Below are 41,242 nucleotides of genomic sequence, written 5' to 3' on the forward strand. Positions count from 1 at the left end.
GAAGAGGCGAGGGTTCACTTCATCCCCGACCTGAAGGACGGGGTATTCGTGACCCTCTGCGCTCCCATAGTAATAAAAAATTTAAAGTCTGTTATAGTGTAAACTTAACCTGATTTCACTTTGATATACCAGCCTTATTTTATAAATTAAAACCAGTTAACAAAAAAAGGAAATGTTGGAATATATAAAAGCTGCTTTTAACCATCATTTCCTATTGCATTAACCGGGCAAAGATCGAGTGACTCTTCACAGAGTTCTTTTTCCTCATCAGTTTCAGGCTGCTTATATACATAGGCATTGGAATCGTCTTCATTCATCTTGAAATTCTCTGGTGCGGTATCCACACATAGATGACAGGCTATACAGCTATAGTCACAGTAATAGGGCCCCGGAACATTTTCAGCAACTTTATCAGTATTATCAGCCATACTTTACCCCCATTGTATTTATTTCACAATAAGAGTAATTACGAGAATTTTTATATATAATTTAACATTAGAAAACGACTTTTCCGGTACTTTAATTTCTTTTTTCGGATACACGGTTCCTTAAATCCACGGCTATTCCGAAAAATAGAACCTTGCTGTCAGCTGTTAAGGTTTATCTTCAAAGGTTGTGGTTTTCTCCTGAGAAAAGAGGAAATTGCATATAAATTGTCGTCTATTCTATTTCATAAAAGCTATCTATTTTAAAAATATATGGAATGGCGAACAATGGCGGATTAAAAAATCGATGCTTTTTAAAGCTCTGAAGAATTTTGAATCCCGATAAATAGCTTCAAGGAATTCGGGATTCCAGATTCGATAATCCGGATGGATAGAATTCAAGGTCAGAGACAGGATGCGATAATAAAATGGAAAAAATGGTTAAGGGGTATATTAATTGAAAAAAGGAACAGTCGGGCAGAATTTTTCATCCTGCCAGAAGTGGATAGTGAACTTGACGGTTTTGATTCTTATTCTTTCACTAATTTCATTATCAGCAGCAGGACATGGAAATAATACTGATACCAATGAAAGTGCGGAAATGAATCCTGGCTCGAAAATAGCAGCAGATAGGGATGCCTATACCGTGGAAAGTACCGGAGAATATCCGGAAACCGAAGGGAATATCGGAAATGGGATAGAGAATCTGGAAAGTCCGGAAAACTATCTGGAAGAAGCAGCAGGCACTCCTGAAGAAGATAGCCAGCAAAATCCCGAAGAGAATCTGGAAACAGGAACAGAGCCGGAAGACAGCATATATAACCCATTAAGTGCCGAAAAAAATCCTAAAATTGAGATAGAGACTGAAGAAAATACTGGCAGTAAGGAGCTTATAAAAACGAGTCCGGAAACGAAAACTGAAATAGAACAGCCTTCTGATAGCCAGAAAATTCCTGGAGAGAGCCAGGAAATAAAAAAAGTAGAAAGCAACAGCCCGGAAACCTGGGAGGGTTCCGATGAGGGTTCGGGAGTTGAAACCGGGGCAAAACCGCATACGGATAATCATGATAGTATTGGAAAGAATCCGGATACAGTAAAAGAAGCGGAGAAAAGTGCGGAGCATCAGGATAGTACTGAAAAAAATCCGGAAGCACAGATAAGGGCAAATGACGATACCAGTAGCCAGAAAAATATTAAAACGAATTCGGATACGGGAATGGACGCTGAAAAGAGTTCTGGAGATCAGGCGAGTGTAAGAGAGAGTCAGGAAACCAAAACCGGAGCAAATAGTGGAAAAGATTCTGAATATGCCAAAGAAAATCCGGAAATTGATACAGCAACGGGAAAGAGTACGGACAATCAGGAACAACCTGAAAAGAAACATGAAATCCTGAAAGTCGAAGACCGTAGTCCGGATAACCCGGAAGATACCCGCACAAATCCGGTACAGAAAGAAGAGGCAAAAGAGGACTCGGAAAGCCTGGAGAACCAGGGAATGAACCCGAAAAGAGAAACCACCTCGTCCAGCGAGAAATATGATTCAGGACGCCCCGGAAAAAATATCGAAATGAAAACCGGATTATGTGAAGGGTCAAAAAACCCGAAAGCCGAAGAAGCGAAAATTGAACCCGGAGTAGAGGGCTGTATCGGGCTAAAAAGCCTCAGAAGCGAAGAATCGGAATCTGGAACTGCGATAAAAGCTTGCAATGGGCAAAGAAAGCCTGAAACTGCGATAAAAGCTTGCAATGGGGAAAGAAAGCTTGAAACCGAAAGCCTGGAATCCCGGATAAAGATAGGAGGAATCAACTGGACATACGTTCCAGAAACTCTAGAGTTAAAACCTGAGATTAAACCTGAACTCTGGTCAAGCTTTCCTTCGGAAAGGTTGTGGACTGAAGGGTTAAAATCCGGAATAAATCCCGAAAAAAATGGCTGGAAAAATCTGAGATTCATACTGGCATATCCCTCTTCCCCCCGGTGGTTTTATACCACAAGTGAGAGCGTGAAAATAAACTATAATGGTTCCGAAGCCCTAAGAGGGCAGAAAGTGGATGTATATCTTGTCAAAACAAACAGCCCCGGGATTTCCGAAGACACTGCTAAAAATGTTACGGATCGCAGCACAATCCGATTTGAAGATATCCTCAACAAAAATACCGAATTTTACGTCCAGGTACCTGCAACTTTGAACCGGGGCGGAGATCTGTCTTCCCTGACTCTCGGCCCTCTCCCTGAAGGCAGCTACTGGGTCGCTGTGACGCTTACAGGAAACAAGATAAAAATACCTGAACCGGAAAAAAAGATCCTTCTGGCAAACTATTTCGAAGTTCTGGAATACGAAATGGACACCGACGCTCCGCATACCCTTGAAGAGGGACATAACTTTGAAGTCAACCTTAGTCTCAGGAATGCCCCTGCCAGGGAAAACGAGACATACTGGGCTGTGCTGATAAAGGAAGAAGCCTGCGGAACAGGTAAGAATACAGATTCCGGCTCCAGTAGCACAAAAACCGCGGCATGGACTTTAGCAAACGGACTCGGGCTTATCAGGGATTTCGGGCTCAACCCGGCAGATCCCGGATCCGAAGCCGGCGAAGAGAAACTTGAAAGTAAATTTCAAGCCCTTGTCGGAGAGGGTAATGGTACGATAAGTATGGGTGAGGAAAACCAGAGTACTCTTTCCATAAAAAGCTGCGGACTCGCTCCCGGAAAATATTTGCTTTTTACAGGCGAATATGAGAGAGACGGGAGTCTCGCAGGCATGGCTCAGGAAGAATTGACAATCTCCCGGCTAGAAAAGAAGACACGCATACCTAATCCTATCCGGGTGATCAAACTCCAGCGGGAGCCTTTCTAAAGGGCAAGGTTCCCTGCTCCCGGAAAAATAAATTCCATTCCGGGATATCAGGGATTTCCGGAATTGTAAGGAATTACTCCCTGCTCCCGAATATAACCTGTAAAGTTACCTTATTTATTTAATAATTTTCTTATAAATAATTATATAATATAAAATAAGGGGAGACGAGTATGGGAATAAATCTTGGAAACCAGAGTCCTGCAGACCTGCCTATGAAAGTCAGGTTACCGGAGCCGGAAGCTTCAGGCAGGAGCCGTATCGAAGAGCTCATTACAAAGCGGAGATCCGTACGAAGATATAAAGATAAAAAGCTTTCTGAATCTGTAATTTCCCGCCTGCTCTGGGCAGCTCAGGGCATAAGTTCGGAGAACGGTTTAAGAACCTCGCCTTCAGCAGGTGCGCTTTACCCGCTAGAAATTCATCTTGTTACCGGAGGAGGCGGCGAGCTTGAACCCGGGGTTTACAGGTACGTTCCTGAAGATCATACCCTTGTCCGGGAAATTCTCGGTGATATGAGGGAGAGGCTGTCAAAAGCTGCCCTCTCCCAGCCCATGATCAGGAACGCTCCTGTTTCGATTGTTATTTCCGCGGTCTATGCGCGGATAACGAGCAGATATGGAAACAGAGGGCTTCGTTATACCCATATGGAGGCAGGGCATGCTGCCCAGAATATATATCTCCTGGGGGTAGAGCTGGGGATAGGAACCTGTGCAATAGGAGCTTTTGAGGATGAAGAAGTAAAAGACGTGCTTAAACTGCCGGCAAATCAGGACCCTCTATATATCCTGCCTCTTGGCTATATGTGAATTTCTTTCAGGCACCAGATCCATAAATGCTCTCAAAAGGGGATTTAAGAAGCGAGTTAAGGAAAGATTCAAAGATTCTTCTTTGATTCAGGGCTCATTTCAGAGTTCTCCCGGATTAGCCTGCCATCAGAGTAACTGTATACCGCAAGCTCGCCTGTGGAGAACCTGACATTTTTGATGTCCTCATCCGAAATCCCTTCTATGTATTTGACCAGAGCTCTCAGACTGCTCTGGTGGGCGCAGACCAGCACTCTTTTCCCTGCTTTTACGGCAGGCAGGATCTTTTTCTCGAAATAGGGTACTGCACGTTCATATACGGCTTTGAGGCTTTCTCCTTCAGGAGGGCCTGGCTCAAAGTTCCACCGCCAGGAAGCTAGCTTCTCTGCTCCGTATTTCTCTTCCATTTTCTGCTTGTTCTTGCCCTGGAGCTTTCCGTAATAGCGCTCGTTTAAAGCAGGCGTAAGATAAATCGGGATAAGCTTTTTGCCGAGCTTTTCAGGATATGAGTACCAGTCCGTTTTCCCCGGATCTTCTCCATCACCTGCTCCCTCATGGACAACAGCCCCTGTCTTTTTCTGCCCGGACAATATAATGAAAAGTGTTTCTTGCGTCCGCGCAAGGTTTGAGGCAAAAGCAAGATCCAGTTCAAGCTTTCCAAGTTCTGCTGCGCACTCAAAAGCCTCCTCAATTCCCCTTCTGCTGAGGGGAATATCTACCCAGCCGGCAAGCCTGTCCTCAGGCTTCAAGCCAGGTTCTCCGTGCCTGACAAGTATGAGTTGACCCATAAATTATGCTCCGTAAAATTATGCTCCATCAAAAAAATATACTCTGCCAGAAAATCTTTTCTATGAGAATTATATCCTGTAGATCAGTTTAAATAGCCAGTAACATTCAGGGTTTATTATTTTTCCGGTGCAGGCCTGAACTCAAGCCTTGTGTCATAAAGAAGGTGCCAGAGGTCACCTTTTTTTGCCATTCTTTCCGTATCAATTGCAGCTTCCTGCCCCTCGATCTCAAACCTGATACTCCGCTTACCGAAAGTGATTTTCCCAAGCCTGCTTTCCATCCTGCTGTAATCAAGGGCATCAGCAAGCCGGACAAGAGCAGCCACTCTGAGGGTAAGCTCCTGAAGCTCTCCTGACATCTTTCCAAACTCTTTTTCTTTAAGCTTCACAAGTTTCTCGCTACCAATCCTCTTTTTATGCAGAAAAGCCGTCCAGGAAACAACGGGCCACAGCCTTTCAGGTACTTCGGAGGGCGGATGCTTTAGCAGAATAAGTCTTCCTGCTTTGTGATGATTTTCAAAATCCGTAGCCGCACCCGTATCATGAACAAGCGCAGCGATCTCCACAAGGTTTCTCATCTCAGGGCACAGCAAATGTATAGAGTTAAGGATATCAAAAAGTTCAAGAGCGTTTCTCGCCACGTTGTCGGCATGGCTGCGTTCAATTCCGTAAATATGGTAAAGGTCCTCCAGAGGCAGAGGCTCGGGAAGCATTCCTTCCCCGGACCTGTCAGCCTTTGAAGATCTGTCATCTGAACTCACATTAACTCCCTATAATTTATCTTTTACTAATATCATAATTGCACTGACTTAAACCTATTTTCTATCCCTTTTGACAAGCCGTTTAATTAAGTCTTTTTGAAAGACTTTAAGCTTAAGAAAGCTGAGTTCGGGGCAGATAAAATCGTTTATACTCGATAGAAATCAGGAATGATAAATCAATTATTATATATAACGTCCAGACTCTTAATAAGCAATGATTAGAATCAGCTTCAAGCAGGGAACACTTCTTATAGAGGGGAATGTGAGGGTTCCTAATGCAGTATGGGATGAAAGGAGCGGGAGTTTCAGGGCTCTTGCCCTGTATTACAGAGATATAATAAATTACCTGAAAAAATCTAAAATTCCTTTTAAAGATGAAGTGCTTGACCTTCTTCCCTGTCCTGACCTGGCAGCAGCATACGAAGCTTCAGGAAAGAAACTTGAGTTAAGGGATTACCAGGCTGAGGCTCTTGTTTCCTGGGGGGAAAACGATAGATGGGGAGTGCTTGTCCTGCCTACAGGAAGCGGAAAAACGCTTGTTGGAATCAGGGCAATTGCAGGATGCAATACCCCTGCCCTTGTGATTGTCCCGACGCTTGACCTGCTTGAACAATGGAAGCGACAGCTTGAAGAGTCTTTTTCCATGGAAATCGGAAAGCTTGGGGGCGGGGAAAAGAAAATTCTTCCTGTAACTGTTTCCACGTATGACTCTGCTTACATTCACGCCGAAACCCTTGGCAACAGGTTTGGCCTTCTTATTTTTGACGAAGTCCACCATCTTCCTGCAGCCGGTTACAGGAGCATCGCCGAGTTTTCCGCAGCACCTTGCAGGCTCGGGCTGACAGCCACCTACGAACGGGAAGATGAATTACACTCGGAGCTGAACAGGCTTGTAGGGGGAAAAGTATATGAAAAACATGTCTCAGAACTTGCAGGCGGCCATCTAGCCCCTTACAGGATCGAACGGATAGCGGCTGCACTCACGGATGAGGAACGGAAAGAATACGACAGGTACTATTCCATCTATATCAATTATCTCAGGAAAACCGGGATGGTAATCCGGGGACCAAGGGATTTTCAAAAGCTTGTAATGAAAAGCGGGAGAGACCCTGAAGCCAGAAAAGCCCTTCTTGCAAGGAACGCGGCAAGAGACCTTGCTTTCAATACGGACTCAAAAATTGAAAAGTTAAAAGAGATCCTGGAAGCACACCGCGAAGACAGGATCTTTATTTTTACGGAACATAACCGGCTTGTCCACCGGATTTCCAGGGAATTTCTTATCCCTGCAATTACCTACAGGACGCCTGCAAAAGAAAGGAGTTCTATCCTCGAGAAATTCAAGAAAGGGAAATACAGGGCTGTAGTCACATCAAAGGTGCTTGACGAGGGCATTGACGTCCCTGAGGCAAATATAGGAATTATAGCCAGCGGGACAGGAAGCAAATTAGCGTACATTCAGCGCCTCGGAAGGATCCTCAGGAAAAAAGAAGGAAAAGAAGCCGTACTCTATGAAATCATAACCGAAGAAACTACCGAAGCCGGAACCGCCAGGCGAAGAAAAGAAGCTATTTCAACCCGAAAAGGAGCTGGAAAAACAGGAAGGGAAAGCCGGATGAAAAAGGAAAAAAGCCCCGGAGGCGGCTCACCTGCTCACATCTGACCTGCTTGTAACCCGCATTTCCGGAGGGAAAATAAAGCCTGTGTACGCAGCTTTTGATCCCGAAAACCTGGAACTTACAGGGCTCCTCATAGAAACCTTCGAGCAACATATCGGAAAAACTTATGGGGAGCTCCTTGCCGAGCTTGAAGGTTATGAGGAAATGAATTACCGTTTTATAAGAGGGCTTTCCCAGCTGCTTGAAAGGCGGACAGTGATTGAAACAGATGCAGCTGTTGACCCCTCTCTTGCAAGAGAAACTATTTTTGAAGCCTGCGGAGGTATGGCGCTTTCTCCTGCCGAGAGAAAAGAGGCTCTGCAAAAAGCCGCAAAAAACCTTTCAATTTCAGTCGGTGAACTTGAAAAGGCACTCTGGGCTGACCTGGAGGAGAATCAGGTGGTAAAAAGTTTTCTTCCCCTTTCTCCCACAGAACTCATCCGGCAGTACAATATTTCCCTGACCCAGACTCTGCTTTTCCGTGCAATCGACCTTGACATCTGGACAAAAGGCGATTTTCAGAAGCTGCTCTGGAAAATCCTCCGCTCAGGGCTTATGTACTCCCTGGAGGATGCTGAAGAGACAAAAGGCGAAAGTTATACCGGAAAAGAAGAGTCCCACGGAATGCCTGAAAGTAAATATGAAGAAAAGTACGAAAAAAAGCCCGAAGAATTAAGTGCTGTCCACCTGCACCTTGACGGGCCTGCCTCTCTTTTCCGGATCTCGGAACGCTATGGGAATTCTTTTGCGAAAACCTTTTCTGTCCTGCTGATGTCAAAAGGCTGGAGGCTCAGGGCAAGCATTCTTCACAAAGGTTACCAGGGAAAGCGCATTCTGGAGTTTACCCTTGACGATTCGGAAGAGGCTTTCAAACTAACGCCTGAAGCAGCCCTGTATCCGGAGATCCTTTCCCCGGAACTTCAAATTAAAGAAGAAAAGGGAGAATATAAGGCAGGGATTGAAGAAATTGATGCCGAAGAAGCGGCTTACGACAGTACGCTTGAACAGATGTTCGGCAGCCTCAGTCTGGGAAGCTGGAAGATAAAACGAGAACCAACGATCCTGAAAGCCGGAAAACATGCTTTTGTCCCGGATTTTTCCCTGCAGAGGAACGGCATAAAAGTATATCTGGAAATTGTGGGCTTCTGGACTCCGGAATACCTTGAAAAGAAAATCCGGAAACTCAAGCAGGTAAAAGAGCCTGTAATCCTCCTGATTGACAGGAAACTCAAATGCTCTGAAAAAGATTTCCCTTCGCAGGAAGTTATCTTCTTTGACAGGAAAATCCCGGCAAACAAAGTCATGCAGATACTCCGGAAATACGAGGAAAAAAAGCTTTCTGAAGACCGGTCAAGGCTGGAGGAAATGGATTTTCCACTTTCAGGCGAACTTATAAGCCTCGAAGAAATCGCAGCCGGAAAAGGAGTCCTGCCCGAGGCGTTAAAGAAAGTGGTTGAAGATCGGCTTGTAAAGGCAGTAGAACCGGAAAAATCCGGAAAATCCGAAGAAGCCGGAGAATTAGAAAAGTATCAGGATTACTTACTCCTTGAAAACTACTTAATTCACAGGCAATTGCTCGAAAGAATTAATCTGGAACTCGGAAAGCCGGGGGCAGTAGAGACCTATGCCGATGCAGTGAAAGTCTTTGAGTCTTTTGGGCTTGATCGCAGCCTCTATTATCCTGTACTTGAACAACTGGGATACAGGGTTATCTGGACAGGATTAAGTGAAGAGAATGCCAGGGTGAGGAAAGCAGGGGATTGAATAAATTTGCAGGGGGATAAGAAATGGTATTCAACTGATAAACTCTAAGAGTTTAACTAAAACTCTAAGAGTTTAACTGAACTTCTTCTAGCGTTCTAGCCTTTTATAAATTTCACTCTTTCAGGCAAATTAAGTTTCAATTTACTCAGCGTATTCCACACTCTTTTTTACAGGCTTGAAGAGCTTCATGAACTCGTGCACGTCCTGAGGAAAATCCGTATTTATGGGAAGCCCGATTGCTTTTGCCTCGGCGGCTGAGAGGGGGGTGCTGTGGATCATTTCACCACTTACCAGTTTTTCGATTACCTCATCGAGCCTGCCTTCCCCATCGGGGTCTGGCTGGATCTTGCCTTCAAGAAGTTCTTTTGCGACATTGCGGGTGAGGTTGAGGGCTTTTCTTGAGATGTCGCTCATAACAAGGGTGGTATCATCGGCTTTTTCTTTTTTTGTTTCTGCGGCATAGATCCAGGAAGGGGCGGGGAACATCCCGCGCATGAAATCTCCGATCTGAGGATCGATAGGCCCGATAACGGCATCTTTATCCATCACGATTTCATTTGCAGCAAGGGCAATAATTGTTCCCCCTGACATCGAATAGTGCGGGATAATAACCTTTGTGGCTTTAGGGTGCCGCCTGAGAGCACGGGCTATCTGAATGCTGGCATGAAGCTGCCCGCCTGGCGTGTGCAGGATGAGCTCAAGCGGGTAATCCCGGTATTGCCTTATCCAGCGCAGGATTTGCTCGGCATCTTCCTCGTCGATGTACTGGTAAGCAGGCAGCCCAAAAACGGAGATTGCTTCCCGCCTGTGGATCATGGTGAGCACCTTGCAGCCGTGTTTTTTTTCCATAGCTTTCAGTTTTGCAATCCGCCGCAGACGGATTTGTTTTAGCTGCGATTGCGGATAGATTATTGCATAGAGAAACAGAAGTATAAACAGGATGGATATCAAATCCCAGAGACTAATTGTCGTACTGTCAACCGTAACCAGAATATTCCCCCGAAAACCTCCCGAGGGTTTTTAAGCTAACTTAAAGGTGAGATTAACCCCCGGGTTTTATCCCAATATAAATAGCCCTGCAGGCTTTTAATTTTTAGCAATCAGCCTGGATGAAAAGACGATTTTATCAGGAAGCTTTGAAAATCAGAGCAAAGAGAAGAAGATATAGAGAAAATAGGTAGTAGAGAAAATAGGTAGTAGAGAAAATAGGTAGTAGAGAAAATAGGATAGATAGGATAGAGAAGAGAACAATAAAAAACTTTACATGGCTTTATTGGGAAATCAGTTTGAGCCCGATTATTCCTGAAAAAATCAGAAGAATACAGAAAACTCTGGCAGGATCTATTGATTCGTTAAAGAGCAGGACACCTAAAATGGTGGTGCCGATAATCCCGATTCCTGTCCAGACTGCATAGCCGGTCCCTATTGGCAGAATCTTCAGAGCCTGGGATAGGAAATAAAAGCTAAGGAACATGCAAATGACAGTAAAAATGCTTGGATAAAGCCGGGTGAAACCCTCAGTATATTTCAGCCCGATTGCCCACGCTGCCTCAAAAAGTCCGGCGATAAAAAGAAAAATCCATTCCATTTTTGTTTCATATCCTGCTATGTGATTTTAGGGTCTGCCGTGAAGATAGTAATAGAATGTGTTAAAAGCCTTTTTCTTCATATAACCTTGCCTGTGAAAACCCTGAAAAACCTGTAAAGTTTCTCAAAAATAAATTAACAATGGCAGGATCAGGGCTCAGAAGCCAGAAAAACATAGATTATAAAGCAGAAATAGAAATAGGAACTTAAAATCGAAACTAAGAATAGAAACTAAAATCAGGAATGAAGAATAGAAACTAAAATCAGGAATGAAGAATAGAAACTAAAAGTCTAAACGAAAGATCTGAATGAAGAACCCGAACTGGAAATAAAAACTAAAGACCAGAAGAAGAATACAATAAGCCTTTAATCCATGCGGGATAATATTTTAATATGGTAGCCCCGAAGTACCTGAAACGTTACTTCAAGGTGCAAAAAGACGAAATGCCTGCCCATTTCAAGATAACCGAAAAAGTTCCGGTTAGTTTTGATCCAGACATGCAGCTTGAGGAACTCAGGAGAATTCATGGGAAAGAAATCGAAGAATATCGAAAACTCAGAGAAAATCTTGAAGTCGAGGCTGCGGAAGCCCTTGCTTATAAGGATACGGCTGATAGGTTAACGCTTTTTACTCAGAGCTTCCTGGAGCTTCCGAAAGCTAATCCCTCCCTTCTTGACCTTAAGGTTGAAATTGTGGATAGGATGCTGGAAAAGTGCCATTGTTGCGGATGGCGCTGCGAGATTAATAGAGAGGCAGGCGAGAAAGGTTTCTGCAGGCTGACAGATCTTTCAAATTATGCCTCTGAGTTCCTGCACATGGGGGAAGAGCCGGAACTTGTGCCCTCTCACACAATCTTTTTTACGGGCTGTACTTTTGCCTGCGTATACTGCCAGAACTGGGATATATCAACCTGCCCTGAAGCCGGAACCCGCATCGAGCCCAGGAAACTTGCAAAGCTGATCGACCTTCGGAGAATGCATGGGGCAAGGAACGTAAACTTCGTGACCCCGACTCCACACGCTCACACTGTGCTGAAAATCATAAGGGAAATTTCAGTAAACACGCCTGTGGTATGGAACTCAAATATGTACCATTCGCAGGAGATTGCAGAAATACTGGAAGGGGTTGTGGATGTCTATCTGGGGGATTTCAAGTACGGGAACGATGTATGTGCCTGGAAATACTCAAAAATAAAAAATTACCTTGAAGTTGTGCAACCCAATTTCGAATTCGCCTACAAAACCGCAGAAGTCCTCCTTCGCCACCTGGTCCTTCCCGGTCACCTTGAATGCTGTACAAAGCCTATTGCGGAATGGGTTGCAAAAAATATCCCGCAAATCCGGTTCAACCTTATGTTCCAGTACAGGCCATGCTATCGGGCTATGGAATATCCGGAACTTGGACGCCACCTGACTCCGGAAGAAGAAGCCAGGGCAATAGAAATTGTAAGAGAAGCAGGAATTGAGGATTTACTGATCTGATTATTAACGCAAAAAGACTTAAAACGGTAGTAATTATTCCTGCAGGCATAAATTATCCCTGAAATCTCAGGGAAAGAAGTATCCCGGGAAAGAACAGGTTCCACTCCAGAATATTATTCTAAAAAGAATAAAAACTAGATATATATTATTGAATTTGCAAATAACTGTATATGGGGAGGGTTAGTGGAGCTTTTAAATTCGTATTGATAATTCTTATTTTTTATCTGCTGGTCCAGGGGAGTTATGCACAAAATGGTGAAGATGCGGATTCAAACAATGCACAACTTAGTGAAGTAAATGCTACGATAGCCGGCACAATAAACGTAACTGGCACAATAAATGGCACAATAACTAGTACGGTAGATACTGAGACCGACAGCGGACCAGATACCATAGAGAATTATGAGTGGCTTCTTTTACTGCCTGTTTTATACGGCAATCTCCTATTTTTAAGCTGGGTTTCCCGGTTTTTCGACAAAATGAACTTTTGCTTCGTGATCTTCATACTGGCAGCACTGTTAGTATTGCTGCTCTTTCTTTTCTGTTCGCAGAATATTCCAATAGGGACAGGTAATTCCTCCAGCCTTCCATTCTGTTTCCAGACTGTTCTCATAGGAGCAAACAATTCTTCTATTCTTTCTTACTTTTTTCTGATCATTTTTGTAATAGCTTCTTCAGTAATTTTCCTGGTCATTATTGCTGTTTTATATAGTATTTTTTTTAAAAGAAGAGAAGATGAAAATAACCTTATAATAGACAAAAATAAAGTAACAGTAGACCAGGATAATGTGATAATAGATAGAAATAGCGTAAAAATAGAAGAAAATAAAGTTAAAATTGGCAGAAACAATTTTTTAATAAATACAAATAGGGTACCAATAGATGAGAATTCCCTGATCGTAACACTTCACGATATCTTAAGAAACTTTATTATAATTTTTACAGGTCTTATGTGGCCTATGATACTTTTTTATCTCTATTTGAGAGACATAAATTATATCACATTTTTTGAGACCGATAGACTGGAGTTTCCTGTTTATATAATAGCAGCAGCGTCTCTTGGCATCCTATCTTATCTGTTTCTAAGTATTGAAGAAACCTTTTGCCAGATTATTCCTGAATATAAAAAAATAAGCATCGCCTGGTCTTTTCTCCGAAGGATTGCGATTGCACCTTTTATAGCGTTAATAGGTTTTTACCTTTTTAACCACCTCCAGAATATAGAAGAGGCAACTGAAGTAAACGATTATTTCGTATTCGTGTTTTCATTTTTTGCCGGGGTATTCACCAAAACTATAGAAGAATGGATTTATGCCTGGGTTCAAAAACTTCTCCCTGGGGACAAAAGGAACGAGTTTGAAGCAAGGACTGAATACCAGATTAAAGAATCCGAATTTGTCAAGAAATTGCGGTTTGACGAAGATCTGGCGTATGCGCTGTACAGTGCAAAAGTAAGATCCATAGAAGAGCTTGCAGCCTGTCATCCTGAGAACCTGAGAAACCGACTAAATTTTGATACCCGCAACCTGGGCGAACATATGGGGCTTCTACTTACGGAACAGAAAGAGAGGTTTGACAGCTACTCCGAAGAACAGGTTAAAATGTATATAGACAAAGCCCGGACCTACATGAGTATTGATAGGTCGGAATTTGTCACAAAGCTCGATATGAGCAGGGACCTGGCATTTAAACTTTATCATTTTGCGAACATAAAGACTCTTGAAGACCTGAAAAACTGTGACCCTCAGGAGGTTCACGAAAAAATATGTGATTGTAAAAAAGATGTGGAAGAATTAGCTAAAAGCGGCAAAGTAGGTACTGAAGAGGCCCATAGAGTGTTGTGTGATTGTTCGGAGGAGAAAATTAAAGACTTTAAGGAAAAAGCAAGGCAGAGATTGGAGTTAGAAAAAAAGGAATCAGAACTGGAAGAGAAGGAGAAAAATTGCCATAATAAAGCAGATGAAGAGTCAAAGGAGGTTTAACAACGTCTTTTTAACCAGATAAGCACGAAATCGACAATATTCTATTTCAGTACAGTCTCCCTAACTCCTTCTCAAAATAGGTTTTTTCAAAATCTATTCTCGGAATCTCACAGTTTAGCCTGTTAAATCCCGGATACCACTGGATGAGAGTAAATCGCAGTTTATCGCCGTTTAAGTCCTGAACATTATTGCATGATACTTGTATTCATAGTACATTGATTGCACATAGCGCATTTCAAAACCGTGCTTATTTGCAATTTTCTGAAGTTTGTAAGGGTTATGGGAAAAGCCGTAAATGTTTTTCGGACGGTTTCTTAAGGTTGCAGATATTGAATTCCGGAAATCGGAGCCAACCCGGTATAAAGCTTTCAGGACTCCCGCTTTCGGTGCAAATACCCCTAATTTCCACAACGGATATAATCGGGGGTCGAGTATGTCAAAAAAAACTATCTTTCCATCAGTACTGAGATGCTTTGATGCATTAGCAATAAAAGCGTCAATCTCTTGATATGTCAGGTACTGAATTACCCCTGCCGCAGTTATCCGGTCAAAGGTGAACTGCAGGTTTTCCCAGAGGGTTTCATGATTGGCAAGGACCAGGTCGATATTATTACATTTTTTTTCGCTTATTCTTTTACTTGCCTCTTCAAGCATTGATGGGGAAAAGTCCGCTCCTACAAGCTGCTCGTACTCCTGGGCATAGTAAGTCAGGAGTTCAGCAGAGCCGCACCCGAAGTCGAGAAGTGTTCCGCCTCCGTCAAGGTGGAATAATTTCTCCCTGGCTTCCATGGCAAGAAACTCCTCAGACGAATACCTGTGCCCCCCATGCTTTTTATCCTTAAAAAAATCTTCCCAGACATTCTTTGGCTTTGAATGCGTTTTTTCCATACTTTTCCTGCTCTCTACTTCCATACCCCATCTCCCTGTATTATTCTTTAAACTATAATTTAGCGAATAATATGTTACCAATTATATTAGTTTGCAATAAAGTAACCAGAAATCCCCTGATCATTTTAATTAAATAACAAAATAGTGCGTTCTGCTTTCTTCCGGAAAGATCTTCAAGCCTTTTTTCTTAAGCCCAGTACACTATTTTTCTTCACCCACCTTTAATACTTCTAATTAATAATATGATATATATTTGATCTATGAAAAAATAACGTCACTGAAAAATTTGTAAGCTGAAAAGTTGTACGTAATGCAGTTAAGCCAGACCAATATTTTCGGAGTTATCCGATCTGTAGCCGTAAAGAAACTATAGCCGGGAAAATTCTTACAAAGTTTATCTTAATGAAGTATAAAAATGCACTAGCTAAAACTGCAAACTCTTACTTTTATCCCGGATTCTTTGAAAAAGAACAGGGCAACAGGCAAAATAAGTTAAATATTCAGAGGAGATAGTATAGCCGGAACTAGTATAGCCGGAAATAGTATAGCCGGAACTAATCAATAGAAAGCCTGAAACTTTTACCGGGAGCTTCTCGATTTATTTAAGCTTCAGATCGGATCCAGCATATAACATTATGATGTTAGATCTTCAGGCCGGATTCTTGCTTTACTTTTTGCATACCTGGCGCAGTACCGGCTGAAAAGATTATTCCAGCATCCATTTCCATACTGATTTAACCAGGATTAATTTCTTTCCGGTTTTGCTTTCAACTCTCAAGGTTTCCTCATCGTCCATTGTCAGGATAAACCCTTCTTCAAGCCCGTATTCATCCAGGGCTTCCGTGAGCCCCAGAATTTCTCTTTCTCTGACTGCCGGGCTTCCGAAACAAATCGAGACCTGGATTGCAGCCGAAACTTTCTGGCTGTTTTTATCCTTAATAACGAAATCACATTCCCTTTTGCCCCGGAAACAAAATACCTGTTTTTCCCTCCTCAGCAGTTCAAGGAACACAAGGTTCTCAAATCTCAGCCCGAGGCTATCCGGGTAACCTGGATATATTGCCTTGAAAAATCCGGTATCCCCTGCGTAGATTTTGCAGGGAGCATCTTCTGCAAGGTCATATTCCTGCAGGCAATTGAGTTTTGGGACCCTGTATAGCAAAAAAATATCTTCAAGAAACGCCAGATAGCTGTTTATGACATCTTCTTTCTCGATCCCGCTTACCTTTTTCAGGTTATCGAGGGAATACTCCGAAGCCATGTTCGAGATCAGGTATGTGGCGAGTTTTCTTAAATTCTCGATATCATATCCGGCTACAGCCCCCTGCTGCAGCCCTTCTTCAAAATAATTCCGGGAAAACCTGATATCACCGTGCTTTATTACATCCGGAAAACCACCGCTTTCAAAATATTGCAGGAACATGCACAGGAGTTCATCGCTTCTGGAAGGGCTTAGAAAACCCGTTTCCGGGATTCTGAAGCCTTTAATTCGCAGGTATTCTTTAAAAGAAAATGGAAATAGCCTTATAACTTTGCCTCGACCTGCAAACCTGGAAGAAAACTCATTTATCAGTTTCGATTTAGACGAGGTTAGATAAACTTCTGCCCCTTGCGTATAAAGCCTGTCAACCCAGTTTTCCCATCCCGGAAGATTATGGATTTCATCAAGAAAGTAAAAAATCCGGCCTGCCTCGTCTTCAGTTTCCTTTTTGAGATTTTCGGCTGCAATCTCTTCAATAGCCTGCAAACCTCCGGGTCCGAGTTTCTGCATCCGGCTATCTTTAAAATCAATGTAAAGCTTTATTCCATTAAGGGAACTGGCAACCTGACCCAGAAAAGAGGTTTTGCCTGCATGAGGCGGACCTGAAATGAGCTTGATTGCACTGCCTTCAAAAGAGCAGCTGGGGGAAATGTCACGGGGGATTAAATCTGGAGAATTTTGAAAAAATGTCTGGTGACTGAATATCAGGGGGAGAAGTTCTAGTTTTTGCATATTACCAGAATAGTTTCCGAAGTAAGACTATATAGTTTTTCTGGCACGAATAAGTATGCTCATGTAATAATAACCCTGGTGCATAATATCAGGGGAACTTAACAAAAAGCCACGAGCGCCCTGAAAGCCAGTGAGCCTGGGATTTCCGTTTACGGAAGGCATTTTCTATAAGCGCCTGCATAACTAAGGTGCTAATTTAATAGGGTTGAAATAAATTCACAAAAACATATAAATATGGGAGTCAATATGCTCCCTTTATAAGTAGAGTCGGGTTAGCTGGCATATCCCAGCCGGCAGATAAGGGTCCAGCCATTTCCGAAGTCTCTGCTAAATCTTATTCCTTTTTAGGCTCATAAACCGTCTTTGTTTTCCCGCAGCGCGTACATACGAAAAACTTTTCTCTTACGTTTGAAGCATAAATATTCAAGCCGCCGCTTCTCTTCCATTTATGCAGCCTTATAAGGCATAGAATGTTTTTCCTTTGAGATTTTCCGGAAACTTTATACGGAGCTCTGTACCCCAAGAATTTTCACCCTTCTGACCTTCTTGAATTAAAAAGGAAATCGGTTCTGAATAAGATAAAACCATTTCTTATCGGATTCCTCCCGGAAGGGCAGCTCAATATAACCGTCCTCTGAATCTTCTTTCGGTTTTTCCTTCAGGAATTCCGACCCGGCTCTGGAGTAGAATGTTTTTTTCCATTTATATAAGCTTTATATGAAATAATTCTTTAGAAATATATATTGATATAAAAAGAATCAGGTTTTACTGAAAAAACTGCTCTGAAGAAGAACAAGAAGCGATTAACAGTTAATAAGAAAATAAAAATAGAGTCATCAATTCAAGAAATCATATGATTGAAACTCTATGCTTCATGCCTTGAAAAGATGACTGCTGCTTTCCTTTACAATTGATGATTCCTGGGTTAAGTAATAGTGATATTACTAACACCAGTCACAGTGACTTTTATTAACACCAGTCACGACGCTTGCATCGCCATTTGTTGCGCCATTTACCGCCCCAGTCATCACAGTTCCAGCGGCCACCCCAGCCGCCGCAGCCGCCACCCCAGCCGCCGCAGCCGCACTTGAAGCGGTCAAAGTCTCTAAATCCACCAAAGAATCCAAACATTAGATTTGCCTCCATAATCCTACTATATTCTTTTCATATATGCTTTTAAATGGCTCAGTGATGGTGATTATTAACACCAGTCACGACGCTTGCATCGCCATTTGTTGCGCCAGTTGCCGCCACAGTCAAAGTCCCAGCGGCCTCCCCAGCCGCCGCCACAGCCGCCACCCCAGCCGCCGCAGCCGCACTTGAAGCGGTCAAAGTCTCTAAATCCACCAAAGAATCCAAACATTAGATTTGCCTCCATAATCCTACTATATTCTTTTATATCCGTTGTATTCTTTTATGTCCATTCTTTTATGTCCATTTTTGAATATCCGGGAAGATGAAATTTCTAGAGTAGGCGTGTATAGCCCTTGAGCCAAGCTTTTGATCAACCCCCCAGATCAGATCCGGACTCACAGGCAATTGTTCTCAGGAAATACCCCAATTTAGTGGTTTTCAATTAAACAGAAACTTGTTTAAATATAATTGCCGGTGAATCTAAATAAACATATAATCCGAAATTATATAATAATACTAGAATAATTTCTCCTTATTATTAATAGACCTTGAAAATCTGGGCAAATCCTCACCTGAAAAAGCAGGATTACATTTATAATTAGTTTACAGTTTCTCTTTTTTTGGATTCCCTGACGGATTCAGGAAATTTTTGCCTGTAACTTACTCTTCGGGTGAAAATAAAGTTGCTTTAATAAAAACAACCTTTATATTTTGCCTGAACTCAATTACGGAATCCAGCAGCTTTCGGTTTAATTAAAAATAGCAGATCACTTCTTCTATTTACAAAGTACATAACTGTAATTTTTTCTTTGCATTGCCAGTCGTGGAGGCTGGTCGCCGTCAAATATGAAAAAGCGTGCATAAAGGTAAAGTGACAGTACAGAAACCCACAGGAAAGCCAGATAATATTCCAGAATTCGTAGGGTAATAAAATCTATAGCCATCAACTCAGGAAAGGTAGATTAATCAGAATAAATCTTCTCTTTTTGAACTGATGGCTATCATTGTTTCATTCATGTTCAAGAGTTCCAGCGTTTAGCGCCAATTCTTAGCAGCAGCCGCCGCCCCAGTGTCGCCAGCGACGCCAGCCCCAGTTACGGCAGCCCCAGCCGCCCCAGCCACAGTCTCCAAACCACATTGTGTTTGCCTCCATGATTTTGCGATATTATCTTATATATTACAATTCTACAGGTGCTGTAGAGGTGGACTTTTTAGACTAGAGGATTGCACTTTCTAATCAAAAGTCCTCAACACCCCCACTATACTTTCACGGCAGCTTTTAGAAATTATTAAAGTTACTTGCTTCCGTTGGCGAGGAGTAATTTTGCCATGAAAGTACAATTAAAAATAGAATTAGAAATTATATAAAAGACCTAGAATAACTGTTTCTTAATATTAATAGTCTTAAGAAAACTGGATAAACCCTCTGTCAATAAAACAAGCACACTTTTTCATTTATTTTTCAATTTCTAATTCTGCTAAAACTCTCAATTAATCAGGAATAATAATCTGTGAATACTCTGAAATTTACAATTTAAGCAAAAAAAATAATTTCAAGAAAAATCGAGGTTTTATTACCGGGCTGAATTTAATTTAAGGCATTAAAAAATACGTATCTGATTGGAAAAGTTATGTAACTCTCTTTATTTTTAAACTTCATAACTTCAGTTTTTTCCGTTCAGAGCAAATTATCAATATAAAGGGCAGCTAATCAACAGGATAAGTTTTTTGATTCAATTTCTGAATAAAAATAAACTCCTTGAACTATTTGAAAAAAAGTATTATCTTTTATTGCATTATTCCGTTTTTTAAAAATCTTCAATTTCTATTAATTTTTTTGCCCATTTTAACTTCTTTTTTTTAATGGTGTTAACTCCCGGATCTTCAAAATCAAACCCAGCAAGCTTTACACTCTTTGCTCCGAACTCCCTTGCTACAAAAACGCATCGGTCTCCGTCGCTAAACCCTCCAAAATTGTACACCCTATCAAAAGGCTTTGCCTGCGTGGTTGCAATAAATCGCTTAAAGCGAAGCGTATATTTTTCGAGTTTATCAATATTGTCTCCGTGCGCATGGATCAGGACTATAGAACCCTTTTCACAGGCAAGGATTTCCTTCTCAATATCGGCTTCGGAATTGCCATCAAGGTCGGTGCAGATAACATCAGGCACAATTCCCATATCCATAAGGACTGCGGCTGCCCCATCGGCTGCAATTAACGTAAAATCCGAAAAATTGATTTCGGAAAGCTCATTCCTGAGTCCGGGAGCATTTCCGCATACCAGGACAGGTTTTCCGGAAATCAGGGTTTTAAGTTCGGACAGGCTGGCAGTATTTTGCTCTGTCAGCCTGCGGGAAAGGAATAGGGCTGCCTCCTCATCACCGGCTCGATCAAATCCGAAATCTTCAAGTATCCGTTCGTAAATCGGTTCCCAGGCAGCAAAATCCATATAAAAGCTCCTTTCCTATTTGTTCCATTCTTTTATGAAATTCTTAGAAACTCCTTTTCAGGGCTTACTTTTTTGCAAGACCCATCCTCATTGCAATGCCTTCGACATCCCAGTCCTTTACAAGGGCTCCGGTAACATCGATATCACTGCCGATGCCAAAGATATCGGCTCTTACCTCTTCCGCGATCAGGTTCCTGAGAGTTTCAACAAGCTTCAGGACTCTTGCGTCTTCGATCCTGACCGAGGCGCAGATGTTTTCGTCCACTACAAGGTCAAGTTCTTTCCGCATATCCTGAAGCCTGCGGATTACTTCCCTTGAATACCCTTCAGCTTCCAGTTCCGGAGTCAGGTTTGCATCCACATAGACAAGCCCGGCATCGGATTCTGCACTTGCGATACCTTCGGGCAGAGTTTCTTTGAAATTTGCCATGCCCGGAGTTATTGTAACCGCTGTTCCGTCCGCAAGGGAGAGTTCAAACTCGCCACCCTCAGAGAAGGCTTTTTTCAGGGCAAAGCCGTCAATCTTCTGCAGGGCAGGGATGATCTTTCCTGCGTCCTTCTTGAAAACAGGACCTATTTTGCCCGGATCGGGGATCACTTCAAGCCCGAGCTCGTCCCAGCTTTCAGCCACAGGCGTCAGGACAATTGCCTTGGAATTGGTCTGGTCCATAAGGACTGAGCGCAATCTCTCTACAGCCTTTGCTGAATCCTCACTTTCAGGGGAAACAATTATTCGGGATACAGGCCACCTGAGTTTTCTTCCTGCTTTCTGCCGGGCATTTGAGGCGGCTTCTACAATAGAACGTACGGTATTCATTGCCGCTTCGAGTTCCGGATCGAGATAGATCTCGTTGACCTCTGGCCAGTCGCACATATGAACCGATCCCAGTGCATTAGGGTCTACGTTTCGGATCAGGTTCTGGTACATCTCTTCAGCCAGATAAGGCATGAAAGGCGAGATCAGTTTTGTAAGGGTGACGTAAACTTCATAAAGCACGCAATAAGCTGCAAGCTTATCAGGGTCGTCAGCTTCGGTCCATGTTCTTGGGCGGATAAGCTGGATATACCAGCGGGAGAGGTCTTCCAGAGTAAACTCCAGAATCTCACGCATAGCTTTATGCAACAGATATCCGCTCATAGCCTCGTCCACGGCTTTGACAACGGATTGAGCTCTCGAAAGAATCCATTTGTCCTCTTCCCTGAGTGCATTTTTTACGGAATCCAGGCTGACTTTGAGCGGGTCAAAATTATCAAGAGCCATATAAGGCAGAGGGAACCTGAAAACGTTCCAGAGAATGTTGATTGAACGGTGGATGGTCTCCACTTCTTCCAGATTGAATTTCAGGTCTTCCCAGGGCGCACTCGAAGAGAGTACATAGGCGCGCAGGGTATCAGCCCCGAACCTGTCAATAATATCGAGTGGGGAAATCACATTTCCAAGGCTCTTGGACATTTTCTTTCCGCCCGCATCAAGCGTAAAGCCGTGCATTAACACACTCTTATACGGAGCCCGTCCAAAGCCCACCATGCTTGCCCCTAGCTGGGAATAAAACCAGCCACGTGTCTGGTCGTGCCCCTCAGTGATAAAGTCGGCAGGCCACCATTCATCAAACTGCTCCCTCGTCTGCGGGAACTTCAGGGTAGCCCAGGAAGCTACAGCCGAATCAAACCAGACATCAAAAACGTCTTCCACGCGCTTCTTTTCTCCGCCACACTCACAGGGAATAGTGAACTTATCCACGTAGGGGCGGTGAAGTTCGATATTTTCGCCTGCTCCTGACTTTTCCAGCAGTTCGGCTTTGGTTCCTATTACTTCAAGCTTTCCGCACTTCTTACACTTCCAGACCGGGATAGGAATTCCCCAGTAGCGCTGCCTGGAGATGCACCAGTCCCGAGCGCCTTCTACCCAGGTTCTGAAGCGGGCTGAACCTGCCCAGTCAGGATGCCAATCTACGGCATCGATTTCCTCAAGCATTTTATCCTTTATCTCGGTAACTTTAAGGAACCACTGTTCGGTTGCCAGATAAATAATAGGCGTTTTGCAGCGCCAGCAGTGCCCGTACCTGTGCGTGATTGTCCCTTCCGCAAGCAGCCTGTTGCGTTCCCTGAGGTCTTCAACTACAATCGGGTTTGCTTCCCTGACGTTCTTGCCAGCGTATTCCCCGGCTTCCTCGGTATAAGAACCATTTGAGCCCACAGGGCAGAGAATAGGAAGTTTGTACTTCATACCAAGGTTAAAGTCGTCCATACCATGCCCTGGGGCAATATGTACACAGCCCGTATTTTCCACGGTTACGAAGTCGGCAAGATAGATCCCATGCTTTATCTCGTTCTGCACAGGTACCAGGTCGTGAACAGGGCTTTCATACTCAAGTTTTGTGAGTTCTTCCCCGAGCATGGTCCCAAGCACTTCGTAGTCAACATACCTGCCCTGCTTAAGGACATTCTTGATCAGGTCTGTGGCTGTAATCAAAATCTCTACAGAACCATCCTGCCGGATTGCCCTGAATTTAGAGTATTCGAAATTCGGGTGCACGGCTACGGCAACGTTTGCAGGGATTGTCCAGGGGGTTGTTGTCCAGATGACTATGAAGGTGTTCTCTTCGCCTTTGATCTTAAATTTCACGTAGATCGACGGGTCAGTCCGCTCGGCATACTCAACTTCGGAATCCGCAATTGCCGTTTCACAGCGCGGGCACCAGTTGACCGAGCGCTTGCCAATGTCCAGAAGATCTTTTTCGTTCGCCTGCTTGAGGGTCCACCAGGCAGCCTCGATATAATCGTCTTTCAAGGTCATGTAGGGGTCTTCCCAGTTCATCCAGACCCCTAGCCTCTGGAACTGCTCGGTCATTGCCTGTTTCTGGGTGATGGCGAATTCCTTGCATTTTTCAATAAAATTCTCTACCCCGAAGCTTTCAATGTCCTTTTTGGATTTGAAGCCGAGCAAGCCTTCGACTTTGACCTCGATTGGCAAGCCGTGCATGTCCCAGCCGGGGCGTTCGAGGATATTACGGTTATTCATGGAGTAATAGCGGAGAATGGAGTCTTTAATTATCTTATTCCAGGCAGTCCCAAGGTGGATATGTCCGGTCGTGTACGGGGGTCCGTCAACAAAAAAAAGCTTTTTTCCGGTCTTGCGGTGCTCGCGAGTTTTTCGATAAGCATCGCTATCTTCCCAGAGCTGCGTTACCTTTTTTTCGATTTGCTCTGCGTTATACTTGGCAGTGATTTCTTTTATCATATAGGGGTCTCCCTGAAGAAAGATTAGCTGAGGTGAGAGTGCGGTCAGTGCAATTCCTATTCTGCAGCCGCCCGATAAGTATTAATGATAAATTTCTAACCGGTGGACTGTTGGAAAACTTTACTACCGGTCGCTTATATATTAAACTTCAAATAAGTATTTAACGAACACAATATCCGTATTCGGGAAAGAAGAGCTTTGCCTGTCCTGAGGAAAACGGATCTTCCGCACGCCAATCAAGTTATTCAGTAATTGCTGTACTTGATTTAAGCTTTGTTGTAACGCAAGCCTTTTCAAAAAAGGCTTGAGCGAAAACCCCCAGGAAACGGCGTGATCAACCGGCGCAACGCAAACTTTTTCAAAAAAAGTTTGATCAAAAACTAATGCTTTATCGAAACCGGTGTAACCGGAGCGTGATAAATCGGCGGAACGCAAGCTTTTTTAAAAAAGGCTTGAGCGAAAATCCTGATTTATTGAAAACGGCTTAACCGGAGCGTGATCGACCGGCGCAACGGTCGCGGGTCAACGGTTTAGTGAGAAGGATAAAAGGGACTAAAAGAAAAAAGTTACTGCGAGAAAATTGTGGAGAAAATCTTTCTCCACATTTAAAAGTTTATTAGAAAAGCACGGTTAAGGAAATTCAGGTTCTAACTCTAATACTTCTTATCTTTTGCCTCTAAGGGTTTTCCAAATTACAGCGATTCTCTCTATCTCAATGTGGGTGTAGCCTTCTTCTTTTATAGTCCATTTAAGACTAAGGATCCCATCATTGACTTCAGCAGCAATCCCTCTGTATGTGGTATTCCCTCCAATGTCGATCTCAACTTCTTTACCCAGATAATACTTTTCAATGAACTCCTGTTTCATATCTTCAACTCCAAGACTTTAATTTTCGGATGACGATCCGGTGATAGAATTACTAGGATATAGTTAGTTTCACGCAGTATATTATATTTAAAAAAACAGGGATTCTGAACATAGTTTCTTTTTCAGGCGTCAAAGGGTAACAGATATTGAATTTTATCTTAGAGCTTACCTTAACACCCAAAAAATGGCTCTTATAGGGGTTCAGAACCCAGAGTTTGTTTGATATCAAACAAGCTCTGGACTCTCGGTTTTCCACATTCAGCTCAAAAACCTGGCTCAGATTCGCTGAGCTCCGTTTCAGGCTCCAGGACAGTAGCATCAAAAAAGGGAATTTCTGCATCCGTAAACCAGGCTTCAAGGAAACTCAACAGATGATATTTCAGGAAAACGGTCAGGGGCACATTAAGAAAAAGAATGGCTCCCAGGATTAAAATCAGTTCTATAACGATAAAGGGTATCAGGAGTATCCAGGTAAGGGGTTCCGACGCCAGGGATGAAAAGAGGAAATATAGAACCCCGTCAAAGATAAGGAAAGCGACCCCTAAAATCAGCATCACTATCCCGAAGATAAAAATTGCTAGAATGACTACTCCTATTCCGAGCACGAACCTGACAATCCAGTAAATCACAACTTCCTGCCAGCATTTTCTGAAGTTTCCATAGACCATGCGGAAAGCCTGAAGGATACCTTTATTCCTGTAAATGGAAACGGGAATTGCAAGGCTTAAAAGAGAATTTATTGCAACTGCAAGAAGGACTAACACGACAAACGATCCTGCAAGCCAGAGAACCACTCCAAGCCGTGCAGGCCAGGCAGGTTCTGATGATCCTTCCAGAACAACTGCAATAAGAGGGAGAAAAGCTATTAAAAAGAGCACCAGAAATACAAGCCCTATGGCTAAACGCACCAGCAGGAGATAGAATCCCTTTCCCAGGAATCTTCGTGAATAAGCCCAGAATTTGACCTCATTTTTTACAAGCGATTCAACAAAAACAAATTCCATGACACTCGAAATATACGAGAAAAACAAACCCAGAATAAGAAGGAAAAAAACCGCTATTAAAATTGCGGGGACTGATAAAGTTTCCGGGAATTCAATAACCGGAAGATTGCTTTCCAAGTCCTGAGACCCTGTAGTATAGTTAGTAGAACCTCCATAATTCGATGCCGCCCCGCCTAGTAGAAAAATAATGACTGCAAGTTTTACCCATTTCCAGAAATCAAAGGGTTCAAAAAGAGCTTTTCTTGTTCTTGAAAGAGCTCTGTCTGCTGCATCTATCCCGTACCAGCTCATATTATAGAATTTTGCTCAGATCATAAATAATTATCTGGAGAGTTTGATTTGAGAATTCTCAAACAGTTATAGAGGTTTCCATACATCAAAATCTATTTCTGAGTAAATATTTTCAGAATTCATTAATCTTCTCAGAAATTCAGTGAGATTCTCAGGTCTGGATAGGAGACTTATTTTTCAGTGTTTGGTTTTATCCAGGGTCTGTGCTCAGTCATTTTGCTTTTACGGTGGCCGGAACCACGAGACCCGGACAGCGCTTCGAAGCCTGAGACAACTTCAAACAGCTCTTCGTCGATGCCACTTTGGCGCAAACGGTAAAATTCTCCGTTGAGGTTCTCAAGCAATTCCTCAATATTTTTGTCGGCGCGTTGCATTGCTGCCAGCCTGCTCGAATTTTCACTCACGAGAGATTCGGCGCATGCCCGAAAAAGTGAAACGAAAAGGTATTCACTGATTATCGCCCGCATGGTTTCTTCGCTGTCCCCTATGACTTCAGGCAGGTTCTTAGTCGGCCAGGGAAGTTTAGCCAGATCACTTTGCCAGGTCTCGTCCAGTGGCAGCAATCGCTGACTGACAGGCTCATAAGTAACCCTGGTTTTGTGGCGGTTATAAAAAAGATAGAGCTCAGCATCCTCGTCCTGGCTGCGAAGCTTTTCGCTTTCCACAAGAATCTGCCCTATAAGCGGAGTAATAGCTTTGACGGAGTTTGGTACCGCAAAAAGCCCGATCAGTGGCAAACTCGCATTCGCCAAACGTGAATAAACTCGTTCACCTACACCCCAAACCTGAACTTTACCTGGCAAAGCTGCCAGCTTCGCAACAGCGTAATCAGTTATAATATCATTAAACTGACCCACAAGTCCCTGATCTGAACCAAATACAACTGCACCAACCGTGCCAGCACGCAGTTGCTTTTTTCGCTTTGCAGGAGCAGATGAGGTTCCGATTTCCCGGAAACATGTGCTCAGTCCTAACTCAACTGTACGATAGTAATCAGACAATGCGCTCACTGATTTCTCGTATTGTCCTACATTTGAGGCTGCCAGAGCCTTCATTGTTCGAACGACAGATTGAAGATCATTTGCTCTATCGATTTTTCGGCGCAGACTTGCCAGAGTTTCGCTCATGGTTTCTTTTCAGCCTCCGATTCGGGTTTGCCTTCAACCTGAACTTCTTGCCCTATTCTATCACCAGTCTGGGCTTCAGGCACGGATTTTTCCCCAGCTTTAGCTTCTGGCTCAGTCTCAGATTCGGCTCCGGGCTGAAAATGTTCTAGCGCTTTGCGTGCAATCTCAAGAATTGTTTTTCGGTCACTGTCGGTCAATTCTGCATCAGCTTTGAACCATTCGCGAATCTCTGAATGAATACCAGCTACCGTCCTGCGCAGGGACGCTTCAGCCTCATCCATCCGGTCAAGCGGCACACTGTCAAAAAGTCCTGCATTCAAAGCAAGCAAAATAACAATTTGGTCGGGTACGGGCACAGGAGAAAACTCCGGCTGCTTGAGAAGGGCACGGATCCGCCTGCCATGCTCGATTATCCTTCGTGTGTTCTCATCCAGCCTGGCACCAAACCGGGTAAATACTTCAAGTTCTTCAAACTGGGAGTAGGCTAGCTTCAGGTCTCCAGCCACTCCACGGTAAGCAGCAAGCTGTGCTTTTCCGCCTACACGAGAAACAGATTTACCGACATCTACTGCAGGCAGCACTCCCAGTTCGAACAATGAAGGTGAGAGATAGATCTGCCCGTCAGTAATTGAAATCAAATTTGTTGGAATATAGGCTGAAATGTTCTGTGCTTCGGTTTCAATAATTGGAAGAGCAGTAAGTGAGCCACCACCGAGTTTTTTGAGCAGGTGGGTTGCCCGTTCCAGTAAACGTGAGTGGATATAAAAAATATCACCAGGGTACGCTTCGCGACCTGGAGGACGGCGAAGCAAGAGGGAAAGTTCGCGATAAGCACGTGCGTGATTGGTCAGGTCGTCATAAACAATCAGCACATCCCTGCCAGCTTCTATAAAATATTCTGCAATGCTGGTCGCGGCATAAGGGGCAATATAGGTTAGCCCTGATGGGTCATTGCCCTCAGTCACCACGACTATGGTATAGTCCATTGCACCTTTTTCCCGTAAGGTTGCCACTACCCTGGCAACTGCTGATGCACGCTGACCGATGGCACAATAGACACACAGAATATCATAACCTCGCTGGTTGAGGATTGTATCAATCGCAATTGCAGTTTTTCCAGTCTGGCGGTCCCCTAAAATCAACTCCCTCTGGCCTCGCCCGATTGGAATTAACGCATCAATGACTTTGATGCCAGTCTGAAGAGGCACACTGACAGAAGAACGGTCCATAATTGCTGCGCTGGGGCGTTCAATAGGCAAACGCTTGCCAGATATTACAGGTCCTTTTCCATCAAGGGGTCGACCCAGAGGATCAATTACTCGCCCTAACAATCCCTCGCCTACAGCCACATCCATGACCCGGCCAGTGCGTTCAACCTGGTCCCCTGCATTCAGATGGGAGTATTCGCCGAGCAGGACAACACCGATTTCTTCTTCATCCACATTAAAAGCTATCCCAAACACTTCGCCGGGAAACTTTATCAGTTCCTCAAAACCCACACCAGGAAGGCCGGAGACATTGGCAATACCTGTGGAGACTGTCTTTATAGTGCCAACCTCCTTCGGAGTAAGCCTTGGAATAAATGATTCACGGCCCTTCCTGATTTCACTGAAAACACTGTTTAAAATATCCTTCAGATTTGCAGGTTCCATGTCCATCGACTCTTTATGTGGGTTTTGGCTCAGGAGTGGTACTTTGCTCAGTTAAGAATCAGGATTTAGTTTCAAACTCCTGTTGAGTCCCGGGCATGTTCAGGTTTGGATGTATCCGATGCTGGCTCATGCCTAGTTCCGGCCCCTGGTTCGGTTTCTGGAATGAATTCATTCGATTCAGACTTTGATCTGGTTTCATCTCTGGACTGCTCTTTCAAAAGTTCGTCAATACTCCTCCCCAGAGATTCAAGATAATCTTTAATACTCCATGCTAGTTTTTGTCCATCTGTGGTTAACTCAATACCATTGACCAGATCCGGTGTAGTTTCGAACCGGAGTTGAATTTCCACACCAAGTGCTTCCTTAATTGTCTTTATAATCAGGTCTTGCTGTGGCTGCGGAAGATCGAAAGCGGTGTGTACAAGCGCGGAACCTGGCGACACGGTAAGCGCTGAGGTCAGTTGCTCCTTTTCCTCGCCTTTTAGCTCGTACAGCCTTTGAGTAAAGATGTCAACTGTACGCTCATCCAGACTCGTTCCAGCCAGATCTTTCAGGACTTTTCTAGCTATAGCAAAAACTTCCTGCTGAACCCGGTGACTTATTTCCCGATTTAAGTTCTCTTTGTCAGTACTTAATGCTTCCATCTGTTTTGCCCTTAAATCGAAAGCTTCCTTCCGTGCTTCTTCGAAAAGGTGCTGCCGCTCGGCTCTTGCTTCATCCTTTGCCCTGTTCAGGAGTTTGGCACGCTGCTGGTCAAACTCCTCGTTCTTACGCTTGAACTCTTCTTTCTCTTTTTGCGCCTCTGCTTCTTTTGTATCGGCATTCGCAAGTTCATCTGCCACCTTTTTCTCACGCGCATCAATAGCGTTGAGAATGGGTTTATAAAGGAAGCGTTTCAGCAACCACACAAGTATGAGGAAGTTGAGCACCTGCGCAATGACAGTGAACCAATCGATCAACATGACCTATTTTCCTCTGCAATTCAGGCAATTGCTTTGTCCCAGAACGGGTTGGCGAAGATCAGAATAATCGATATAACGAAACAATAGATAGAAAGGGACTCAATCATAGCCAGACCCACGAAAAGAGTCCTGGTAATGGTTGCCGAAGCGTCGGGTTGCTGTGCCAGTGAACTCAGGGCAGTCGCAACAGCTCGCCCTTCACCAATTGCAGGTCCTAAAACCCCGATGCCTATTGTGATTCCAGAGGTGGCAATTGACGCCACCGCGATTATAGTGGTATAATTATCTAAAGCCATAATGTTCCCTTCTGTTGTTAGAATGTTCTTTCTATTCTTATTCTCCAGTTTCACGTCTGGATTTACTGGTTCGAGTGGCAGCAGTAATGTAAACTGTAGCAAGGATACTGAAAATATAAGCCTGCACCATGCCAATGAGCAGACCGAGAGCAATCATGAGATCCGGAAAGATGAATGGTGCGATGGTCAGCAGAATGGCAATGATCATCGAGCCGCTCATAATATTACCGAACAGACGGATTGCCAGAGACACTGTGCGGGAGATTTCACTGATGATATTAAACGGCAGCATGATGATCGTCGGTTCTGTGTACGACCTGAGGTAATTACCAAGTCCTTGCTCCTCTATCCCGAAAAGTGGCACAGCCACAAACACGCATAATGCAAGCGCAGCCGTTGTTGAGAGAGAGCCGGTTGGTGGTTCGTAGCCTGGAATGATAATACAGAGGTTAGCTATGGCGATGAACAGAAAAAGTGTACCCAGGAAGCCAAGGTACTTTCGCGGCTCATCCAGGCCAACGTCTTCAATCTGCTTCAAAATATTAGTGACAATAATTTCCAGAATATTCTGCCAGCGAGAACGTCTCAGACCTGTGGAAAGCTTGCCTGTAACAATTTTTGAACCGACTACCATTACAAGCATTAGCCCCCAGGTGTACACAATCGTAGCGTTAAACTTGAGAAAACCATACTGCCAGAAAACTAGCTCATCAGGACTAATTCGCATGACTGGCCTCCTTTGTTAACTGACTCGATTCTTCCTCCGGAGCCCTGGTGAGTCTGAGTACAATACTGCGCATAACAAAAAACCCAAGTAAGCATATTAACAGCCTCTCCCAGTGGCCTCCCGAAGCAAAGTAAAATCCAGCAACAGCAATGCCAGTCCGCAGCAGCAGGCTGCCGAGGAACCAGAGTGCAGATCGTCTGGATGAGAGCCCCCTCTGAACCGTCCACCAGAGACCTCCGAAGAAAAAAGCTCCTAGCAGAAAGCCAGCTATCAGCGCCGAGACGAGATTTAAAGCTTCATTCATTGTTATCCTCTTGGTTCAGTTGCATTTCCCTATGTTCCCTGGTTACCCAGTACCATGCATTCAGGCAGCCGATAAATAGGCCAATAATCAGCATTGTGAGCGTCCATGAATAACTCACTGGATAATGCTCATCCAGCCAGAGCCCGATTAGAACACCAAGCAGGGTTGGAACTGCTACCGACCAGCCTACAAGCCCCATCATGCCTAATCCAAGCCAGACCGTTCGGTTCACCTGGCGCTGTGCTCTGAGTTTGCGTTCAGCCTTTTCCCCAACCTGGCGAGCCAGGCGAGGCTCTTCTTTTAAAGGTTTCTCTGCCATTCTGTCAGCCACTTCGAAACTCTGCCAAGCGACGTATAAGCCCGGTTTCCAATTTTGCCATTACTGAACGGATTTTTTGCTCAGTCTCATCTACGGCTAAAAACTCGTTCTCTACCGTTTCCTTCAACTTGCTCAGGTCTGTTCCGGCAATGGCGTTACGCACAGAAACCAGCACGCTCTGGCCGGTTTTTACCAGTACACCTTCATCGACTGCAACATAGACCTCTCCCTCTGCCCCGGTTTCGTAGGTAAGGATCCCGGGCTCCAGAGCCGCGACACAATCGAGTCGACGTGGTAAAAGTCCAAGTGAACCCTGGCGGGTCTCGACAACTATGCGTGATATGCCTTTCTTATCAGCAAAGACTTTAAAAGGCAGGAGAATTTTAAGATCCATGAGTGCTGAGTTCATGATTTATCCCTGCTTGATTTTTTGGCTACTGCTTCGTCAATTGTTCCAATCATGTAAAGATCTCCTTCAGCGTATTCCTTGAATTCATCGTGCAGGATACGCTCACAGCCATCAAGAGCATCTGAAAGAGCAACGAATTTGCCTTTATACCCTGTAAACTGCTCGGTGGTGAAAAATGGCTGTGTGAGGAAACGTTCCAGGCGGCGGGCACGGGTTACCACGTTGCGGTCTTCCTGCGACAGCTGCTCCAGGCCAAGCATAGAGATAATATCCTTGAGTTCGGCATATTGTGCGAGCGTCTGCCGGATTCCCTGGGAAATACGATAGTGCCTTTCACCTATAATGCCAGGTGTGGACATTTTGGAATTTGACTGCAAGGGGTCAATAGCTGGATAAAGCCCCTCGCTTGCTCTTTTACGTGAGAGAACAATAGAGGCAGACAGGTGAGAGAATGTGTGCACAGCCGCAGGGTCCGTGAAATCATCAGCCGGCACATACACGGCCTGGATTGACATAATGGCTCCTGCATCTGTATTGGATATGCGTTCTTCAAGTTCCGATAACTCAGTACCAAGTGTCGGTTGATAGCCAAGTCGAGAAGGCATCTGCCCCATCAAGCCGGACACTTCAGAACCAGCCTGGATGAACCGGAAAATGTTATCTATTAGCAGCAGCACATCACGGTGTTCACTGTCCCGGAAGTACTCTGCCATTGTCAGGGCCGCATGACCTACCCGGAAACGAGCGCCTGGTGGTTCGTTCATCTGGCCAAAAACCATGACCATATTAGGAAGCACCCCCGCTGCTTTCATATCACGGTAAAGCTCTTCCCCTTCGCGACTGCGTTCGCCTATGCCGCAAAATATACTTACTCCCTGATGATGCTTGACCATATTATGAATCATTTCTGTTAGCAAGACAGTCTTGCCAACCCCTGCACCCCCAAAAAGCCCGGTTTTGCTGCCGCGTTCAAGAGGCACCAGCACGTCAATAACCTTGATACCGGTCTCGAAGATTTCGGATACGGTAGACCGGCGTACCAGTGGTGGTGGAGCCTGATGGATTGAACGCCATCGAATGTCATATGGTTGCTCCTTGTCGTCTATGGCATTTCCAAACACATCGAATATTCGCGAGAGGATTCCCCTACCAACAGGCGCCTTCAAAGGCCCACCTGTGTCTTCCACTTCCATACCTCGAGCAAGACCTTCAGTGGGAGTCAGAGCGATTCCGCGAAGACGACGTGCATCAAGCTGGGTCAAAACCTCAATGGCAATTTGACTTTTCTTTCCTGCACGTAGCAGAGTGTATACAGGTGGCAAATGCCTCTCGAAAAGCACGTCCACGATGCTGCCTCGAACCGAGATAACCTTGCCAAGGTTCAGGGAACTATTCTTACCTTCCATATGACCCTTAACAGCTCCTCCTCAGTATCATCACTGTTTTGTTATTAAGTACCTTTTTCCTGAGGAACCAGTAAGAAACAAAGAGTATAGTGAAAGTTTAATCTAGCTGATGTCACAAAACCTGTAGTGACAAGGAAATGTTAAAGAAAATAAAACGGTATCCACTCTCAGGAAATAATTCCTTATGGAGTTATTATATTGACTATAAGCCCCCGTTTTGCCTGTGAATTATTTACTGCTTTATTCCCTATTCCCATAAAGAAATATACCAATTTAATATATTAATTTGACTTTAAGATCTTTCTATGTTCGCTAAAATCTAAATAAGGCCTGGCTATAATTTACAATAGATTTCTTATCAAATGTAAAGAGTTTCTAATTTCTGTTCAGAACCCCGTTTTATAAAATTATGCGGCCTGACATCTGTATAAGAATGTCTATTACCTGTGTTTCGGCTCTAAAAAGATAGTCCATAAAAGAATAGGCCTTCGCAGCATTAAGGAAGAAAGATAAAAATAAGTTAGCGGGCCCGCCGCGATTCGAACACGAGTCAATGGGTATCTTCGTAAGAATCTTACTTCGAAGCCCATTAGGATATCCTGGCTACCCTACGAGCCCGCGGTGCAGCACTATTGATAGAAGCTATCCATATTAAACTTTTCTCTCAAAAATAGGGCTACAGAAAATAAAAGGAGGGAGATAAGCAGGATAAAGGGAAAGTAGAAGATAAAGAAAGAGGGAGGAATTCGCAAAAAGATTAAGAAGTCGTAAAAAGATTAAGAATTATTGAAGGACGAAGAGAAAATCCTGTGAGGATTATAAAAGCAAAATACAGGATTATCAAGGTAAAAATTGGTAATTGGGTATAAATTTTTATGGAGCTTCAGTATAAATCATTGCAATTGAATGGGGATGGCAGAGTAATAAATAAAAATATATAGTAAGTGTGACAGAATTAACAGTATGCAATAAAGAAAGAATTAAAAAAGATAATTATTCATAAGTAATCATAGGGAACTAATGAAAACATAATCGGCAAAGGGATTTTCCGGACTGGTCAGAAGGCAGGATTAAGGCCGAACTATAAATTCAACAGGGTTTTATCTATAATGCGAAAATTTGTAAAAAATATTTTATTTGTGAACAATCTCTAAATATCAGGGTCAGCTGGAGATTACTCTAGTGGTTTCAAACTGATGATATTATATAACTTCATAGTGCGGGAAGTTATAAAATATAATACAGAAGGTGTGAGGGTCTATAAAAATGGAGAGGGTTTCAACCGGGATAGAGGAGCTGGACGGGAAGCTGAGTGGGGGTTATCCTGTAAGTAAAGTAACCCTTATAACTGGCGTAGCAGGGAGTGGGAAAACAATCTTCGGAATCCACTTCATTTATAAAAACTGTCTTGAAGGCAGAAAATGCATGATAATCGCAACAGAGGAAACTCCTGAGGATATTCTCTACCAGGCAAACCTTTTAGGGCGCGACCTTACCCCTTTCTATGAGAAAGGGCAGCTTATTATAGAAAATATCTTCGAGAACCGTTCGGAAATGATAGGAAAGACCAGGTACGGATTCAAGCCTGAAAGTCTGGATATTGAAATCCCCAATCTTATTGAATTAATACATGAGGGGACGGAATGCCTCGTTATAGACAATATAGGCACCTTCGCCCTTAGAGTCTCCATAAAAAGGCTCAGGGATCAGTTTGACGCACTGAATTATCTGGTGAGAAAAAAGGGCTGTACTACTCTTCTGGTTATGGACGAATCCGCACACAATATAACTCACCAGCTTGCTGAGTATTCAGTTTACGGGTCTATCCGCCTGCTGGTGAGAGAAAACTCTTTTCTTGGAAAAATGGAACGCTACCTGAGTATACCCAAAATGCGCAGCACACCTATTTCTCCTGAAATGTCTATTTTTGAAATCACGTCTGAAGGGATAAAGATTCGTGAATCCGGAGGAGAAAACCTTGCAGAATGAAAAAAACAAACCAAAAATTCTGATTGTCGATGATATGCCTGAGAACGTAGAGCTTATGGAAGCCTATCTTTCAATGGAACCCTATGAGGTTATTACTGCCGGCAACGGAAGAGAAGCTCTCAGGAAATTAAAGGAAGAGAAACCCGATATGATCCTCCTTGATGTCATGATGCCTGAGATCAGCGGTTATGATGTCTGTAAAATTGTCAAGACCGATCCTGAAACTCAGTTCATTCCGGTTTTGATGCTTACTGCGCTTTCCCAGATTGAAGACCGGATAAGGGGTATTGAGGCCGGAGCTGACGATTTCCTTACGAAACCCATAAACAGGCTTGAGCTCAAAACGCGGGTAAAATCCCTACTCAGGGTAAAATGCCTGCATGATCGGATTGTAGCTGATCGCAACAGTCTTGAAATAAAAAGCCGGGTACAGAATATCCTTACCGCAGTTATTCCAACTCTGCTTCAGGCTGTTTCAAACGAAGAAAAGAAGGTCATAATTAACCAGATGACAGGAATGGTCGAGAAAACCTTGCTCGATATATACCATCTTGAAAACAGGAAGATGGATTTTGCTTATGCAGGCGAGGTCTGTGCAGAAATAATGAACCAGCTGGGTGGAGACTTCTCTTCTGAAATGGGTGAAAAAGAAAGTTCCTGGATAGTAAAGGGAACAAAATGCCCCTGGAAGGGAGAAGAAGCCCGTAGAAACCCTATATTATGCACTTTGACCCGCAAAATATTCTCAAATATAACTTTGAAAGTTGATCCTGGTTTTAGTGTTGAAGCGCTTAGGACTATAGGGAACAGGAACGATTGCTGTGAATTCCTGATAAAAGAAAGATAAACTCTATATCGGGCCAGAGACCTGAGTTCTATACCTTCGATCCCTCGCCCAGAGTCAGGTCCTGGAAATAATCGGAAGCATGAGGCAATTTATCTGGTATTTCTGGAGGCTAATTTAAGATCTCTAACAGTTAATACATGCTTTTAGCTCATTATGCTCTTAACAGCTATTTCATGTTCTTAACAGGCCATTCGTGCCTGTAATAGCTCATTTTATGCCTGTAATAGCTCATTTCATGCTTGTTATTATTTGTATTCCTTCGGGGGTAATATCGAATAGAGAATACCTTACAGGAACCGCTTTATCCCTCATTTTTTCAATGTAAAGATATTTTTTTGTTTTTCCGGAACTAAAATTCTCCTGTGAAGTTAGCCGGATCAGCCCGAAAACCATATAGCCGGTAAGCCTGTGGGTGAGATCGTAAGAATCCTCGTCCATAACAAAAAGGGTTGTGCATCCGTTTTTCAGAAGAATAATGCTGATTGAACTGAACTCATCGGCAAACTCTCTTATATCGTGATTTATAGCCATCACCCCTATATTGTCAATAACCACGACATCAACTTCCGAAGATATTGAACTGAGGTACTCGATTATATCGGTATCCACAGCACAGAGCCCTTTACCGAATTTGGAAGCGCTCTTGATTTTATTCATTTTGTCTTCAAAGATGTTCCTGATAGTGAGCCGCCCGCTCTCCAGAAAAGGCTTGAGGTCAAGGTTAAGGCTTCGGGACTGGCTGAGGATATCTTCCGTAAGTTCCCTTGTAAGAACCAGTGTACATTTCCTGCCTTCATTGCAGTTCCTGTGCAGGAAATGAATTCCGAGAATGGTTTTACCTGAGCCCGGAGGACCCGTTACCAGAATACTTTTTCCCTTAGGGTAGCCTCCGTCCATTAACATATCCAGCCCCTTGATCCCTGTAGATAAACTCTCCATTATCACACCTCAAAAGCAGATGAGTTTCTTATTTAGTATAGTGTGTCTTAAGTGATATACTCTTTTCCAAATATCTAAATAAGTTTTAAAATAGAATTAAATAAGTTTTAGGAAGAGAGTTAAACAAGCATTAATAAAGAGTAAAATAACCTTTTTAAAAGCTCAACACTTTTTTAAAAGCTCAACACTTTTTTAAAAGCTCAATAACTTTTTAAGTAAATGTATAAATTAACATACCACTCCTTAACTTTGAAATTTGCCTGCTGCTACCCACCACTGCAATGATATTTCTGCATATTGAGATGCTTTGAGTTAGACCGGTTTTCAACAATGGGAATGCTATTGATATGCTGAAATTCTCTGGCAGTCAAAACAGTATTTGCATTTCTTTCATCCGACTTATTTGCAATAAGGAGCCTGGCTTTTCTATACCAGCCTTCATAAGGGTTTGCCTATCACCCGGAGACCCGGAAATGCAGGGAGTGCTTTTATAAACAAATTCCCTGATGAGTTCCTCCACATCTTCTACCACTATGAAAAGCATATCCTGCCCGGTCAATTCATCTATCAGGCAAGGACAACTTCCATGAGATAAAAAGGGAAAAAATAAGAGCTTAAAAATGAAAAGGAAAGTCTTAAAACATTGTTCCGGATTAAAAAGTAGGAAAGGGGGTAACCCAAGCCTCATAGCATTACCAAAGGCCGGGGTTTAGTCTGAATTTCAATAACAGTTAAATCCATTGTCCGATGAAGGGTCCGAATATCATGAAGATAAACGAGAACAGGATCAACATCGAAAAGCTCGCTGTGATCGAGTTCGAGACCTTTTCCGAGACCGAGTCATTCCTTGTGAGCCGGTAGACAAAGGAATAAGTATAGTCCTTAAACACATGCCCTCCGTCCAGGGGCACGGCAGGCAAGCAGTTGAACAGCCCGACATAAAAATTCAGCCAGCCAACCCAGAGCAGGGTATTTGCGATCCAGAAAATTCCTATTCCCAGAGGTTCTGCCCAGCCTACAGGCTGATAGAACTGCATAATGGTACCCGAGAAGCCACGGAATCCCTCACCTGCAAATCCGTATATAGGAAGCCCGAAAAGGATGATCCAGCCTGCAGGCACGGTTAGCAGGGACGGGATTTGCTTAAGGGCGTCAAGATACACTTTTGCCTGTGGCATCCATATGGAGATTCCAAGCATAGGGAATTCCGCAACCCCGTTATTCCCATAAATAACTCCGAGGAAACCGCGATCGTTTTCAGGAGAATTGGAAGAGAGCTGCACATCGAAAACCACAGTGCCGTTTTCCGTGAGGTTGCCTGTGTAATTCTCGGGGGGAAGCAGTTCTACCTCAACGGTCTGGTTTGCCTGAGTGGTTTCCATAAAGTTTACAAAAGTTGCAATGCTCTGCATTTCCGTATTGTTGATCCTCACCATTGTCATTCCGGTTTCAATCCCTGCATCGGCTGCGGGACTTTCCGGGACAACCCCTCCTACAAGAACTCCTCCTATATAATCAGGAGAGACTGGAGCAACCTGCAAATCATGCATTGAAACAGTATCGTTCTTTTCGGCATAGATACGGACAATGTCTCCGGGTCTCGTCGTTTCAAGGTAGGTTTGCAGATCTACGGCTGTTGTGATATCGGTATCATTAATCTGCGTTATTATCATACCTTCCTCAAGCCATGCAAGATCAGCCGGAGAGCTTTCATTTACGGTTAACACCATTGCATCACTTAAGGGAGCGATTGCTCCGAGTACAGGCCCGAACAGGAGCAGAAAAGCGATGAAAGCCACGCTAAAATTGGCCATAACGCCTGCTGCCAGAATCCTGGCTCTCTGAGTCCTTGTAGCTCCTACTATAGCGCCGGAATCCGGGTTTTCAGGCTTTAATTCCTCAGGGGTTAATCCTCCGTTTTCTCGCCTTACTTTCTCTCCTTTTTCCCATTCCTCAATTTCCTCGATCGAGGCTGTGAGAGGAAGCTCCTTTTCTGCTTCCTCCTTAGGCCCGAAAAGCTGTTCATCATCAGGTTCCGCAAAGCCTCCGATGGGGACCAGAGCAAAAAGGATGCCCATTGATTTGACCCTTATGCCTTCAACTCTGCAGAGGATCGCATGCGAAAATTCATGCACCACAAGCGTAACTATGAGTGCAATAACTCCCCAGGTAAAAGGAATGAATTCGTTGACTCCGGGGATCAGCAGGATATTTCTCGGGGCATTGTATCTTCCCGGTTCCGGTACGTTTCCGTTAAGAAATGAAGTATACAGCGCAATATCCGAGAGGGCTATGACCAGAAACATTGCAATCATGCCTGCAAACATCAGCAGGATTCCGAGATTTGCAAAGCTCCTCCAGTAAAGCCTCGGGCGGGCCAGAACATCCAGAATTTCAAGTCCCTTTGTTGTTCTGATCATAAGGATGGGAAGCGGCCCGAATGTGCTTATGTTATACTTCTCCAGAATCCCCTTTTTATTAAGAAAGGAAATAAGGAACCAGTACAGTAAAAAAATACCCAGTACAATGCTTGTGCCACTCAAGGAAATTCTCCGAAACTATTAAGCTCGATCGACATCGAACTAAGCTAAGTCAGTTGTAGATTAAGCTTAGACAATTCTTGATTAAGCTGAGTTAGTTATAAACTAAGTTTAGCCCGTTATTTATTACCTTAACCGGCTATGATTATGAGATTAATTTGAATTTGAATCGGCTGTAAATCCATAATTGTAGAGAGCATATATTTATGAAATTTAATATTGAGATATATTTGAGATATATAACTCTGCATCTGCAATTCTGAGCCAATTAATTAATCATGTTGAGTTTTAGTACTCCATATGATATAAAAATGTTATAGTATGCCTTACTATTTTAAATTGAATATATTGCCATTTCTTTCTCAAATAGACTCCTATCTGGAAAAAGGTACATAGTAATACATCATAATTATATAAAAACGCATATGGAAGTTATTATAAGACGTACGTGAAGTTCCTGTATGCATATATGGAAATACGGATCGGTTGCCCTGAAAGCCAGTTCCGTATCCAGGGGCGATAAATTTTATGGCTAGAGGGGTAAATTCTATGCCTGGAGGCGATAGGTACTAGTCACATAGAAATAATCTGCTTTACATTAATATTGTTCGCGAAATCAGCTTTCCGTGAGGTATCTACCCATGCTTGGAATTGTTTATATCACTGCCGGAAATATGGAAAATGCATCGCAGATCGCAAGAGAACTTGTTTCCAGAAGGCTTGCAGCCTGCGTGAATATTTTTCCAGTGTCTTCGGTTTACCGGTGGAAGGAAAAGCTCGAAGAAGACAACGAGATCGCCATGTTTGTAAAAACCGATTCTTCACGCTTCGAAGAGATCACAAGACTCGTAAAATCGCTACACACTTATGAATTGCCTGCAATAGAATTCTGGGGAATTGAAGGGGAACGTGAGTACCTTGACTGGGTTCATGTTAACAGTTCAGGCGAAGGGGCCTGAAATCAAGGCAGGGCTTGAGTGTAGAAGCAGGAAGATTTAAAGCACAAAAACCTGAAACCGGAAAATTTTAAAAAGGGAAATTTTAAAAAGGGAAATTTTAAAAAGGAGGATTTAAAACGGAAAATTTTAAAAAAGAAGATTTGAAGCCTGAAAATCTGCGCTGAATACTCTACGCTGAAAAATTTAAAGTCAAAACTTGAGCAGGACACGGAGTTAAACCCCTGAGTATTATCTCAATATCTCCCGAATTTAAATTTTTAGATGATAATTTATTGCTTGCAGAATCAATTTAACTTCAGGATAGCTTACTTACAGGATTAGCTTTATATGCTAGTTCTATCGTTACCTTATTGGATTCCGTAAAAGCGGCGTAACCAGGTGATTAACCCGATAAATCAAGTATATTCAGAAGGCTGTCTAACCTTTAGACAAAATGGATAACTCAGCAACATGCGGGAGTAACCAAGCGGTCAACGGTGGTAGACTCAAGATCTATTCGCGCAGGCGTTCAGGGGTTCGAATCCCTTCTCCCGCACTAAAGCAATAGAATATTCTCATCCTGTACTTTTAATTCCTGTAATTTTAATTCCTGTAATTTTAATTCCTGTAATTTTAATTTTTCACTCATTTTGGTTCTATTAATTTTTTAGTTATGGCTCTGTAGAAATCCTTAATTCAATCCATATTATTTCTATTACTTTTTTGTTTATGTTATAGACTATCAGTTTAACTTTTACTTCTTTTACTTGATTTCTAACCTTTCTTGCTCTTAATGTTTCTCCAAATTTCCTTTT

33 protein-coding genes and 2 tRNA genes are annotated in these 41,242 nt (G+C 43.4%); 10 read left to right on the top strand and 25 right to left on the bottom strand.

Annotation, left to right across the window (positions count from 1 at the left end):
* Positions 1–197: 197 nt before the first annotated feature.
* Positions 198–428 (bottom strand): ferredoxin, encoded by a 231-nt coding sequence (locus tag EQO05_RS13670; RefSeq protein ID WP_128507426.1) that lies wholly within the window; start codon positions 426–428, stop codon positions 198–200.
* A gap of 454 nt (positions 429–882) precedes the next feature.
* Between EQO05_RS13670 and EQO05_RS13675 the strand changes: the two genes are divergently transcribed.
* Entirely contained in the window at positions 883–3,282 is a 2,400-nt protein-coding gene (locus EQO05_RS13675; protein WP_128507428.1) for a TIGR04279 domain-containing protein, read from the top strand.
* A gap of 170 nt (positions 3,283–3,452) precedes the next feature.
* Entirely contained in the window at positions 3,453–4,088 is a 636-nt protein-coding gene (locus tag EQO05_RS13680) for a SagB/ThcOx family dehydrogenase (protein ID WP_128507430.1), read from the top strand.
* Between the two features lie 68 nt (positions 4,089–4,156).
* On the opposite strand, the gene EQO05_RS13685 is transcribed toward EQO05_RS13680, so the two are convergent.
* A complete protein-coding gene (locus EQO05_RS13685) occupies positions 4,157–4,873 on the bottom strand; it encodes a histidine phosphatase family protein (RefSeq protein ID WP_128507432.1) in 717 nt (238 codons plus the stop codon).
* Positions 4,874–4,989: 116 nt separating this feature from the next.
* Positions 4,990–5,634 carry an HD domain-containing protein gene (locus tag EQO05_RS13690; RefSeq protein WP_240664711.1) on the bottom strand — a complete coding sequence of 215 codons (645 nt, stop codon included), beginning with the start codon at positions 5,632–5,634 and terminating at the stop codon, positions 4,990–4,992.
* A 214-nt stretch (positions 5,635–5,848) separates the two neighbouring features.
* Between EQO05_RS13690 and EQO05_RS13695 the strand changes: the two genes are divergently transcribed.
* Together EQO05_RS13695 and EQO05_RS13700 are read left to right on the top strand one after the other, a co-directional pair.
* Positions 5,849–7,294: a DEAD/DEAH box helicase gene (locus EQO05_RS13695; RefSeq protein ID WP_128507434.1), complete on the top strand. Its 1,446-nt coding sequence runs from the start codon at positions 5,849–5,851 to the stop codon at positions 7,292–7,294.
* 40 nt (positions 7,295–7,334) lie between these two features.
* Positions 7,335–9,053 carry a DUF790 family protein gene (locus EQO05_RS13700; protein ID WP_240664713.1) on the top strand — a complete coding sequence of 573 codons (1,719 nt, stop codon included), beginning with the start codon at positions 7,335–7,337 and terminating at the stop codon, positions 9,051–9,053.
* 141 nt (positions 9,054–9,194) lie between these two features.
* Here EQO05_RS13700 and EQO05_RS13705 read toward each other — a convergent pair whose 3' ends face one another.
* Both EQO05_RS13705 and sugE read right to left on the bottom strand, forming a co-directional pair.
* Positions 9,195–10,004, bottom strand: a complete 810-nt coding sequence (locus EQO05_RS13705; protein WP_240664716.1) for a hypothetical protein — start codon at positions 10,002–10,004, stop codon at positions 9,195–9,197.
* Between the two features lie 319 nt (positions 10,005–10,323).
* Positions 10,324–10,641 (bottom strand): quaternary ammonium compound efflux SMR transporter SugE, encoded by a 318-nt coding sequence (sugE, locus tag EQO05_RS13710; RefSeq protein ID WP_128507438.1) that lies wholly within the window; start codon positions 10,639–10,641, stop codon positions 10,324–10,326.
* A 392-nt stretch (positions 10,642–11,033) separates the two neighbouring features.
* Between sugE and EQO05_RS13715 the strand changes: the two genes are divergently transcribed.
* Both EQO05_RS13715 and EQO05_RS13720 read left to right on the top strand, forming a co-directional pair.
* Positions 11,034–12,122 (top strand): radical SAM protein, encoded by a 1,089-nt coding sequence (locus tag EQO05_RS13715; RefSeq protein WP_128507440.1) that lies wholly within the window; start codon positions 11,034–11,036, stop codon positions 12,120–12,122.
* A 203-nt stretch (positions 12,123–12,325) separates the two neighbouring features.
* Positions 12,326–14,104, top strand: coding sequence for a hypothetical protein (locus EQO05_RS13720; RefSeq protein WP_164888565.1), 1,779 nt, complete (start codon positions 12,326–12,328; stop codon positions 14,102–14,104).
* A gap of 171 nt (positions 14,105–14,275) precedes the next feature.
* Here the strand turns inward: EQO05_RS13720 and EQO05_RS13725 are convergent, their stop codons facing one another.
* The 17 genes from EQO05_RS13725 to EQO05_RS13810 form a co-directional block, all read right to left on the bottom strand.
* Positions 14,276–15,016, bottom strand: coding sequence for a class I SAM-dependent methyltransferase (locus EQO05_RS13725; RefSeq protein ID WP_128507444.1), 741 nt, complete (start codon positions 15,014–15,016; stop codon positions 14,276–14,278).
* Between the two features lie 682 nt (positions 15,017–15,698).
* Positions 15,699–16,985: an ATP-binding protein gene (locus tag EQO05_RS13730; protein ID WP_128507446.1), complete on the bottom strand. Its 1,287-nt coding sequence runs from the start codon at positions 16,983–16,985 to the stop codon at positions 15,699–15,701.
* A 2,942-nt stretch (positions 16,986–19,927) separates the two neighbouring features.
* The gene (locus EQO05_RS13740) at positions 19,928–20,569 is read right to left on the bottom strand and encodes a 6-hydroxymethylpterin diphosphokinase MptE-like protein (RefSeq protein WP_128507450.1); all 642 of its coding nucleotides are present in this window, start codon (positions 20,567–20,569) and stop codon (positions 19,928–19,930) included.
* A gap of 64 nt (positions 20,570–20,633) precedes the next feature.
* Positions 20,634–23,810, bottom strand: a complete 3,177-nt coding sequence (ileS, locus tag EQO05_RS13745; RefSeq protein ID WP_128507452.1) for an isoleucine--tRNA ligase — start codon at positions 23,808–23,810, stop codon at positions 20,634–20,636.
* A gap of 141 nt (positions 23,811–23,951) precedes the next feature.
* The gene (locus tag EQO05_RS13750) at positions 23,952–24,245 is read right to left on the bottom strand and encodes a hypothetical protein (RefSeq protein WP_128507453.1); all 294 of its coding nucleotides are present in this window, start codon (positions 24,243–24,245) and stop codon (positions 23,952–23,954) included.
* 228 nt (positions 24,246–24,473) lie between these two features.
* On the bottom strand, positions 24,474–24,677 hold the full coding sequence (locus EQO05_RS13755) for an MM0924 family protein (protein WP_128507455.1): 204 nt from the start codon (positions 24,675–24,677) through the stop codon (positions 24,474–24,476).
* 263 nt (positions 24,678–24,940) lie between these two features.
* Positions 24,941–25,972, bottom strand: a complete 1,032-nt coding sequence (locus EQO05_RS13760) for a hypothetical protein (protein WP_128507457.1) — start codon at positions 25,970–25,972, stop codon at positions 24,941–24,943.
* A gap of 170 nt (positions 25,973–26,142) precedes the next feature.
* Positions 26,143–27,099 carry a F0F1 ATP synthase subunit gamma gene (locus EQO05_RS13765; protein WP_128507459.1) on the bottom strand — a complete coding sequence of 319 codons (957 nt, stop codon included), beginning with the start codon at positions 27,097–27,099 and terminating at the stop codon, positions 26,143–26,145.
* Positions 27,096–28,751 (bottom strand): alternate F1F0 ATPase, F1 subunit alpha, encoded by a 1,656-nt coding sequence (locus EQO05_RS13770; RefSeq protein WP_128507489.1) that lies wholly within the window; start codon positions 28,749–28,751, stop codon positions 27,096–27,098. The genes EQO05_RS13765 and EQO05_RS13770 overlap by 4 nt, the downstream gene beginning before the upstream one ends.
* A gap of 71 nt (positions 28,752–28,822) precedes the next feature.
* The gene (locus EQO05_RS13775; RefSeq protein WP_128507461.1) at positions 28,823–29,713 is read right to left on the bottom strand and encodes a F0F1 ATP synthase subunit delta; all 891 of its coding nucleotides are present in this window, start codon (positions 29,711–29,713) and stop codon (positions 28,823–28,825) included.
* 20 nt (positions 29,714–29,733) lie between these two features.
* Positions 29,734–30,009, bottom strand: a complete 276-nt coding sequence (locus EQO05_RS13780) for a F0F1 ATP synthase subunit C (protein WP_128507463.1) — start codon at positions 30,007–30,009, stop codon at positions 29,734–29,736.
* A 37-nt stretch (positions 30,010–30,046) separates the two neighbouring features.
* Entirely contained in the window at positions 30,047–30,736 is a 690-nt protein-coding gene (locus tag EQO05_RS13785) for a F0F1 ATP synthase subunit A (protein ID WP_128507465.1), read from the bottom strand.
* The gene (locus EQO05_RS13790; protein ID WP_128507467.1) at positions 30,726–31,040 is read right to left on the bottom strand and encodes an ATP synthase subunit I; all 315 of its coding nucleotides are present in this window, start codon (positions 31,038–31,040) and stop codon (positions 30,726–30,728) included. Before EQO05_RS13790 ends, EQO05_RS13785 begins: the two co-directional genes overlap by 11 nt.
* Positions 31,033–31,371, bottom strand: a complete 339-nt coding sequence (locus tag EQO05_RS13795; protein ID WP_205793826.1) for an AtpZ/AtpI family protein — start codon at positions 31,369–31,371, stop codon at positions 31,033–31,035. Before EQO05_RS13795 ends, EQO05_RS13790 begins: the two co-directional genes overlap by 8 nt.
* On the bottom strand, positions 31,364–31,768 hold the full coding sequence (locus tag EQO05_RS13800; protein WP_128507469.1) for a F0F1 ATP synthase subunit epsilon: 405 nt from the start codon (positions 31,766–31,768) through the stop codon (positions 31,364–31,366). The genes EQO05_RS13795 and EQO05_RS13800 overlap by 8 nt, the downstream gene beginning before the upstream one ends.
* Positions 31,765–33,174, bottom strand: coding sequence for a F0F1 ATP synthase subunit beta (gene atpD / locus EQO05_RS13805; RefSeq protein WP_128507471.1), 1,410 nt, complete (start codon positions 33,172–33,174; stop codon positions 31,765–31,767). Before atpD ends, EQO05_RS13800 begins: the two co-directional genes overlap by 4 nt.
* A 524-nt stretch (positions 33,175–33,698) precedes the next feature.
* Positions 33,699–33,792, bottom strand: a tRNA-Arg gene (locus EQO05_RS13810).
* 648 nt (positions 33,793–34,440) lie between these two features.
* Between EQO05_RS13810 and EQO05_RS13815 the strand changes: the two genes are divergently transcribed.
* A complete protein-coding gene (locus EQO05_RS13815; protein ID WP_128507473.1) occupies positions 34,441–35,163 on the top strand; it encodes an ATPase domain-containing protein in 723 nt (240 codons plus the stop codon).
* Entirely contained in the window at positions 35,153–36,010 is an 858-nt protein-coding gene (locus EQO05_RS13820; RefSeq protein WP_128507475.1) for a response regulator, read from the top strand. The genes EQO05_RS13815 and EQO05_RS13820 overlap by 11 nt, the downstream gene beginning before the upstream one ends.
* Positions 36,011–36,238: 228 nt before the next feature.
* Here EQO05_RS13820 and EQO05_RS13825 read toward each other — a convergent pair whose 3' ends face one another.
* From EQO05_RS13825 to EQO05_RS13835, 3 genes are all read right to left on the bottom strand, one after another.
* Entirely contained in the window at positions 36,239–36,949 is a 711-nt protein-coding gene (locus EQO05_RS13825; protein WP_128507477.1) for an RAD55 family ATPase, read from the bottom strand.
* 367 nt (positions 36,950–37,316) lie between these two features.
* The gene (locus EQO05_RS13830; protein WP_164888566.1) at positions 37,317–37,493 is read right to left on the bottom strand and encodes a hypothetical protein; all 177 of its coding nucleotides are present in this window, start codon (positions 37,491–37,493) and stop codon (positions 37,317–37,319) included.
* Positions 37,494–37,680: 187 nt separating this feature from the next.
* Positions 37,681–39,492: a site-2 protease family protein gene (locus EQO05_RS13835; RefSeq protein ID WP_128507481.1), complete on the bottom strand. Its 1,812-nt coding sequence runs from the start codon at positions 39,490–39,492 to the stop codon at positions 37,681–37,683.
* Between the two features lie 638 nt (positions 39,493–40,130).
* On the opposite strand from EQO05_RS13835, the gene cutA reads away from it, so the two are divergent.
* Positions 40,131–40,448 carry a divalent-cation tolerance protein CutA gene (gene cutA, locus EQO05_RS13840; protein ID WP_128507483.1) on the top strand — a complete coding sequence of 106 codons (318 nt, stop codon included), beginning with the start codon at positions 40,131–40,133 and terminating at the stop codon, positions 40,446–40,448.
* A 452-nt stretch (positions 40,449–40,900) separates the two neighbouring features.
* Positions 40,901–40,983: transfer RNA gene (locus EQO05_RS13845), tRNA-Leu, on the top strand.
* The last annotated feature ends 259 nt before the right edge of the window (positions 40,984–41,242 follow it).

Source organism: Methanosarcina sp. MSH10X1 (assembly GCF_004099695.1).
In the GTDB taxonomy this organism is placed as follows: Archaea; Halobacteriota; Methanosarcinia; order Methanosarcinales; family Methanosarcinaceae; genus Methanosarcina.

Excerpts from the sequence above, each read along its gene's own strand:
- EQO05_RS13670 (WP_128507426.1), bottom strand. The coding sequence starts at position 428 with ATGGCTGATAATACTGATAAAGTTGCTGAAAATGTTCCGGGGCCCTAT.
- EQO05_RS13680 (WP_128507430.1), top strand. The coding sequence starts at position 3,453 with ATGGGAATAAATCTTGGAAACCAGAGTCCTGCAGACCTGCCTATGAAA.
- EQO05_RS13685 (WP_128507432.1), bottom strand. The coding sequence starts at position 4,873 with ATGGGTCAACTCATACTTGTCAGGCACGGAGAACCTGGCTTGAAGCCT.
- EQO05_RS13695 (WP_128507434.1), top strand. The coding sequence starts at position 5,849 with ATGATTAGAATCAGCTTCAAGCAGGGAACACTTCTTATAGAGGGGAAT.
- sugE (WP_128507438.1), bottom strand. The coding sequence starts at position 10,641 with ATGGAATGGATTTTTCTTTTTATCGCCGGACTTTTTGAGGCAGCGTGG.
- EQO05_RS13715 (WP_128507440.1), top strand. The coding sequence starts at position 11,034 with ATGGTAGCCCCGAAGTACCTGAAACGTTACTTCAAGGTGCAAAAAGAC.
- EQO05_RS13725 (WP_128507444.1), bottom strand. The coding sequence starts at position 15,016 with ATGGAAGTAGAGAGCAGGAAAAGTATGGAAAAAACGCATTCAAAGCCA.
- EQO05_RS13730 (WP_128507446.1), bottom strand. The coding sequence starts at position 16,985 with ATGCAAAAACTAGAACTTCTCCCCCTGATATTCAGTCACCAGACATTT.
- EQO05_RS13740 (WP_128507450.1), bottom strand. The coding sequence starts at position 20,569 with ATGGATTTTGCTGCCTGGGAACCGATTTACGAACGGATACTTGAAGAT.
- ileS (WP_128507452.1), bottom strand. The coding sequence starts at position 23,810 with ATGATAAAAGAAATCACTGCCAAGTATAACGCAGAGCAAATCGAAAAA.
- EQO05_RS13755 (WP_128507455.1), bottom strand. The coding sequence starts at position 24,677 with ATGAAACAGGAGTTCATTGAAAAGTATTATCTGGGTAAAGAAGTTGAG.
- EQO05_RS13760 (WP_128507457.1), bottom strand. The coding sequence starts at position 25,972 with ATGAGCTGGTACGGGATAGATGCAGCAGACAGAGCTCTTTCAAGAACA.
- EQO05_RS13765 (WP_128507459.1), bottom strand. The coding sequence starts at position 27,099 with ATGAGCGAAACTCTGGCAAGTCTGCGCCGAAAAATCGATAGAGCAAAT.
- EQO05_RS13770 (WP_128507489.1), bottom strand. The coding sequence starts at position 28,751 with ATGGAACCTGCAAATCTGAAGGATATTTTAAACAGTGTTTTCAGTGAA.
- EQO05_RS13775 (WP_128507461.1), bottom strand. The coding sequence starts at position 29,713 with ATGTTGATCGATTGGTTCACTGTCATTGCGCAGGTGCTCAACTTCCTC.
- EQO05_RS13780 (WP_128507463.1), bottom strand. The coding sequence starts at position 30,009 with ATGGCTTTAGATAATTATACCACTATAATCGCGGTGGCGTCAATTGCC.
- EQO05_RS13785 (WP_128507465.1), bottom strand. The coding sequence starts at position 30,736 with ATGCGAATTAGTCCTGATGAGCTAGTTTTCTGGCAGTATGGTTTTCTC.
- EQO05_RS13790 (WP_128507467.1), bottom strand. The coding sequence starts at position 31,040 with ATGAATGAAGCTTTAAATCTCGTCTCGGCGCTGATAGCTGGCTTTCTG.
- EQO05_RS13800 (WP_128507469.1), bottom strand. The coding sequence starts at position 31,768 with ATGAACTCAGCACTCATGGATCTTAAAATTCTCCTGCCTTTTAAAGTC.
- atpD (WP_128507471.1), bottom strand. The coding sequence starts at position 33,174 with ATGGAAGGTAAGAATAGTTCCCTGAACCTTGGCAAGGTTATCTCGGTT.
- EQO05_RS13815 (WP_128507473.1), top strand. The coding sequence starts at position 34,441 with ATGGAGAGGGTTTCAACCGGGATAGAGGAGCTGGACGGGAAGCTGAGT.
- EQO05_RS13825 (WP_128507477.1), bottom strand. The coding sequence starts at position 36,949 with ATGGAGAGTTTATCTACAGGGATCAAGGGGCTGGATATGTTAATGGAC.
- EQO05_RS13830 (WP_164888566.1), bottom strand. The coding sequence starts at position 37,493 with ATGCTTTTCATAGTGGTAGAAGATGTGGAGGAACTCATCAGGGAATTT.
- cutA (WP_128507483.1), top strand. The coding sequence starts at position 40,131 with ATGCTTGGAATTGTTTATATCACTGCCGGAAATATGGAAAATGCATCG.